The organism is Achromobacter sp. 10T422, assembly GCF_056394065.1.
The window spans coordinates 335520-391587 of record NZ_JBFTHD010000006.1; the positions used below are offsets into that span (position 1 = coordinate 335520).

At 64.2% G+C, this 56068-nt stretch carries 55 protein-coding genes and 1 pseudogene (2 of these 56 only partly in view); 39 read left to right on the forward strand and 17 right to left on the reverse strand.

Going from position 1 to position 56068, the window contains the following annotated elements:
• The 11 genes from AC1DB0_RS18045 to cyoD all read left to right on the forward strand — a co-directional run.
• A protein-coding gene (locus AC1DB0_RS18045; protein ID WP_476758715.1) for an acyl-CoA-binding protein crosses the window boundary here: on the forward strand, nt 1–1489 show its 3' portion. Its footprint begins 77 nt before the window's first position; the window shows 1489 of its 1566 coding nt (coding positions 78–1566); its start codon lies off the left edge, out of view; it ends in the stop codon at nt 1487–1489.
• 48 nt (nt 1490–1537) lie between these two features.
• Nucleotides 1538–1924 (forward strand): DUF2946 family protein, encoded by a 387-nt coding sequence (locus AC1DB0_RS18050; RefSeq protein ID WP_254600567.1) that lies wholly within the window; start codon nt 1538–1540, stop codon nt 1922–1924.
• 61 nt (nt 1925–1985) lie between these two features.
• Nucleotides 1986–2654 (forward strand): SCO family protein, encoded by a 669-nt coding sequence (locus AC1DB0_RS18055; RefSeq protein ID WP_476757961.1) that lies wholly within the window; start codon nt 1986–1988, stop codon nt 2652–2654.
• A gap of 50 nt (nt 2655–2704) precedes the next feature.
• Nucleotides 2705–3199, forward strand: coding sequence for a copper chaperone PCu(A)C (locus AC1DB0_RS18060; protein WP_054422648.1), 495 nt, complete (start codon nt 2705–2707; stop codon nt 3197–3199).
• Nucleotides 3200–3423: 224 nt separating this feature from the next.
• On the forward strand, nt 3424–3807 hold the full coding sequence (locus AC1DB0_RS18065; RefSeq protein WP_476757960.1) for a DUF4148 domain-containing protein: 384 nt from the start codon (nt 3424–3426) through the stop codon (nt 3805–3807).
• A gap of 215 nt (nt 3808–4022) precedes the next feature.
• Nucleotides 4023–5225 carry a HAMP domain-containing histidine kinase gene (locus AC1DB0_RS18070; protein WP_054422650.1) on the forward strand — a complete coding sequence of 401 codons (1203 nt, stop codon included), beginning with the start codon at nt 4023–4025 and terminating at the stop codon, nt 5223–5225.
• A gap of 5 nt (nt 5226–5230) precedes the next feature.
• A complete protein-coding gene (locus tag AC1DB0_RS18075; protein ID WP_006221322.1) occupies nt 5231–5782 on the forward strand; it encodes a response regulator transcription factor in 552 nt (183 codons plus the stop codon).
• A 258-nt stretch (nt 5783–6040) separates the two neighbouring features.
• Entirely contained in the window at nt 6041–6949 is a 909-nt protein-coding gene (gene cyoA, locus AC1DB0_RS18080) for a ubiquinol oxidase subunit II (RefSeq protein ID WP_054422651.1), read from the forward strand.
• Nucleotides 6950–6951: 2 nt separating this feature from the next.
• The gene (cyoB, locus tag AC1DB0_RS18085) at nt 6952–8928 is read left to right on the forward strand and encodes a cytochrome o ubiquinol oxidase subunit I (protein WP_054422652.1); all 1977 of its coding nucleotides are present in this window, start codon (nt 6952–6954) and stop codon (nt 8926–8928) included.
• Nucleotides 8929–8931: 3 nt separating this feature from the next.
• Nucleotides 8932–9546 (forward strand): cytochrome o ubiquinol oxidase subunit III, encoded by a 615-nt coding sequence (gene cyoC / locus AC1DB0_RS18090; RefSeq protein ID WP_006222595.1) that lies wholly within the window; start codon nt 8932–8934, stop codon nt 9544–9546.
• Nucleotides 9546–9896, forward strand: coding sequence for a cytochrome o ubiquinol oxidase subunit IV (gene cyoD / locus AC1DB0_RS18095; protein ID WP_054422653.1), 351 nt, complete (start codon nt 9546–9548; stop codon nt 9894–9896). The genes cyoC and cyoD overlap by 1 nt, the downstream gene beginning before the upstream one ends.
• Before the next feature lie 233 nt (nt 9897–10129).
• On the opposite strand, the gene AC1DB0_RS18100 is transcribed toward cyoD, so the two are convergent.
• Nucleotides 10130–12643 (reverse strand): ankyrin repeat domain-containing protein, encoded by a 2514-nt coding sequence (locus AC1DB0_RS18100; protein ID WP_476757958.1) that lies wholly within the window; start codon nt 12641–12643, stop codon nt 10130–10132.
• A gap of 180 nt (nt 12644–12823) precedes the next feature.
• On the opposite strand from AC1DB0_RS18100, the gene AC1DB0_RS18105 reads away from it, so the two are divergent.
• Nucleotides 12824–13453, forward strand: coding sequence for a nitrogen fixation protein NifQ (locus AC1DB0_RS18105; RefSeq protein ID WP_054422655.1), 630 nt, complete (start codon nt 12824–12826; stop codon nt 13451–13453).
• 160 nt (nt 13454–13613) lie between these two features.
• Here AC1DB0_RS18105 and AC1DB0_RS18110 read toward each other — a convergent pair whose 3' ends face one another.
• Complete coding sequence (locus tag AC1DB0_RS18110; protein ID WP_476757957.1) at nt 13614–15671, reverse strand: TonB-dependent receptor domain-containing protein; 2058 nt, start codon at nt 15669–15671, stop codon at nt 13614–13616.
• A 168-nt stretch (nt 15672–15839) separates the two neighbouring features.
• On the opposite strand from AC1DB0_RS18110, the gene AC1DB0_RS18115 reads away from it, so the two are divergent.
• On the forward strand, nt 15840–16055 hold the full coding sequence (locus tag AC1DB0_RS18115; protein ID WP_054422657.1) for a SlyX family protein: 216 nt from the start codon (nt 15840–15842) through the stop codon (nt 16053–16055).
• Nucleotides 16056–16090: 35 nt separating this feature from the next.
• On the opposite strand, the gene AC1DB0_RS18120 is transcribed toward AC1DB0_RS18115, so the two are convergent.
• Nucleotides 16091–16909: a class I SAM-dependent methyltransferase gene (locus tag AC1DB0_RS18120; RefSeq protein WP_454669650.1), complete on the reverse strand. Its 819-nt coding sequence runs from the start codon at nt 16907–16909 to the stop codon at nt 16091–16093.
• Between the two features lie 220 nt (nt 16910–17129).
• Here AC1DB0_RS18120 and AC1DB0_RS18125 point away from each other — a divergent pair, with 220 nt between their 5' ends.
• On the forward strand, nt 17130–17486 hold the full coding sequence (locus AC1DB0_RS18125; protein ID WP_454669651.1) for a DUF4148 domain-containing protein: 357 nt from the start codon (nt 17130–17132) through the stop codon (nt 17484–17486).
• Nucleotides 17487–17657: 171 nt separating this feature from the next.
• Entirely contained in the window at nt 17658–18038 is a 381-nt protein-coding gene (locus AC1DB0_RS18130) for a hypothetical protein (RefSeq protein ID WP_476757956.1), read from the forward strand.
• Nucleotides 18039–18138: 100 nt separating this feature from the next.
• Here the strand turns inward: AC1DB0_RS18130 and AC1DB0_RS18135 are convergent, their stop codons facing one another.
• Together AC1DB0_RS18135 and AC1DB0_RS18140 are read right to left on the reverse strand one after the other, a co-directional pair.
• The gene (locus AC1DB0_RS18135) at nt 18139–19437 is read right to left on the reverse strand and encodes an ArgE/DapE family deacylase (protein WP_054422661.1); all 1299 of its coding nucleotides are present in this window, start codon (nt 19435–19437) and stop codon (nt 18139–18141) included.
• Between the two features lie 33 nt (nt 19438–19470).
• A complete protein-coding gene (locus tag AC1DB0_RS18140) occupies nt 19471–20790 on the reverse strand; it encodes an MFS transporter (RefSeq protein ID WP_054422662.1) in 1320 nt (439 codons plus the stop codon).
• 174 nt (nt 20791–20964) lie between these two features.
• On the opposite strand from AC1DB0_RS18140, the gene AC1DB0_RS18145 reads away from it, so the two are divergent.
• Nucleotides 20965–21945, forward strand: coding sequence for a LysR family transcriptional regulator (locus tag AC1DB0_RS18145; protein ID WP_175170089.1), 981 nt, complete (start codon nt 20965–20967; stop codon nt 21943–21945).
• Nucleotides 21946–22064: 119 nt separating this feature from the next.
• Here the strand turns inward: AC1DB0_RS18145 and AC1DB0_RS18150 are convergent, their stop codons facing one another.
• Nucleotides 22065–24365, reverse strand: a complete 2301-nt coding sequence (locus AC1DB0_RS18150; protein ID WP_175170090.1) for an NADP-dependent malic enzyme — start codon at nt 24363–24365, stop codon at nt 22065–22067.
• Between the two features lie 110 nt (nt 24366–24475).
• Between AC1DB0_RS18150 and AC1DB0_RS18155 the strand changes: the two genes are divergently transcribed.
• The 5 genes from AC1DB0_RS18155 (at nt 24476) to AC1DB0_RS18175 (ending at nt 28610) form a co-directional block, all read left to right on the forward strand.
• On the forward strand, nt 24476–25444 hold the full coding sequence (locus tag AC1DB0_RS18155; RefSeq protein ID WP_346551166.1) for a LysR substrate-binding domain-containing protein: 969 nt from the start codon (nt 24476–24478) through the stop codon (nt 25442–25444).
• A 111-nt stretch (nt 25445–25555) separates the two neighbouring features.
• Nucleotides 25556–26092, forward strand: a complete 537-nt coding sequence (locus AC1DB0_RS18160) for a hypothetical protein (RefSeq protein WP_054422665.1) — start codon at nt 25556–25558, stop codon at nt 26090–26092.
• Nucleotides 26092–26583, forward strand: coding sequence for a hypothetical protein (locus AC1DB0_RS18165; protein ID WP_054423303.1), 492 nt, complete (start codon nt 26092–26094; stop codon nt 26581–26583). Before AC1DB0_RS18160 ends, AC1DB0_RS18165 begins: the two co-directional genes overlap by 1 nt.
• A 216-nt stretch (nt 26584–26799) precedes the next feature.
• Entirely contained in the window at nt 26800–27618 is an 819-nt protein-coding gene (locus tag AC1DB0_RS18170) for a helix-turn-helix domain-containing protein (protein ID WP_476757955.1), read from the forward strand.
• 86 nt (nt 27619–27704) lie between these two features.
• Nucleotides 27705–28610, forward strand: a complete 906-nt coding sequence (locus AC1DB0_RS18175) for a DMT family transporter (RefSeq protein ID WP_346551171.1) — start codon at nt 27705–27707, stop codon at nt 28608–28610.
• 128 nt (nt 28611–28738) lie between these two features.
• On the opposite strand, the gene AC1DB0_RS18180 is transcribed toward AC1DB0_RS18175, so the two are convergent.
• Nucleotides 28739–29215 (reverse strand): MarR family winged helix-turn-helix transcriptional regulator, encoded by a 477-nt coding sequence (locus AC1DB0_RS18180; protein WP_476757954.1) that lies wholly within the window; start codon nt 29213–29215, stop codon nt 28739–28741.
• A gap of 196 nt (nt 29216–29411) precedes the next feature.
• On the opposite strand from AC1DB0_RS18180, the gene AC1DB0_RS18185 reads away from it, so the two are divergent.
• Nucleotides 29412–30815 (forward strand): MATE family efflux transporter, encoded by a 1404-nt coding sequence (locus AC1DB0_RS18185; RefSeq protein WP_346551174.1) that lies wholly within the window; start codon nt 29412–29414, stop codon nt 30813–30815.
• Nucleotides 30816–30933: 118 nt separating this feature from the next.
• On the opposite strand, the pseudogene AC1DB0_RS18190 reads toward AC1DB0_RS18185, so the two are convergent.
• Nucleotides 30934–31815 (reverse strand): annotated as a pseudogene (locus AC1DB0_RS18190) (LysR substrate-binding domain-containing protein); the annotation flags it as partial.
• Between the two features lie 155 nt (nt 31816–31970).
• On the opposite strand from AC1DB0_RS18190, the gene AC1DB0_RS18195 reads away from it, so the two are divergent.
• Complete coding sequence (locus tag AC1DB0_RS18195) at nt 31971–32750, forward strand: sulfite exporter TauE/SafE family protein (protein ID WP_054423304.1); 780 nt, start codon at nt 31971–31973, stop codon at nt 32748–32750.
• Nucleotides 32751–32796: 46 nt separating this feature from the next.
• Here AC1DB0_RS18195 and AC1DB0_RS18200 read toward each other — a convergent pair whose 3' ends face one another.
• From AC1DB0_RS18200 to AC1DB0_RS18210, 3 genes are all read right to left on the reverse strand, one after another.
• Nucleotides 32797–33663, reverse strand: coding sequence for an SDR family NAD(P)-dependent oxidoreductase (locus AC1DB0_RS18200; protein ID WP_476757953.1), 867 nt, complete (start codon nt 33661–33663; stop codon nt 32797–32799).
• A gap of 212 nt (nt 33664–33875) precedes the next feature.
• Entirely contained in the window at nt 33876–34022 is a 147-nt protein-coding gene (locus AC1DB0_RS18205) for a hypothetical protein (protein ID WP_447578556.1), read from the reverse strand.
• A gap of 291 nt (nt 34023–34313) precedes the next feature.
• Entirely contained in the window at nt 34314–35201 is an 888-nt protein-coding gene (locus tag AC1DB0_RS18210) for a LysR family transcriptional regulator (RefSeq protein ID WP_476757952.1), read from the reverse strand.
• A gap of 114 nt (nt 35202–35315) precedes the next feature.
• On the opposite strand from AC1DB0_RS18210, the gene AC1DB0_RS18215 reads away from it, so the two are divergent.
• The 6 genes from AC1DB0_RS18215 (at nt 35316) to AC1DB0_RS18240 (ending at nt 42825) form a co-directional block, all read left to right on the forward strand.
• Complete coding sequence (locus tag AC1DB0_RS18215; protein ID WP_476757951.1) at nt 35316–36212, forward strand: alpha/beta fold hydrolase; 897 nt, start codon at nt 35316–35318, stop codon at nt 36210–36212.
• Nucleotides 36213–36438: 226 nt separating this feature from the next.
• On the forward strand, nt 36439–36771 hold the full coding sequence (locus tag AC1DB0_RS18220) for a hypothetical protein (RefSeq protein WP_054422673.1): 333 nt from the start codon (nt 36439–36441) through the stop codon (nt 36769–36771).
• Nucleotides 36772–37100: 329 nt separating this feature from the next.
• The gene (locus AC1DB0_RS18225; protein WP_476757950.1) at nt 37101–39914 is read left to right on the forward strand and encodes a toxin VasX; all 2814 of its coding nucleotides are present in this window, start codon (nt 37101–37103) and stop codon (nt 39912–39914) included.
• The gene (locus AC1DB0_RS18230) at nt 39911–40894 is read left to right on the forward strand and encodes a hypothetical protein (protein ID WP_476757949.1); all 984 of its coding nucleotides are present in this window, start codon (nt 39911–39913) and stop codon (nt 40892–40894) included. Before AC1DB0_RS18225 ends, AC1DB0_RS18230 begins: the two co-directional genes overlap by 4 nt.
• On the forward strand, nt 40872–41864 hold the full coding sequence (locus AC1DB0_RS18235) for a DUF6708 domain-containing protein (RefSeq protein WP_476757948.1): 993 nt from the start codon (nt 40872–40874) through the stop codon (nt 41862–41864). The genes AC1DB0_RS18230 and AC1DB0_RS18235 overlap by 23 nt, the downstream gene beginning before the upstream one ends.
• The gene (locus tag AC1DB0_RS18240; RefSeq protein WP_476757947.1) at nt 41842–42825 is read left to right on the forward strand and encodes a DUF6708 domain-containing protein; all 984 of its coding nucleotides are present in this window, start codon (nt 41842–41844) and stop codon (nt 42823–42825) included. The genes AC1DB0_RS18235 and AC1DB0_RS18240 overlap by 23 nt, the downstream gene beginning before the upstream one ends.
• Here AC1DB0_RS18240 and AC1DB0_RS18245 read toward each other — a convergent pair.
• Nucleotides 42806–43327, reverse strand: a complete 522-nt coding sequence (locus tag AC1DB0_RS18245; RefSeq protein WP_476758050.1) for a GNAT family N-acetyltransferase — start codon at nt 43325–43327, stop codon at nt 42806–42808. The two genes, AC1DB0_RS18240 and AC1DB0_RS18245, sit on opposite strands and share 20 nt — an antisense overlap.
• A 118-nt stretch (nt 43328–43445) precedes the next feature.
• Nucleotides 43446–44015, reverse strand: a complete 570-nt coding sequence (locus tag AC1DB0_RS18250; protein WP_447982466.1) for a helix-turn-helix domain-containing protein — start codon at nt 44013–44015, stop codon at nt 43446–43448.
• A gap of 73 nt (nt 44016–44088) precedes the next feature.
• Between AC1DB0_RS18250 and AC1DB0_RS18255 the strand changes: the two genes are divergently transcribed.
• From AC1DB0_RS18255 to AC1DB0_RS18290, 8 genes are all read left to right on the forward strand, one after another.
• Nucleotides 44089–45633, forward strand: coding sequence for a phospholipase D family protein (locus AC1DB0_RS18255; RefSeq protein WP_054422679.1), 1545 nt, complete (start codon nt 44089–44091; stop codon nt 45631–45633).
• 187 nt (nt 45634–45820) lie between these two features.
• Entirely contained in the window at nt 45821–46531 is a 711-nt protein-coding gene (locus AC1DB0_RS18260) for a 2OG-Fe(II) oxygenase (protein ID WP_476757946.1), read from the forward strand.
• A 2-nt stretch (nt 46532–46533) separates the two neighbouring features.
• Nucleotides 46534–47193 (forward strand): DNA oxidative demethylase AlkB, encoded by a 660-nt coding sequence (alkB, locus tag AC1DB0_RS18265; protein WP_476757945.1) that lies wholly within the window; start codon nt 46534–46536, stop codon nt 47191–47193.
• Between the two features lie 91 nt (nt 47194–47284).
• Complete coding sequence (locus tag AC1DB0_RS18270; protein ID WP_427947916.1) at nt 47285–48286, forward strand: formylglycine-generating enzyme family protein; 1002 nt, start codon at nt 47285–47287, stop codon at nt 48284–48286.
• Nucleotides 48287–48346: 60 nt separating this feature from the next.
• Nucleotides 48347–48733 carry a VOC family protein gene (locus AC1DB0_RS18275; RefSeq protein ID WP_054422682.1) on the forward strand — a complete coding sequence of 129 codons (387 nt, stop codon included), beginning with the start codon at nt 48347–48349 and terminating at the stop codon, nt 48731–48733.
• A gap of 18 nt (nt 48734–48751) precedes the next feature.
• On the forward strand, nt 48752–49561 hold the full coding sequence (locus AC1DB0_RS18280) for an AraC family ligand binding domain-containing protein (RefSeq protein ID WP_476757944.1): 810 nt from the start codon (nt 48752–48754) through the stop codon (nt 49559–49561).
• A gap of 99 nt (nt 49562–49660) precedes the next feature.
• A complete protein-coding gene (locus AC1DB0_RS18285; RefSeq protein WP_054422685.1) occupies nt 49661–50029 on the forward strand; it encodes a cupin domain-containing protein in 369 nt (122 codons plus the stop codon).
• 144 nt (nt 50030–50173) lie between these two features.
• Nucleotides 50174–50920 (forward strand): SDR family oxidoreductase, encoded by a 747-nt coding sequence (locus AC1DB0_RS18290; RefSeq protein WP_054423308.1) that lies wholly within the window; start codon nt 50174–50176, stop codon nt 50918–50920.
• Nucleotides 50921–50967: 47 nt separating this feature from the next.
• On the opposite strand, the gene AC1DB0_RS18295 is transcribed toward AC1DB0_RS18290, so the two are convergent.
• Nucleotides 50968–51501, reverse strand: a complete 534-nt coding sequence (locus AC1DB0_RS18295) for an MgtC/SapB family protein (RefSeq protein ID WP_054422686.1) — start codon at nt 51499–51501, stop codon at nt 50968–50970.
• Between the two features lie 149 nt (nt 51502–51650).
• Between AC1DB0_RS18295 and AC1DB0_RS18300 the strand changes: the two genes are divergently transcribed.
• Entirely contained in the window at nt 51651–52433 is a 783-nt protein-coding gene (locus AC1DB0_RS18300; RefSeq protein ID WP_054422687.1) for an SDR family oxidoreductase, read from the forward strand.
• Between the two features lie 146 nt (nt 52434–52579).
• Here the strand turns inward: AC1DB0_RS18300 and AC1DB0_RS18305 are convergent, their stop codons facing one another.
• Nucleotides 52580–53272 carry an HAD family hydrolase gene (locus AC1DB0_RS18305; RefSeq protein ID WP_346551198.1) on the reverse strand — a complete coding sequence of 231 codons (693 nt, stop codon included), beginning with the start codon at nt 53270–53272 and terminating at the stop codon, nt 52580–52582.
• 342 nt (nt 53273–53614) lie between these two features.
• Here AC1DB0_RS18305 and AC1DB0_RS18310 point away from each other — a divergent pair, with 342 nt between their 5' ends.
• The gene (locus AC1DB0_RS18310; RefSeq protein ID WP_476757943.1) at nt 53615–54253 is read left to right on the forward strand and encodes a 2OG-Fe(II) oxygenase; all 639 of its coding nucleotides are present in this window, start codon (nt 53615–53617) and stop codon (nt 54251–54253) included.
• 8 nt (nt 54254–54261) lie between these two features.
• Here AC1DB0_RS18310 and AC1DB0_RS18315 read toward each other — a convergent pair whose 3' ends face one another.
• Both AC1DB0_RS18315 and AC1DB0_RS18320 read right to left on the reverse strand, forming a co-directional pair.
• Nucleotides 54262–55146: an alpha/beta fold hydrolase gene (locus tag AC1DB0_RS18315; RefSeq protein WP_476757942.1), complete on the reverse strand. Its 885-nt coding sequence runs from the start codon at nt 55144–55146 to the stop codon at nt 54262–54264.
• 16 nt (nt 55147–55162) lie between these two features.
• A protein-coding gene (locus AC1DB0_RS18320; protein ID WP_476757941.1) for a sugar phosphate isomerase/epimerase family protein crosses the window boundary here: on the reverse strand, nt 55163–56068 show its 3' portion. It continues 150 nt past the right edge of the window; only the last 906 of its 1056 coding nucleotides appear in the window; its start codon lies off the right edge, out of view — the gene reads right to left on this strand; the stop codon is at nt 55163–55165.

Consider the following 56068-nt stretch of genomic DNA (forward strand, 5'->3'; position numbering starts at 1 on the left):
GGGGTCCATGCACAAGATCCTCAAGCGCGCCGGCATCGAGACGCACAGCCTGACGCTGCCCGGCCACGGCGGAGCGCCGGAGGATCTGCTGTCCGTGCGCATGGAAGACTGGCTGGACGCCGTGACGKCCAAATATCACGAGGTGGCCGCCCGCTACGAGACGCTGCACGTCATGGGCATGTGCCTGGGCGCGCTGCTGGCGGTGGAACTGTGCAAGCGGGTGGGCCACAAGCAGGGCAAGCTGGTGTCGCTGGCCGCCCCCGTCTTCATTGATGGCTGGAGCACGCCCTGGTATCGGGGTCTGCGCCGGCTGGTCTACCGCATCCCTGGCCTGGCGGCGCGCATGCGCGTCGAAGAGGAAGAGCCCTACGGCATCAAGAACGAATTGGTCCGGTCCATCGTCAAGGCCAAGTTCGAACGGGGCGAGAACTTCCACTACCGCTGGGTGCCCCTGGCCTGCGTGCGCGAAGTCGACCGGCTGCGCGCGGCCGTGCGCCAGGGGCTGGACGGCATCGGCTGCCCCACGCTGATCATGCATGCACACGAAGACGAACTCACTTCGGTGCGTTCGGCGCAACTGCTGCACGACGCCATCGCGGGCAGCCAGCTCGTGCTGCTGAACAACAGCTATCACATGATCTGCGTGGACAATGACCGCGATCTGGTGGCCGCAACCGTGCTGCAATTCATGGACCGCGACCCGGCTGCCGTGCAATCGCCCCGCGCAGCCGGGCGCGCGGCCCCCATGGGCGCCGCCGACATCGAACGCATTCTTGAGGCGTACCGGGGCTCGCTGCTGGCCGGTGAATTCGAAACGCTGTTCCCGCTGTTTGCCGAGGACGTGGTCTGGACCGAAGAAGGCGACAACCCCATCAGCGGCGTCTACGAAGGGCGCGGGGCGCTGATCAACTTGTTCTCGCGCTTGATGGACTATTCGCGCAACACCTTCGCGGTCAACGAGGTTGGCCAGCCTGCGCTGTCGGGCCGATCGATTGCGCTGCCCCTGCGCTTTCAGGTGCAGGACGGCGCGGGGCTGTACAACGGCGCGTCCACCCACACGCTGCGCTTACGCAACCACACCATCACGAAGGTCGTTTCCAAAGCCGATGAACCCCAGCGCGAAGATGCGCTCTGGCGCCGGCTGGCCGCCGCCAGCGGGCTGGAGCCCGAGGGCGACGCCATGGACGAGAGCACCCTGGCGCTTGACGCCAGCGCCTTGCCCGACGCCTTTGAAGCGGCCGTCATCGAACTGCGTTCGCTGCCGGCCGCCCCCTCGGCCGCCGTATCGATCCGGCTGACCGCCTACGAACAGCAAGCGCGGCTGGGTGACGCCCCACCGGCGCCCGCCGCTGGCGCCGATGCCCGCGAACAGGTGCGTCACGCCGCATGGCGGCTCTTGTCCGGCCTGCCCGCCGACCAGGCGCAACGCCGCCACATTGCCCTGGTGCGGCGCTTGAAGGCGGGATATTGGCCCGCGGGCATGGACTAGAATGCGGCCATGCCTGACTTGACCCGCCTCCTCCGTCTTCGGAGCGCCGTGCGCGCCCACGGCGTGCTGTGGCTGGCGCTTCTGGCCTTGACCTTGCGCGCCCTGGTGCCAACGGGCTACATGCCCGACGCCCGCGCGCTGCATGACGGCCGGCTCGAAGTCACGTTCTGCTCGGCTGCGGGAGACCTGTCCACGCTGAGCCTGGCGCTGGGCAACCCGCCGGACGGCAAGTCTGCGCATGACGCCGCCGAAACCGGCGCTCAATGCCCCTTCGGGCTGCTTGCGCATGTTTCCCCCGCGCCGCTTGCCGGCGTCACCCCCATCCTGCTGCCCGTCAGCCGGTCTGCACCGCCCCCGCCGGTTTACCAGGCCTTGCCCGCCCTGGCCGCCCAAGGGCCGCCCCTGGGGTCTCGCGCCCCACCCTCGCTGGTCTGACTCCGCCTGATGGCGCGGCCCTGCCGCGCGCCTTGCCGACACGTCGACCCAAGAGGTTTTCATGCGTTACCCCACCCTGTTCGCGCCCACCAGCGCGACGTCTTCTTGCGCGTTTTCCCGCGCGTCTTCCCGCGCGTCTTCCGATGCGCCCGATCTGCGCCGCCGCCTGCTGCTGTCTTCGGTGGCCTTGCTGGCCCCGCTGGCCCTGACCGGCTGCGGCCCCGAGGCCCCCAAGCTGCATGGCATGGACCTGTCCGGCATGCCCGCCGGCGATTTCCAGCTGCAAGACACCAGCGGCCAGCCGCGGACCTTGGCTGACTATCGCGGCCACCCCATCATGCTGTTCTTCGGCTTCACCCAATGCCCCGACATCTGCCCGACCGCGCTGACCCGCGCGCTTGAGATCAAAGCGCAGCTGGGCGCCGATGCCGACAAGCTGCGCGTGCTGTTCATCACCGTCGACCCCGAGCGCGACACCGCCGAGATCCTGCGCGCCTACACGCAGGCGTTCGACCCCGGGTTCGTGGGCCTGCGCGGCACCGCCGAGCAAACGCGCGCCGCCGCGCAATCGTTCAAGGTGTTCTACCAGAAGGTTGCCACCGGCTCGTCCTACACCATGGACCACACCGCGCTCACCTACATCATCGACGCCCAGGGCAAGTTGCGCCTGGCGCTGCGCCACCAGCAAAGCACCGAACAATGCGTGGAAGACCTGCGCACCGTGCTTTGACGCCAGCGGCTCCCCGCCACACGACCTCTATATATAGATAGGAGACTTTCATGAAACACCTCTCGCTCAAATCTTTCGCCGCCGCCTTCACCCTGTGCGCCCTGTCCGGCTTCGCGCCCGCCACGCTGGCGCAAGACGCCGCTCTGAAAGTGGAAGACGTCTGGGTGCGCGCCACCGTGCCGAATCAGCACGCAACCGGCGTCTTCATGCGCCTGACCTCGCCCACGGCAGGCCGACTGGTCGGCGTGGAATCCGACGCCGCCAAGCACGTGGAAGTGCATGAAATGGCGATGCAGGACGACGTCATGAAGATGCGCCAGGTGCCGGCCATCGACCTGCCCGCCGGCCAGGCGGTGGAATTGAAGCCGGGCGGCTATCACGTGATGCTGATCGATCTGGCCAAGCAGATCACCCCGGGCGATCACGTGCCGCTGACGCTGATCGTCGAAGACGCCAAGCAGCAGCAACACCGGGTGCCGGTTCAAGCTGAAGCCCGCGCACTGAACGCCAAGGCAGGCGCCGCCCCGGCGCAGCACGGCCACTGACAGCGCAATGACATCTGTGCTTCAAGCCTGAAATACCTTTCGGCGCCTGAAGCCGGTTTACCTGCAACACCACGGCGCACGCCCGGTCGAATTGAAAAGGCCGGACGTGCGCCGTTTTCACGCCCCGGTCAGGCAGTTCCGCATTCAGGAAATCGTCCGCTGGCCACATCGCGGACGACGGCGCGGCCAGATCGGCCGCAGGCTATGTTTGCCAGGAGCGTTTCATGAAGACCATCACCACCACCGTGTTGCTATGCGCCGGCTTGGCCGTCGCGGGCGCCGCCCAGGCGCAATCCGCAGTTCAATCCCCCGCCCCGTCCACCCAGTACAAGCGCGATCTGTATGGCGACTGGCGCGTCACCTACGCCGCCCCCACCGCCAAGAGCTCGGACCAGGTGGCCTCTGAATTGGCGCAGGCGAAAGCCAATGGCCAATACACATTCGGCCAGGAAGACTACCCGCCCCCCGCCGCGTCGACCGCCAGCGAAAGCCGCGCCCAGGTCGAACAGGAATTGCAGCAGGCGCAAACCCAGGGCCAGATGGCGTCCGACCAGGAAGACTACCCGCCCCCGGCCATGGCCCACAGCGGCATGTCTGACATTCATTGACGGGCCGCCATCTTCAGCGAATATTGGGGACGCACATATCTGCCCCGATGCCAGCGTGCTGCGCTGAATCACCATACAATGCCTGCACGTCCACCGTCGGCGCCCCACTCGGGCCCGGCGGCAGCCGGCCCCTTTGGCCGCGCGCCGGACGCCTGCGTTCCGCGCCGCCGGGCGCTTGACCCGCCGGCGGGCCGCCGGCACCTACGTGTCTGGATATGCCCGGTAGTTCCGCTTTTTCATTCCTGCGTACCTTATGCAGCCTGCGCTGGCTCGCCATCGCGGGCCAGGCCGCCACCATCTTGCTGGCCAGCAGCGTGCTGGGGCTGGACCTGCCGCTTGAGCCCCTGTGGATCGGCGTGGGTGTGCTGATCGGTTTCAACGCCTACGCCAGCCTGCGGCTGCGCCACCCCCGCGACTTGTCCCACATCACGGCCTTCGGGCATTTGCTGGTGGACATGGCGGCGCTGTCCTGGATGATCGGATGGAGCGGCGGCATCAGCAACCCGTTCGGCATGATGTTCCTGATCCTGACCGCGCTGGCGGCGCTGGCCTTGCCGCGCAACTGGGCGTTCGCGGCGGCGGTGGCCGGCATTTCGGGCTATGCGGCGGCGGCCATCTTCGGCCAGCCCCTGCGCGGGGATGTGGACACGCATTCCCTGCTGCTCTGGGGCCTGGGCGCGAATTTCCTGATTTCGGTCGTGGTGGTGCTGGTGTTTTCGACCCGGCTGGCCGCCGACTTGCGCGCCCGCGAGCGCGAACTTGCCCGCCTGCGCGAACGCTTCACGCGTAACGAAGGCATCGTCGCCCTGGCGACCCACGCCGCCGCGATGGCGCACGAATTGAACACGCCGCTTGCGACCATGACCCTGCTGACCGACGAAATCGCCGCCGAGGTCAAGGACGAAGACGTGCGCGAAGACGTGGCCACCTTGAGCCAACTCCTGGCGTTGTGCCGGGAACGCATCCGCAATCTGGCGGTCCCAACTGCCGTGGATCTGGTTCGCGTGGTGGGTCAATGGCGGCTGATCCGGCCGACGATCGACCTGCAACGCTCGGGCACGCTGCCCACCAGCTTGCGGGTGGACCCGGCCATCGCCCACTTGTTGCAGGCCTTGCTGAACAACGCGGCCGACGCGGGCGAAGCCGCCGAGGCCCCCCGCGTGGACTTGCATCTGGAATATGGCTATGGCGCCTTGCGCGGCGAAGTGCGGGATTACGGACGGGGCTTCGACCCCGACCAGACCCTGCTGCCCGCAACCAGCCTGTTCAACAGTGGCAAACCGGGAGGGCTGGGCGTGGGCCTGGCGCTGTCGCACGCCACCGTGGAACAACTGGGCGGCGAAATGACCATGACCGCCGCTGCTGGGGGAGGCACCCGCATCCGCTTTTACCTGCCCCTGGGCAACCCCGGAATTTGATTGTGATGAACCCTACCGACCTTGGCCTCTTGATCGACGACGACGAACTGTATGTGCGCACCTTGCAGCGCAGCCTGTCGCGTCGCGGTCTGGAAACCCGAACCGCCACGGGCATCGCCGAAGCGCTGCGCGTGGCCGAGGAAATCCGGCCGGCCTTCGCGCTGGTGGATTTGCGCCTGGGCGAAGACTCCGGCCTGACGCTCATCCGCCCCTTGCGCGCGCTGCGTGCCGACATGCGCATCCTGCTGGTCACCGGTTACGCCAGCGTGGCCACCGCCGTGGAAGCCATCAAGCGCGGCGCGGACGACTACCTGCCCAAGCCCGCCACCGCGCCGATGATCCTGCGCACGCTGGGGTTGGTGAAGCCAGAATCCGTTACGATCGAAACGACCATGACGCCGTTGCACCGCCTAGAATGGGAGCACATTCATCAGGCGCTGCACGAAACCGGCGGTAATGTTTCCGCGGCGGCGCGTCTTCTGGGCATGCACCGGCGGTCATTGCAGCGCAAGCTGGCAAAAAAACCAGGGCCGGAACGCGAAGTGCTCGTCGACTGATTTGTGCGGGTGCGACACATCTTTACAACACCCCATGTGCAGGTGCGACATATCGTCGCACCCCCTGCACCCCTCCCGGGGCAGTTGCTCCCCTAGGAAAACCCTGTATCTGCCCCGATGGGGGCAGATTCCTCCCAGGCAATGCGACCATGTGTCGCATGCTTGACGGATATCAAGCCGATAGGATGGACGTTGCTGCCTAGCAGCATTCCAGTCTGCTGCTACGCAGCATTTCCAACCATCCATCCAAGGCTGTACGTGAAACACCCCCTCCTTGCGACCCTAACGCGCATTTTTGGCGTCGGCGCGGTCATGCTGCTTGGCGGCTGCAACATGGAAATTCTCTCTCCCAAGGGAGACATTGGCGCCCAGGAAAAGACTTTGCTGTTCACGGCGACGGGGCTGATGCTCATCGTTGTGATTCCAGTACTGTTCATGATCGTGGCGTTTGCGTGGAAATATCGCGCATCCAATACCAAAGCTGACTACCAGCCCAAGTGGGCCCACTCCACGGCGATTGAAGTCGTAGTTTGGACCGTTCCTTGTATCATCGTGGCGATTCTCGCCGTGATCACCTGGCGCTCCACGCACGCGCTGGACCCCTACAAGCCGCTCGTTTCCGAACACAAGCCCGTCACCATCGAGGTGGTGTCGCTGGATTGGAAGTGGCTGTTCATCTACCCCGAGTACGACATCGCCACAGTGAACGAGATTGCGTTCCCCGTGGACGTTCCGGTCAACTTCCGGATCACGTCGGCATCGGTCATGAATTCGTTCTTCATCCCCCAGCTGGGCAGCCAGATCTACTCGATGGCCGGCATGGAAACGAAGTTGCACCTGAATGCGCGCGAAGCTGGCACCTATGCCGGCATCTCGGCCAACTACAGCGGCGCCGGTTTCTCCGGCATGCGCTTCAAGGCCATCGCGATGCCGCAAGAAGGGTTCGACAACTGGGTCAAGGAAGCCAAGGCTTCTCCCACGGCGCTGACCCCCGAGGTGTATGCGGAACTGACCAAGCGCAGCGAGCGCAACCCGGTCGTCAAGTACTCCTCGGCGCCTCCCGCCATGTTTGATTTCGTCTTGGGCAGCACCATGTCCAAGATGGCCGGTGTGGACTCCGCCACGTGCACGTCCACGTCGAACAATCTGATCGCAGGAATTAACTAACAATGCTCGGGAAACTCACCCTCGAGGCCATTCCGTACCATGAACCTATCGTCATGGTTACGCTGGCCGCCGTGTGCCTGGGAGGCCTAGCGGTCTTCGGCGCCATCACTTACTTCGGCAAGTGGAAGTACCTGTGGACGGAATGGCTGACCTCCGTCGACCACAAGCGCATCGGCGTGATGTACATCATCGTCGCGCTGATCATGCTGCTGCGCGGCTTTGCCGACGCCATCATGATGCGTACCCAGTTGGCGGTGGCATCCGCTGACTCCGCCGGCTTCTTGCCACCCCATCACTACGACCAGATCTTCACCGCCCACGGCGTCATCATGATTTTCTTCATGGCGATGCCCTTCATTACCGGGCTGATGAACATCGTGGTGCCGCTGCAAATCGGCGCCCGCGACGTGGCCTACCCGTTCCTGAACTCGCTGAGCTTCTGGCTGTTCGGTGCTGGCGTCGCGCTGATGATGATCTCGCTGTTCGTGGGCGAATTCGCCGCGACCGGCTGGCTCGCCTATCCGCCGTTGTCTGGGCTGGACTACAGCCCAAGCGTCGGGGTGGACTACTACATCTGGGCGCTCCAGATATCAGGGTTGGGCACAACACTTAGCGGTATCAACTTCATCGTGACCATCCTGCGCATGCGCGCACCGGGCATGAGCCTGATGAAGATGCCGATTTTCACGTGGACCTCGCTGGTCACCAACGTGCTGATCGTCGCCGCCTTCCCCGTCCTGGCCGCAACCCTTGCGCTCCTGACGATGGACCGCTACCTGGGCACGCACTTCTTCACGAACGACATGGGCGGCAACGTCATGATGTACGTGAACCTGATCTGGATCTGGGGTCACCCCGAGGTCTACATCCTGGTGCTGCCGGCGTTTGGCGTGTATTCGGAAGTGGTTGCCACCTTTGCCCGCAAGACGCTGTTCGGCTACAAGTCCATGGTTTACGCCACGGCCGCCATTGGCGTGCTGTCGTTCCTGGTCTGGCTGCACCACTTCTTCACGATGGGTGCGGGGGCCAACGTCAATGCCTTCTTCGGCATTGCAACGATGATTATCTCGATCCCGACGGGCGCGAAGATTTTCAACTGGCTGTTCACCATCTACCGCGGCCGCCTGCGCATCACGACGCCGGTGCTGTGGACGCTGGGCTTCATGATCGTCTTCGTCATCGGCGGCATGACCGGCGTGATGCTGGCCATCCCCGGCGTGTCCTTCGTGCTGCACAACAGCTTGTTCCTGATCGCCCACTTCCACAACACCATCATCGGTGGCGTGGTGTTCGGTTGTATCGCCGGTATGACGTACTGGTTCCCCAAGGCATTCGGCTTCACGCTGAATGAGCGCCTGGGCCGCTACTCGTTCTACTGCTGGTTCGTTGGTTTCTTCATGGCCTTCATGCCCCTGTACATCCTGGGCTTCAAGGGCATGACGCGTCGCCTGAACCACTACGACAACCCCGAATGGCAGCCGTACCTGCTGGTTGCGCTGGCTGGCGCCGCGCTGATCATGCTGGGCATCTGGTTCCTGCTGCAGCAAGTGTTTGTGTCGGTTCGCCAACGCAAGCAAAACCAGGACGTCACGGGCGATCCCTGGGATGGCCGTACCCTGGAATGGTCGATTTCGTCGCCGGCTCCTTTCTACAACTTCGCCCACGTTCCTCACGTTGATGAGCTGGACCAGTTCTGGGAAGACAAGCAAAGCGGCAAGGCCTACAAGCGCCCGGCCAAGTACGAAGACATCCACATGCCGCGTAACACCGGCGCTGGCGTCTACATCGGTTTGTTCGGCCTGGTGATGTGCTTCGCGCTGATCTGGCACATCTGGTGGCTCGCCGCCGCCGGTTTCGTCGGCATGATCGGTGCGTTCATCGCCCGTGCCTACGACCGCGACGTCGATTACTGGGTCCCGGCCGCGGAAGTCGAACGCATCGAAAACGCTCACTTTGACAAAATGCAGAAGGCCGCCTGAGCCATGATTCAAGCCGTAGCCACTCACCCCCACGCGGGTCACGACGATCACGCGCATCACGACGATGGGTCCAAAACCGTTTTCGGTTTCTGGGTCTATCTGATGAGCGATTTGCTGATCTTTTCGGTGCTGTTCGCCACGTTCGCGGTGTTGTCCAACGCCACCGCGGGCGGCCCCACGGGCAAGGAACTGTTCGATCTGAAGTTCGTGCTGGTCGAAACGCTGTTGCTGTTGTTCTCCAGCTTCACCTTCGGCATGGCCAACCTGAACGTGCACGCCAACAACAAGTCCCGCGCAATGGGCTGGTTGATGGTGACGTTCCTGTTCGGCGCGGGCTTTATCGCGATGGAAGTCTGGGAATTCCATCACCTGATCACTGAAGGCGCCGGCCCCGGCCGCAGTGCTTACCTGTCGGCGTTCTTCACGCTGATCGGCACGCACGGCCTGCACGTCACCTTCGGCCTGATCTGGATCATCGTGCTGCTGGACATGATCCGCCGCCATGGCCTGGACTCGATCAACAAGCGTCGTCTGGCGTGCCTGAGCCTGTTCTGGCACTTCCTGGACATCGTCTGGATCTGCGTCTTCACCTTCGTCTATCTCATGGGAGCCATCTGATGTCGCACTCCGCTGCGGCCGCACACGGCCACGACGATCACGCCGCCGACCACGGCAGCCTGAAGTCCTACATCATCGGTTTCGTGCTCTCGCTGCTGCTCACCTTCGGCTCGTTCGGCCTGGTGATGCACGGTGCGCTGTCGCACACCATCACCATCGTCGGCGTCGTTGCCCTGTGCGTGCTCCAGTTGCTGGTGCAACTGGTGTACTTCCTGCACATGGGCGCGTCGAAGTCGGCACGCGACAACCTCGCCGCGTTCGTCTTCACCGTGCTGATCATCGCCATCATCGTCGGCGGTTCGGCATGGGTGCTGTACAACATGAACGTCAACATGGGCCACGCCATGTAATGACGGTTTGCCGTTGACGCGGTTTGCACCCGTCAATGCAAAAAAACAGGCGCCTTCGGGCGCCTGTTTTGTTTTGGGGATTGGTCCGGGATTGATCCGGGATTGGTCCGGGATTGGTCCGGGATTGGTCCGGGATTGATCCGGGATTGATCCGGGATTGATCCCGGATTGGTCCGGGGTTGATCCGGGATTGGTCCTGGGGTCGCCCGGCGTAGCCCCCGGGGCTAGCGCGTCTACTGTGCTGGCGCCTTTACATTGAGCGTCACATTGGCGCGCGCGGCCAGCTCGCGGGCAGTCACCCCCACGAAAGGCTGCACGCGCGACGCCTGATTCAAATCGCAACTGGCCGCGCCCTGCGCCCCTTCCATGACCTGCCGAATCGCCCGCGCGCCCATCGGGCTGATGGGGCCGCTGTCGCTCAACTGCCAGGCCAGCATGTCGGCCACCGCCATGCCGCAACGCCACGGCGTGCGGTACAGCCCCGCATCGTGCTCCAGCAGCAGCTTGGCCTTGGCTTCCTTGCCCAGCCGCAACATGGTCACCAGCGGCAAGGCGTCGGCGTCCACCACGCCATCGATCCGCACGCTGGGGTCCGTGCGGTCCGAGGCGTCAGCGCCCTGCTCCAGCCACTGCTGGTAAAGATCGTCAGGCAGCCACGGCAGGCTGAGCGGCGCGATCATGTTGTTGGCGATGCCCGTTGCATCATTGGCGCGGGTCAGCGGCACACCGGCGGCCAAGAGCCGATCCGCCGTGGCGCGCAGCTTGGCGCGCTGGCCATCCCATTCGGCGCTGTTCTGCTTGATGGTTGAACGGATCTCCAGCTGATTCCACACCGCCAACAGGCTGGACAGCGATTCGGGCGTCAACGGCGCTTGTGGCGTTCGGGCAGCTTGCGCCAACTGGTCCACCAGCCCCGGCTGCATCATGCGCGCGGCTAGCGTCAGCGCTTCGTTCAGGCCATTGCGTTCCGGCGTCTTGCTGGCGCTGTAACCGCCCACCGCCGGGTCCGCGCCATGGGCCAGCGCGTAAGTAACCCGTTCCGGTATGGGATACACGACCGTCGGCGTGAACTCGCCGTTGATAGCCCCGCGCAACGCTTCCAGCAACGGCGTTTCCCACATGCCCTGGTTGCCGTAGTACATGCGGATGTAGGCGGCGTTGATGTCGGCGCCCTTGGCCAGCAGCGCGTCGGCAAACCACAGGGTCTTGGGGCTTTGCATGGCCGCATGCAGCGCAGTTCGCCCATTCTTTTCGCGCACGTTCGGGTTGGCGCCCTTGGCCAGCAGATAGTTCAGCGCGTCCTTGTCTTCGCTGTAGTACGAAATGCGCCGTATCAGCAGCGGCGTGCCGCTGGAATCCAGCACGTCCATCGGCGCGCCCGCTGCGATCAAGGCATCGGCCAGCGCATAGCGTTCTGCGGCGGGACGCGTGTCGCGGCCATCGGGCAGCGCGCTGGCCAAGAGCACATAGCCGTTGTTCGCGCCGTCGGCGCGCGCGCCCGCCGCCAACAACAGCTGCACCGTATCCAGCTGCTTGCGCGATACGGCCACCGCCAGCGCCGACGTGCCGTTCTCGTTCACGCCGTTCGGGTCTTGCCCGCTTGAGAGTTCGGCGCGCACGGCGTTCAGGTCGTCGGCCTGGATCGCCTTGAAGATCGCAAGCCGCGGCCGGCAGACGTCGGCGGTAAGCGCCGCTTCGTTCAAGGCAACGCCGATGCGGGTCGCGATGTTGGCGGGAATGGGTTCCTTGGCCGTCAGGCGGCGCGAGCAGTACAGGCGGTAGTCTTCGCGAGCCAGGGCTTGAAAATAGTCACGCTTGTCACGCGTCTTTTCGCCATGCTTCCAGCGTGCGTCGGCACGGTTCAGGTACGCCGCCGTGCGCGACGGGTCACGGCGCAGCACCTCGGTCAAGATGCGGTCGGCTTGCGCCGTGTCGCCCGATTCGGCCAGCCAGAAACCATAGTCGTTCAAGGCCGTGAGCAGGTCGGCATCCTTGCCGGTGGGATCGATCTCGCGGTAGTCCTGCTCCATGACGAAGCGGCGCAAGTCTGCCAGCGCGCGATTGAACTCGGCCGTCTTCGCGCGCGGGATGGCGCGCGCAACTTGATGCAGCGTGCGGAACGTGGCGGTTATGTCGACGGGCGTCTGATATTCGAAACGGACTTCGGCAGGAAACGCCTTCATGCGCACGGGGTAATCGGTCAGGGCCGCGCGCAAGGTGACAAGCGCCTGCGCCTTCCTGGCCTCGTCCCAGGGCCGATCAGCGGTCACGACGGCCAACGCCGCATCGGCATGGACCGAGGCGGCAACGCCTTGGGCATCCACCAGGAAGCCATCGGCCTGCGTGTCGTCGGAACCGCTATAGGAATAGCCCACCCAGTAAACCGTTTCGGCGTTGCGCGGGGTGCGGACCACCACGCGTTCTTCCCGCGAAGCGCTCCACTTGGCCGGGTCGATCGCAAGCGGCTGCGAACGGAAATCCAGGCTGAATTCCTTGCCCGCGCCGCGCGTATACCGGTACAGGTACAACCGGTTTTCCATCTGCCCGACCACCACGGCGTCCTTGACGTTCTCGGTACCCCAGGCACGGCGTTCCGGCTCGCGCAGCGGGTAGCGCGACAACCGAACGGACTCGATCACGGCGCCGATATCGGACGCCACGGCGGGTTGCGGCGTGGCCGCCATGCCAGCCAGCGCGACCAGAACGGCGCCGAACAAACGGGAAACTGTGGGATGAAAGCGCTGCATGCGGGCGGGAATACCAGGGAATCGGGGACGCTGATGATACCCCTCGCGCCAAATATCCCCGGGTATGTCCTGAGTCAATTTTGTCCACAATATCGCCAGAATGGTCTGTGTTCCGTTATATATTTCGAAACATAACGACTTCATTAACAGCTTAACCATTTCGCGACTGCCGCTACCCCCATGGACGCCGTGCTGACCCCATCCCCCGCCCAGGCTGACCTTGTCAAGCCGGCCCAACGGTTTGCGCGCGCCCTGCTGCATCACGCACCGCCCGGCCACCCCGATGCGGGATTCTTCGCCACCGTCATCGGCACCAGCCTGGCGCATCAGGATTTATCGCGCAGCGGCCTGTGCCCGCAAGAGCTGACCGAGCTGCTTGGCCACCTGTTCCCCGGCGCGTTGGCCTCGGGCGAAGACCGGCTGGCCGCGTTAGCCGAGCAATACGCGGGCTATGTCACGTATGGCCGGGGCGATCCGAAACCTGGCTTTACCTTGCTGTTGCGGGTGCTGCTGGATGCCTATCGCGCGCCAGAACCGGAAACCACGCCGTGGGTCACGGGCGTGCTGGTGCATGCCTGCCTGCGGCCCGATCATCTGTGGCGCGACCTGGGTTTGTCTGGCCGCGAAGACGTCACGTTTCTGCTGGCGCGCCACTACCCCGGGCTGGTCGTGCGCAACGTGCGCAACCTGCGCTGGAAGAAATTCCTGGCCTATTCCGCCTGCGAACATGCGGGCTTGCCGCCATCGGCCGCGCCCGGCTGCCCCAACTGCGAAGACTACGACGTCTGCTACACGGACACGCCGGACTGAGCTGGCCCGAAGGTAGAACCAGTACGGGGCGCTCACGCCCGCCCCATCGCTAGAACCGGTAGGCCGCGCTCACGCCCATCGCGCAGCTAGAACCGGTAGGCCGCGCCCACGCCCATCGCGCAGCTAGAACCGGTAGGTCGCGCCCACGCCCATCGCGCAGCTAGAACCGGTAGATCGCGCCCACCCCGATCCCGGCGCTGCGCCCGGCGGCCGGTTCGTAATAGCGTCCATTGCTTTCATTGACGATCACCGAACCCGCGTAGCGTTTGTCGAACAGGTTATCCACACGTGCATAGGCGTTGAGCTCCCACGACCCCAGCCGCTTCACGTATCCCGCGCTCACCGCCGCCACGAAGTAGCCGGGCGCGTCCTGATCATTGGCATCGTTCACATAGATCTTGCTAAGCGCGCGCCCTTCCACCGACGCCTGCCAGCCTTCGGGCGGCGCCCACGCCAACGACGCGAACACGGCTTGGCGCGCAATGCCGGGAATCTTGTTGCCGGCGCGGATGTCTGCCCCGCTATCGTCGGCGTAGCGCGCGTTCAGCCACGTATAGGCAAACTGCGTGCGCCAATGCGGCGCGAATTCGCCCGTCCACCCAAGCTCCACGCCGTCGCGCCGGGTGCGCCCTGCGTTCTGGTAACTGGTGCGCCCGCCCGAGCTGCCCGCCGACACGATTTCGTCGTCGGTACGGGTGTGGAACACCGCTGCCGTCGCCAGCCCACCGGCCAACCTCGCTTTGACGCCGGCTTCCACATTGGTGCTGAGCGCGGGCGACAAGCCGAAGTTCAAACCAGGCTGGCCGCCGGGCCGGTACGAGATCTCGTTAAGTGTCGGGGTTTCAAAGCCCCGGCCATACGAGGCATAAACACTCACATCGGAACTGACCGCATAGCGCACGGCGGCCACGGGCAAGGCTTTGCGATAGCGGGCATCGCCGCTGTCATCGCCGTTGCCGGGCACGATGTAATGATCGTTGGAATCGAAGCGCACGGTGCTGTAACGCAGCCCGGCATCCAAGGTCCAGCGCGGCGACACCTTCCATGAGGCCTGCACATACGGGTCGGCGCTGTAGACGGTGTTGGTCTCGTCGCGCCGCAACGCGCCCTGCACGCCCAGCTGTTGATTGGCGCCTGTGCCGGTGAAATTCTGATAGCCCTTGCGGTTTTCGCGCAGGGAATCGTAAGAGAAGCCGCCGATGAGCGTCAGCGGCCGGCCCGCCATGTCCAGTTCCGACGTCCAGCGCACGTCCGCGCCGCCGTATTGGCGCGCCAGATCAATGACGCCGCCCGCCTGCGTGGGCGCCAATTGCGCGGCCGGGGGAATCGATTGGTACTGCGTGGTGTCGCGCTGGCCGTAATACGCCATCACGCGCAAGGTATTGCGGCCATCCACCTGCCGTTCGTAGACCACGCCGCCCTGCGTCTGCCGCACCGTTTTACGGGTGTCGTATTGCTGGGCCAGAGGCGCGGCCCGCGGGTCGTCCTGAAACTGCTGATACGTCAGGCCCAAGGGGTCCTGCGCCTTCAGGTCCACGCTGTTGGCGACAATGGTCAGGCGGCTGGCGTCGTCCAGTTGCAGACCCAGCTTGGCATTGGCCAGGTTCTTGCGGGCGGCGCTGTGGTCGCGATAGCCGTCTGTCGTAAAGCGTGTCAGGTCCACCACGTAATCCAGTTCCCCTGCGCCCGTCGCGGTGACGCCACTGGCTTTCGCGCCGTAACGCCACGTGCCGAAACTGCCCGCCCACGCGCTGGCCGCAAGCGATGGCGGCGCCGCGCCGTCTTCCGTATAGACCTGAATGACGCCACCCGAGGAATTGCCATACAGCGCGGAAAACGGGCCGCGCAACACTTCAACGCGGTCGATGGAGCCGATGTCGATATTGGAGGTCTGCCCCTGCCCATCCGGCATCGTCGCGGGGATGCCGTCCACGTACAGCCGCACCCCGCGCACGCCAAAGGTCGAGCGCGCGCCGAATCCCCGGCTGGATATCTGCAAGTCCTGCGCGTAGTTCTGCCGGTTCTGGATCTGCAACCCCGGCACGCCGGCCAACCCTTCCGACAGATTGATCTGAGGCTGCCCGCGACGCATCGCCACGCCGTCGACCACATCCACCGAGGCGGGCGTATCCAGCACCGATGTATCCATGCGCGTACCGGTAACGACTACCGGGGACAGCGTGGACTCGGCCTCTTGCGCCCAGGCGCCGTTAACCATCCCCACCGCCAGCGACCCGCGCGCGAGCCATCGCAGCCCTTGGTGCACCTTCCGCGGCCGCAATGCCGCGCGCCGATCCGCCCGCTCCGTCAAATCCTTCTCCCGTACTCAAAAAGTCTGGCCCGCCCCATTGGAAATCCCGGGCGGGAATAGGTTCTAATAGCCGCCATGGAACCCATGCAAGACATCGAACGCCGCCTGCTCGAACTGGAGGTCAAGTCCAGCTTCTCGGACGACCTGCTGGAACAGCTGAACCAGATCATCGTGCGGCAGCAACAGCAAATCGACCGGCTACAGCGCGAAGTGGCAGACCTGCGCCAGCAGGCCCCGGAAGGCGCAGCGCCTTTTCGCAGCCTGCGCGACGAACTGCCGCCGCATTATTGACGTTCTGACGCTGACGTTCTGACGCTGACGCCACGCTAGTAACGGTACCGCAGCAACCGCCCCAAGCGGCGCAGCGGCAATACCCGCCGCATCAACCACAGCCCCATACGCGCACGCCAGCTCAGCCTGGCCAGCTGCCTGCTATCGCTGGCTTCTTCCATCCCCTGCTCGGTGCGCAGGCGCATGCCCGGCACCTGGGCCTCCAGGTTCTGCGGATTTTCCAGGCTCCAGCGCATCACGGCGCCCGTCGCCCGGAACATGCGGTTGCGCCGCGCCAGCGCCAAGCCCAGCCGGTTATAGGCGTCGAACGCGATCTCGCCGGTGGGGAATTGCGTGGTCACCACACGCATCAGTTGCAGCACCTCTTCCTCTTGTAAGTACAGGAACAGGCCTTCGGCCACCACCAGCGCCGGCTTGTCGGTGGGAATCTGCGCGAGCCAGCCCAGATCCGACAGTGGCGAACCAATCAGCGCGTAACCGGGGCGCGACGGGTACAGCGCACGCCGCAGGGCGATGACGTCGGGGTAGTCCACGTCGAACCAGTTGACGTCTGCCGGCGGGTCCACTCGAAACACCCGGCTGTCCAGCCCGCATCCCAGATGCAGCACCGTGGCGCCGTTGTGGGCGGCGATGAACTCGCGCACCCAGCCGTCCAGCGAATACGCCCGCATCGCCAAGCCAATCATCTCGTCGCGGCGCATGCGCAACGCGGAAAAGGCGTGGTCGATCCGGGCGACGGCGTCGGCCGCGTAGCGGTCTTGCAACAGGGAATCGGGCAGGCGGCTTTCTTCTGCCTTGGCAAACAGCGTGATCAGCAGCGTGGCTTTTTCACGTGTCAGATGGACCTTTTCCATGCCAGTTTCCAGGAGACAGAGGGCACGCTATCGATTCCATGAATGGAGACTATCGAATAAATCGAACGATATCTTTCCATTGATGGAAATATCTTTTACCGATATCCGGGTTTATCCCTAGCCTGACTCGGCGCAGAATTCAGTCATCGGGAAACAGCAACGAACCACGACGGATAGGCCGCCGGATTCGCCCCCAGGCTCTTGAAATCGGAGATTTACCATGAAGAAGACCCTCGCTACCGCACTGATGTTGTCCTTGGCCGCCCTGAGCGCCGGCGCCTACGCATCGCAAAACATCGAACCCAACAACGTGCCGTTCCAAGGCGTTTACGGCACCCAGTACGAAGGCCCGACCCGCGCCCAGGTGCAAGCCGAACTGGCTGCCGCCAAGGCCGCTGGCCTGGTCACCAACGTCGAACCGAACAACGTGCCCTTCCAAGGCGTTTACGGCGCCCCCCAATCGGGCAAGACCCGCGCCGACGTGCAGGCTGAACTCGCCGCCGCCAAGGCCGCAGGCCAAGTGTCCAACGTTGAACCGAACGACACGCCCTTCGCGGGCGTCTATCACAGCAACTGATCTGCCCCGGGGCCACGCGCCCCGGCCTCACGATTACCGCGATTTACCCTCCCCTTGTTGTACCTTGGCCGCCGGCAATCTGGCGGCCTTTTTTTTACGTGGCGCATGGCTTGGCGTACTATCGGCTCCATTGCACGCATAACAATCTGGTCAATAAGAAGGGAGCCTATCTTGAGATATACCCACGTTCTTGCCGCACTGCTCGTCGCAGGCGGTATGTCGGCAGCGGCGGTCGCCGCGCCGCCGGTGATGCTGAACAACTCGCTCATCACTCAGATTCCCAAGGGCGACCGGATCTCGTTCCACGAAGCTATCGCGCAAGCGTTGAACAGCTCGGCCGACGGCCAGCGCACCGAATGGGCCAGCAAGACTCAGCCCAAGCGGGCCGCGCCGATCACCGTGCAGCTCACGCCGACGCAAACGTCGACGGTCAAGGACAACCGCACGTGCCGCTTCCTGGTGGCAGATTTCGCGCGCACCAGCACCACGGAAAAATGGCAATTCTGGTTCTGCAAAATGCCCGACGGCACCTGGAAGGCCAGCAGCACTTGATAAGGTGTTGACGCGAATCGTTCGCCAAGAAAATGGCCCCCAGCGGGGCCATTTTTATTACTGCAACGCGAAAGGGCCACACGAAGTTTCCCCGCTTACCTCAACCCTGCACGCCGCACCATTGCGCGATGAACAGCGCGATGGTCTTCGTGATGAGGCGTACCGATTCAAGATGCACGCGTTCGTCAAAGCCGTGGATGTCCAGTGACTTGGGGCCGTAAACCAAGGTAGGCATATCGCCATAGATGACGAAGACGCGGGCGTCCAGATAGCCTGGCGTGGTGAAGCTTTGCAGCTCGCTTTGAAACGCCTGGCGGTGGCACTCGCGTAGCGTGTTTTCTGCGTCGGAGCCTTCTTCCAGCACGTAGCCTTCGGCGTAGAAGCCCGTGTATGTGACGGTGGGTGGCGTTCCGCCCAGGCGGGGGTCGGATACGGCGTCTCGCAGGCAGGCGTCGATCTCCGCGCGCGCTTCGTCCGCCGTCGTGCCGGGGTAGATGGCGGCGCGCACATCGAATTCGCACCACGGCGGCACGGTGGAGGGCCAGTCGCCGCCTTCGATCTTGCCGATGTTGAAGTTGATGGGGTGGTCCAGGTGTTCAAAATGGCGGTGGCAGTGGTGCTGCCCGTTCCACTTGGTTTCCAGCTTGCGCAGCGCTTCGATGGTGGCGTAGGCGGCGTCGATGGCGTTGAAACCGTTGGCCATTTCGCGTGTGTGCGTGGGGTGGCCTTGCACGCGGACCTTGAACCACAACACGCCCACGTTGGCGCGCACCAGCATGTTTTCTTCGGGTTCGGGAATGATGACCGCATCGGCCTTGTAACCGCGCAACAGCGCAGCCAGCGCGCCGTTACCCGTGCATTCCTCTTCGACCACCGATTGGAAATAGATCGGCGCTGCCGGTGCGTAGCCCGCCGCGCGCAGGGCGTCGTAGGCGAACAGATTGGCGGCCAGGCCGGCCTTCATGTCGGCGGCGCCGCGGCCATACATCCAGCCGTCGATGATGGCCGGGTCCCAGGGTGAACGGCTCCACATGTCCTGCGGCCCCGTGGGCACCACGTCCACATGCCCGTTCAAGATCAGCGACCGCCCGGTCTGCACGTCGGGCCGGTAGGTGCCGACCACATTGAATGCGTTCTCGTACGAGACCGTGACGGGACCAAAGCCCGGATGGGACTCGATGTCCTTGACGTCGATCTTCCAGCGGTCCATCGCAAAGCCGCGCTGGCGCATCGCCTCGTACAAGAAGTCCTGCGCGGTGTGCTCCTGCTCGCGCAGCGAGGGAAAGCGCACCAGATCCTGCGTGAAGGCCAACTGCGCATCGAAGCGGTCATCCACCGCCTGCAAAATGCGGCGCGTCTGTTCGGCCGTCAGTGCGGCGGGGGTGTGAGCGGTATCCATGATGTCTCCTTGAAGTGAACGTCGGGCGCGGCCTCAGGCGGCGGGCGTCACGGCGCGAGGGGTAGTAGCGTGGCGCGGCTTGTGGTTGGCCAGGCCCCATATCGAAACGAGCGTGATGGCCGACAGCGCGGAATAGAACAGCGCCAGCGGCAGCCATTGGCCGGGATACTGATGCGACAGCCAGGTGCCGATCAACGGCGTGAAGCCGCCCGCGACAGCGCCGCACAGCTGATACGACAGCGAAATTCCCGAGTAGCGGACGTGGGTCTCGAAGGCCGCGCTGATGAAGCCGGCCATGGCCGAATAGATGGTCGCCATGAACACCAGCACGATCGCGATGCCGGCAACGATGCTGAGCGGCGTGGCGTGGCTGACCAACACGAACATCGGATATGGCGCCACTACCGAGCACGCCGCCGCGATCATCAACACACGCGACGTGCCCAGCGATTCAGCGAACCAGGCGGCCAGCGGTTGCACGATCAGCTGGATGATGGCCACGGCGAACAGGCAGTCCAGGATCATCGCGCGGTCCAGGCCCAGCGTCTGCGTGGTGTAGGCCAGCATGAATGTGTTGGTGAAGTAGATGCCGCCGATCGCCACGGTGCACACGCCCATGCACAGCAACACCGTGCGCCAGGCGGTGCGCAAAACTTCACGCGCCGGGACTTCGGACGTTTCCTGCTGCGCCAGCACCTTGGCGAAGTCAGGCGATTCGCTGACCCCGACGCGGATGAAATAGCCCACCCCCAGCAGCACAGCGCTGACCAGGAACGGGATACGCCAGCCCCAGGCCAGAAAGTCGGCTTCGTCCAGGGTCGTGATCAGACGAAACGCCACCAGCGACAGAATCAAACCCGCCGGGCTGCCCAACTGTGCGAAGGACGCAGCGAAGGTGCGCCGACGCTGTGATGCGTGTTCGCCCGCCATCAGCACTGCGCCGCCCCATTCGCCGCCCACGGCCAGGCCTTGCGCCAGGCGCAGCAACAACAACAGCGCGGGCGCGAGCATGCCGGCCTGCGCATAGCTGGGCAACAGGCCGATACCCACGGTGGCCACGCCCATGATGATCAACGTGGCCATCAGCGCATTCTTGCGTCCGACACGGTCGCCCAGATGGCCGAACACCAGGCCGCCCAATGGCCGTGCAAGAAAGCCCGCCGCGAACGTGCCAAAGGACGCCATCGTGCTGACAAACGGATCGGCGGTGGGAAAGAACACCTTGCCGAACACCAGCGCGGCGGCCGTGGCGTAAATGTAGAAGTCGTACCACTCGATGGTGGTGCCGATGAATGCCGCGGCAGCGGCGCGCACGGGCTGCCTGGCGGTGGATGAGCGGGCGGGGGCCGACATGTTTTCTCCTTGGATTTTTGGATTTGATGGCGGCTTTATCGCCCGCGCCCGTGGGGGTGGTCAATTTCTGATTTCTTATCATCGACTTAAATTAAATTAATGTTGCGCTATGATGGCCGACGCTGCCCTTGCCGCCCGCCCGCTGCCCACCAATTCTTTATCGATCAAGGTGTTATGAAGGAACCATTGATTGCCCCAACGACGATTGCGCGCGTGGGCGACCGCCTGGACTGGAATCTTCTGCGGACGTTTCTGGTGATCGCTCAAGAGCGCAGCATTAGCGGCGCTGCTATCAAGCTGCATCTGACCCAGTCGGCGGTCAGCCAGGCGCTGCGCCGGCTTGAACAACAGCTGGACCGCAGGCTGATCGAGCGGCATCACTCCAAATTCGCCATCACCCCGGCCGGAGAAGAGGTGCGCCAAGCCGCCTTGGCCATCCATGGAAACGTGTCGCAGCTGGTCAGCGACGTGGCGCAGGCGGAAGAAGAAACGGTGGGCCGAATCCATCTGCTGGTGGCCAGCCGCATCCATTCGGCGGTGTATGACGAGTTCTGGGTACGCTTTCATCGCGCGCACCCGCGCATTGAAGTCCAGCTGGACGTGCTGCCCAGCAGCGAGATCGCGAACGTGCTGCAACAGCGGGGCGCGACGGCCGGCATCGCGCTATGCCGGCAGATTCCAAAGCGGCTGGAACACAAGCTATTCCTGCAACAGCGCTACGCCATGTTCTGCGGCAAGCACCATCCGCTGTTCGGGCGCACGGACATCCGCATGGAAGATCTGCTGAACGAGAATTTTGTCTCGTTCGCCAGCGACGCCTTGGGCGACAGCCTGTCGCCCTTGACCATCTTTCGCGATCAGCGCGGGTTTTCGGGCAGCATCATCGCCACGTCCTCACAGCATGACGAGGTGAAGCGCCTGCTGGTGGCGGGCTTCGGCATCGGCTGCCTGCCCGAACACAGCGTGCAGGCCGATCTGGCGGAAGGCCGCCTATGGCGTTTGCCGCCCGGCGAAGGCGTGTGCGCCGCCGACCTGCATCTGCTTTGGCACGGGGATGCGCACCGCAGCGCGGCCGAGGACCTGTTCATTACCGCGTTCCGCGACCATATCGACAACTATTCGCTGCCCCAGCGGCTGCTGCCCCACCTGCCCTGAGTACTTGCGCCCGCCGCATCGGCGCGCGCACAAAGAAACGCCCCGGCAAGCGGCACGCGTGTGCGGCTTGTCGGGGCGTTGATGCCTGGCGGGCGCGTTGCGCGCCGCGTGCCTGGGTCTTAGACGGCTGCGTCCACCCGGTTGGCATCCAGCACGGTCATGGCCGTCATGTTGATGATGCGGCGCACCGTCGAGCTCGACGTCAAAATGTGCACCGGCGCATTCGCGCCCAACAGGAACGGGCCCACCGCCACGTTGCCGCCGGCTGCCGTCTTGAGCAGGTTGTAGGCGATGTTGCCGGAATCCACGTTCGGGCACACCAGCAGATTCGCTTCGCCCTTCAACGTGGACGACGGCAGGATGCGCATGCGCAGCGCTTCGTCCAGCGCGCAGTCGCCGTGCATTTCGCCGTCGATCTCGATTTCGGGTGCCGCTTCGCGCACCAGTTCCAGCGCACGGCGCATCTTGGCGCCCGAGGCCGAACTGCCCGAACCGAAGTTCGACCGCGACAGCAACGCCACCTTCGGCGCCAGATTCATGCGGGCCATTTCGTGCGCGGCCATCACGGTGAATTCAGCGATCTGCTCAGCCGTGGGCTCGTCGTTCACGTGCGTGTCCACCAGCACCACCGTGCGCTCGTTGAGCAGCAGGATGTTCATGGCGGCGTACACGTTATGGCCCGGGCGGCGGCCGATCACTTCGTCCACGAAACGCAGGTGGTCGTGATACGCGCCCACCGTGCCGCAGACCATGCCGTCGGCGTCGCCCAGGTGCACCATCATCGCGCCAATCAAGGTCAGACGGCGGCGCATTTCCACGCGCGCCATTTCCTTGGTGATGCCACGACGGCACATCAGTTCCCAGTACGTCGTCCAGTATTGATGGAAGCGTTCGTCGTATTCCGGGTTAGTGACTTCAACGTCTTCGCCCAGACGCAAGCGCAGGCCGAATTTCTCGATGCGCGACAGCAACACCGCGGGGCGGCCGACCAGGATGGGACGGGCCAGGCCTTCGTCCACAATCACTTGCACCGCACGCAGCACGCGTTCGTCTTCGCCTTCGGTGAACACGATGCGCGACTTGCCGCCACCGCGCACGATGCGCTTGGCTGCCGAGAACAGCGGCTTCATGAACGCGCCCGAGTGGTACACGAACTGCTGCAACTGCTCTGCGTAGGCTTCCAAGTCAGCCAGCGGGCGCGTGGCGACACCACCGTCCATGGCGGCCTTGGCCACGGCCGGGGCGATGCGCACGATCAGGCGCGGGTCGAACGGCTTGGGGATCAGGTATTCGGGGCCGAACGAGATGTCATAGGTGCCGTAAGCGGCCGCCACGACTTCGTTCTGTTCCTCTTCGGCCAGTTGCGCAATGGCGTACACCGCCGCCATTTCCATTTCACGCGTGATGGTGGTGGCGCCCACGTCCAGCGCGCCACGGAAAATGTACGGGAAGCACAGCACGTTGTTGACCTGGTTCGGGTAGTCCGAACGGCCCGTGGCCATGACCACGTCGTCGCGCACGCCGTGCGCCACTTCCGGCAGGATTTCCGGCGTGGGGTTGGCCAGCGCCAGAATCAGCGGGCGCGTACCCATGGCGGCAACCATCTCGGGTTTCAGCACGCCGCCTGCCGACAGGCCCAGGAACACGTCGGCGTCCTGGATCACTTCGGCCAGCTTGCGGGCGTCGGTTTTCTGCGCAAAGCGCGCCTTGTCCGGGTCCATCAGCACGGTGCGGCCTTCATAGACCACGCCTTCGATGTCCGTCACCCAGATGTTTTCCAGCGGCAGGCCCAAGTCCACCATCAGATCCAGGCAAGCCAAGGCAGCGGCGCCCGCGCCCGAGGTCACGACCTTGACCTTTTTGATGTCTTTACCCACGACCTTCAGGCCGTTGATGAAGGCCGCCGACACGGTGATGGCGGTGCCGTGCTGGTCATCGTGGAAAACCGGGATCTTCATGCGTTCACGGAGCTTGCGCTCGACGGTGAAGCATTCCGGGGCCTTGATGTCTTCCAGGTTGATGCCGCCGAACGTGGCCTCCAGGCCGGCGATGATCTCGACCAGCTTGTCCGGATCGGTTTCGTTGATTTCGATGTCAAAAACATCCAGGCCGGCGAACTTCTTGAACAGCACCGCCTTGCCTTCCATGACGGGCTTGGACGCCAGCGCCCCGATATTGCCCAGGCCCAGCACGGCCGTGCCGTTGGTGATCACGCCCACCAGGTTGCCGCGCGCCGTGTAGCGGTAGACATTGGACGGGTCCGCCACGATCTCTTCGCAGGCAGACGCCACGCCGGGCGAGTACGCCAGCGCCAGGTCGCGCTGGTTGACGAGCGGCTTGGAGGCCACCACCGAAATCTTCCCCGGGGTGGGGAACTCGTGATAGTCCAGGGCTGCCTGGCGGTCGGATTGCGTGTTCATGGGGGCTTGTGCCTCGCTGTCTTGAAATATGGAAAAATTCTAGGCTCCAAGACATAAGGCGATCATTCGGATTTAATATCGTCCCATTACCCTAAACTTATGATCTGTCTATGACAGCCTTTGACCCGGATGCCGTCATCCGGAAACTGACCTCGCGCCTGAAGATGCGCCACCTGATGCTGCTGCTGCAAATTGAGCAGCATGGGTCGCTGACCCGGGTGGCGGAACACATGGCCACCAGCCAGCCCGCCGTGACGAACGCCCTGGCCGAACTGGAAAGCATGTTCGATGTGCCGCTGTTCGACCGCTCGGTGCGCGGCATGACCCCGACGCCGCTGGGCGCTGTCGTGCTGGCGCGCGCGCGCGGCCTGGTCCACGACCTGGGGCATCTGGTGCAGGAAATGGAAGCGGTAGCGGCCGGCCATGCCGCGCATCTGCACATCGGCGTCATCCCCTTCGTGTCTGGGCAGATGCTGTCGGCGGCCATCAGCCGCACGCTGCCGCAAGGGCGGCGCATCACCGCCACCATCCACGAAGGTCAGGGGCCGGCGCTGCTGCGCCAGCTGCGCGACCACACGCTGGACATCGTTGTCGGCTGGGCGACGCCATCGGTCGACCTGAGCAATATCGATTTTGAAGTGCTCTACCACCAGCAGCCCCGGCTGATCGCCAGCCGCCGTCTGGCTGCAAGGCTGGGGCGGTCTCGGCTGGAGTGGAACCGGCTGGCGGATCTGGACTGGATTCTCGGCACCCCGGGCAGCCCCATCCGCGAACAGGTGGCCGATATTTTCCTGCGCGCGGGGCTCGCGCCCCCGCCGCCCTCCGTGCAGAGCGATTCGTCCAAGCTGATTGGCGAAATGATCGTGGCAAGCGACCGCGCCGTGTCGATCCTGCCCGCCGATATCGCCGACGAACTGGTGCGCATTGCCGGTGCAGCCATCGTGCCGTATTCCTTTGACTGGACCTTGCCGCCAATTTCACTGTTCACGCGCGCGGACGGGTTGCGGCGCAATGTCGACGCCTTGTTCGCGGCGGCGCTGCGCGAGGTCTACACAAAAGGCGCGCGTCCCGGCAACTAGGCGGCTTGCGAAATTGCTAAGGATTGCAAGGGACGTGGCCACGGCGCCGCGCACCCTCCTATACTTTCGGCGCCCCCGTATTACGCAGGAAGCACGTCGTTGTTCACCCCCATGCTCCCCCGCGCGACCCGCCGCGCGCTTGCCCTGATCGCCATCACCGCACTGACCGCCCTGTCCGGATGCAGCTCCCTGCTGAGCGAAGGCACGGGCGCCGGTGCGGGTATCGCCGGCACCGCGATCGCCAACAAAGTCACCGACAACCCCAACGTCGCCACCGGCATCGGCCTGGGCGTGCAGGCGGGCGCGAAAGCCGCGCTGGCCTACGCGCAACGCAAGACGCGCGGCGAAGAACAGGACGCCATCGCCAAGGCCGCTGGGCCGCTGGACGTGGGCGCGGTGGCGCACTGGAATGTCAAGCACCAGCTCCCCATTGAAAGCGACGCGCAAGGCCAGGTCACCGTCAGCCGCTTGATTGGCGGCGTGGGGCTGGCTTGCAAAGAAGTCGTGTTTTCGATCGACACGCCCGCAGAGAAACCCGGCGCCGACCCGGTGCGCGAGTTCTACATCACGACAGTCTGCCGCGACGGCGAGCAATGGCGCTGGGCCAGCGCCGAGCCGGCCACGGCGCGTTGGGGGTCGTTGCAGTGATGCGCCGTGCTGGCTTGTTGGCGCTGGCCGCCTGCCTGGGGCTTAGCGGCTGCCAAAGCTCGTCGATTGGCGGCGCAGCGGGCGCGGTGGTGGGAACGGCCAGTGGCGCCGCCACCGCCAACCCGGTCGTGGGCTACGCCATCGGCGTAACGGTGCAGGCCGCGGTGGACGCCACCGTGAAGTACGTGCTGCGCGAATGGAAGAACGATCAGCAAAACGTCATGGCTAATGCAGCCGGCGAATTGCCTATTGGCCAGGTGCGGCAATGGCAGATTCGCCACACGCTGCCCGTGGGCAATGAACGCGGCGGCATCCAGGTGGTGCGCGACATCGACACGGCGCTGACCCGCTGCCGCGAAGTGCTGTTCACGGTGGAACAGGACGACGCGCCCGCGCCCGCCTATACCAGCATGATCTGCCGGCAGCAGAGCGGGCAATGGAAATGGGCGGCGGCGGAGCCCGCCGTCGCACGCTGGAACGGCTTGCAGTAAGCCGCTTGATTGCGCCGGGAGAGTCAAGCGATACTGGCCGGGCATCCCGCTGCAATTGCCGCGCCGCCTTTGCTACGCCGCCTTTGCTACGCCGCCTTTGCTACGTCGGCTTTGCTGCTACATCGCCTTTGCTACGTCGCCTTTGCCACGTCGCATTTGCTACAGCGCAATTGCCTCCGTGCCATTGCCACACCGCCTCTGCCTCGCTTACCCGCCATGTCCTCAGGCCAATTCATCATGCATCGCAGTGCGCTCGCCGGTGTGCAGGCCGTGGCCGCGCACAGCCGGCGCGCGTTCGGGCGGCACATGCATGACCAGTTCGGCATCGGCGTCATGTGCCAAGGCGCACACGTATCGCACAGCGGGCGCGGACAGGTCGAGGCCGGCCCCGGCCACGTCATCACCGTCAACCCCGGTGAAATTCACGATGGCGCGCCGATCGGCGACGGCGCGCGAGCCTGGCAGATGCTGTACCTGGACCCGGACGTGGTTGCGCAAGCCGTGGCCGAACTTTATGCCGACAGCGGCACGCCACCCACTTACGAATTCGAACACCCCGCCAGCGACCACCCTGGTTTGGCCCGCGATGTGCTGGCGCTTTACGCACATGCCACGCACGGCGCCGCGCTACTGGCCTGCGACGCGCTGCTGCTGCGCATTCTGATAAACGCGTGCAGCCCGAACGCAAGTGGGCGGCGGACGGAATACCTGCCCGGCATGCCCGATGCCATTCGTCATGCCCGCAGCCTGATCGACGACAATCCTGCCGCGTCGCTATCGCTGGCGGATCTTGCCACCGCAAGCGGACTTAGCCGCTACCAAGTGCTGCGCGCCTTTGCCCGCGCTACCAGCATGACGCCCCACGCGTACCAGATGCAGCGCCGCCTGCTGCGCGCGCGCCAGTTGATCCGCCATGGCATGACGCTGGCCGATGCCGCGGCCGCAAGCGGCTTTGCCGACCAAAGCCATATGACGCGGCTGTTCGTGCGCACCTATGGCGTGTCGCCCCGCCATTACGCACTGGCCGCGCGCTGAACGGCCCTGCGCTGCAATTTCGTTCAAGACTTGCCACCGCCCTGCCCGATAGGCTGCTTGCTTCTCAACCCTGATGGGGACCAAGCATGCGTGAAAAATGGCTGGGTTATGCCTGCCTGGCGGGGGCCATGATGCTGGTGGGCAGCACGGTGGTCGCCAGCAAAATCATTGCAGCGGGCCTGCCGCCTTTCACCGCGACGGCGCTGCGCTTTGCCATTGCGCTGCCTTGCTTCGCGGTGTTGATGGCCGCAACGGGCGCACGCCTGCCTCGGCTGGACCGGCGCGATTGGATGCTGCTTGCCGCGCAAGCCATAGCCGGCAGCGTCGGCTACACCACCCTGTTGATTGCCGGGCTGCAGCGCGCCACGGCGGTGGACGGCGGCATCATTCTGGGGACGCTGCCATTGGTCACAGCCGGCATCGCGATCGTGCTGTTGGGGGAACGCCCCGGCAAGGCGACGCTGGCCGCGATTGCCGCAGCAGGCGTTGGCGTCTGGCTGATGATGCGCGATGCGGCAAGCGCCGGCGGCGCGTCTTCGTGGCTGGGCAACGCGCTGATACTGGGCGCGGTGCTGTGTGAAGGACTGTTCATCTTGCTCAACAAGCGGCTGCGCACGCCGGTGCCAGCGCTTGCACTGTCGACGATCATGACGGCGCTGGGGCTCGCGTTTTCGGCGCTGGCCAGCGTGGCGGAATCCCCGTGGCGCCTGGACTTCTCAGGCGATGCGCTGATGGCCGTTGCCTACTATGCCGTGGTGCCCACGGTGGGCGGCTTCTTGCTTTGGTATGCCGGCGCAGCGCGGGTGCAAGGGTCGGAAGCGGCGCTGTTTACGGCGCTGGCGCCCGTGTCGGCCGTCTTGCTGGCAGCGGGTTTGCTCGGAGAAACCTTGGAAAGCGCGCAGCGCTGGGGCATGGCTTGCGTGCTGGGTGCGGTGCTGCTGTTGGGCGTCGCGAATCGATATGGCCATAAGCGGCCAGAGGCTGGTAGCTAGTGGCGGGCGTAAGGCGATAAGCGGCTAGAGGCTAGAGGCTAGTGGCGGGCGTACGGCCATAAGCGGCCAGAGACTAGTAGCAATAGCGGGCGGCTGATGACCGTCAGTGGATGACAGTCCGCCAGCCTTTAGCCACGGCTGAACGCCAGCGCGAACTCATCCGAAAAAATTTCGGCCAGCGCGTGCCGCAACGCCGCGGCGCGCTCAACGCCGTAAGCCGCCTCAAAACGGCTTTGCGCATCTTTCCACAAGCGTTTAGATTCCGACAGCTTCGCGCGGCCCGCGTCCGTCAGCGCCACGCGCCGGCTGCGGCCGTCGTGTTCATCGCGTGACATCTGCACATAGCCGTCGCGTTCCAACGGTTTCAGGTTGTGCGCCAAGGCAGAGCGGTCTAGCACCAGCGCGCGCGCCAGGTCCGTCATGGATGGCGTGCCGGCGCGCGCGATATGAATCAGGATGGAATGCTGCGACACCTTCAAGCCGCAAGGCGCCAGCACCGTGTCATACAGCTGCGACACGCGCCGCGTCGCCTTGCGCAAGGCAGCGCCGTTGCAGACGAGCGGGTCCTGAACAAAAGCGGGGACGGGAGAATCAGCGGGGGGCATGACAGCGGGCACGGGCAAAGTGAAGGGAACAAGGTCATAACGCTACTGCCGCAACCGGCTCGCGTCCAGCCTCTTGTTGACAGATATTGGCATATGCACGTAAATTTTATCGCATTGCTTTTGCGTTTTGCCACCGGCCTTCCGCCCCACCCCGCGACCGTCCATTTCCACCCTCCTCCACCCTCTGCCACCGTCCATGTCAGCGACTCCCCCGCCACGCCCCGCCAATGCGCGCTTGCAGGCCATGCTTGAAGCGCCCATCGCCCCCACGCTGGCACGACTGGCGTGGCCCAACATCCTGATGATGTCGGCGCAGTCGGCCACGGGGCTGATCGAAACCTGGTTCCTGGCGCGGCTGGGCACATCCGTGCTGGCGGGCGTGGCGCTGGTGGTGCCGGTGCTGTTCCTGATGGGCAACATGTCGCAAGGCGCGATGGGCGGCGGCATCTCTGCGGCGGTGGCGCGCGCGTTGGGCGGCGGGCGGCAAAAAGAGGCCGATCAATTGGTGCTGCATGCCGTTGTGCTGAACGCCTTGCTGGGCTTGCTGTTTTGCGTGCTGTTGCTGGCCTTCGGGCCGCAGCTGTACCGCGCGTTGGGGGCCAAAGGCGAAGCGCTGGACGCCGCGTTGGCGTATTCGAATGTCATCTTCGGCGGCATCGTGTTGATGTGGCTGATGAATGCGTTTGCCAGCGTCATCCGCGGCACCGGCAACATGCTGGTGCCAGGCGCGGTGATCTGTGGCGGCGCGCTGCTGCTGATTCCGCTATCGCCCTGCCTGATCTTCGGCTGGGGGCCGTTTCCTGCGCTGGGCGTTGCGGGTGGCGGCTGGGCGCTGGTCATCTACTACGGCGTGGGCGCGCTGATTCTGGGCGCGTACTGCGCCAGCGGCCGCAACCCGGCGCGGCTGGTCGCCAGCCGGCTGCACCTGAGCCTGATGCGCAGCATTCTTAGCGTGGGGGCATTGGCCACGCTGAACCCCTTGTTGACGAATGCGCTGGTGGCGCTGACCGCCGCGCTCGTCGGCGCGTACGCCGGCACCGCTGCGGTGGCGGGCTATGGCATCGCCGTGCGCCTGGAGTATCTGCTGATCCCCATCGCCTTCGGGCTGGGCGCGCCGATGGTGGCGATGGTGGCGTCCAACATCGGCGCGGGCCAACCCGAGCGCGCGATGAAAATTGCGTTGACGGGCGGCGCCATAGCCTTCGTGCTGGCCGAAGCCATCGGCCTGGCGGCGGCATTTTTTCCCGAGGCGTGGCTGCGCTTGTTCGGCGCCGAAGACCACATGCTGGAAGCAGGCGCCACCTACCTGCGCACGGTAGGCCCCGTGTACGGATTTTTCGCGATGGGGTTTTCGATGTACTTCGCCTCGCAAGGCGCGGGGCGGCTGAAGTGGCCGTTGCTGGCGGGCTTGCTGCGTCTGCTGATGGCCGTGGGCGCGGGTGGCGTCGCGCTGCATCTGACCGGGTCGCTGACGGTGTTCTTCCTGGTGGCGGCGGTAGCGATGAGCCTTTACGGGCTGATCATCCTGAGCGCTGTCGCGTCCGGCTCGTGGTTCGAACGCGGGCATTTGCGCCGGATTCGGCCTGGGGCGCAGACGTGACAGCAGCCGCGGCCCGCGCAGATGTGACGTCGGCTGCGGCCCGCGCAGACGTGACGGCGGCTGCGGCCCGAGCAGATGTGACGGCGGCCGCGGCCCGCGCCGCCGACGCCGGGGTCGCGGGCGCATCGCGCAACGCATACGACACGAGCTCGGCGGCGTAGGCCGGCAGCGGTTCGCGCACGCACAACACCAGATCGCGCGTGGCCCAATCATCGGCCAGCGCCACGCGTTGCACGCCAGCCGTCCGGCCATATCGCACCGCGGCCACGCGCGGCACAATCGCAATGCCCACGCCCTGCCCGACCATCCGGCATACGGCATCAAAACTGCGCAGACGCACGCGGTACGACAACGGCTTCCCTGTGCGCCGCGCATGGTGCGCGATGTGTGCTTGAAGCGCGCTGCCTTCGACCAGCCCCACGAATTCCCCATCGGCCACGTCAGCCAGCGTCACGGCCGAGCTGCCTGCCAAGGGATGCCCGCGCGGCACGATCAATGTCAGCGGGTCATGGCGGAACGTGCGCGTGTGCAAGCCATGCAGGTCCGCCGAATCCGCCAGCACGCCGATGTCGCACATGCCTGCACGCAGCGCGTCAGCAATCTCATGGCTCGTGCGTTCTTCAAGATCGACCGACACGCGGGGGTGGTCCTTCAGAAACTCGCCCAGCACCGGCGGCAGGTATTCACTAAGCGCGGTGGTGTTGCACACCACGCGAACGTGGCCTTTCAAGCCGAGTCCGTAGTGATCCAGTTCACCGCGCATGCGGTCCATCTGCCCCAGCACCAGCCGGGCGTGATGCGCCAGCGTACGCCCTGCCGGCGTCGGCGCCACGCCGCGATGCTCGCGCAGCAACAGCGGCACGCCCAGCGTGTCTTCCATGCCGCGTATGCGTTCGCTGGCAGACGCCAGCGTCATGTGGGAACGCTTGGCGCCCGCCGTGATGGAGCCCGTTTCCTGCACGTTCAGGAAGAGCCGGAGATCGGTCAGGTCGAATCGCATTCGGGCAGCGTAGCACGCCAGCCTCAGGCGCAACCATAGGCCCGCTACGCAAGATCCCGATACGGATTCGCGCGTATCGCGGCGCAGAATCCAGCTTTGGCATCTGCATACGAAGGGCGGTAAATGACAATCAGAAATCGATGCGAGCGCGCATCATGAACGCATTGAATTCGTTCAACGTGCTGCCCGACGGTACGCCGCAACTGCTGGCCATCACCGTGGCGGTGTTCGTGCTGGCCGGTCTGGTCAAGGGCGTGGTGGGCTTGGGTCTGCCCACCATATCCATGGCCATGCTGGCGCTGGTGATGGCGCCCGCGCAGGCCGCCGCGCTGCTCATCGTGCCGTCACTGATCACGAACTTGTGGCAAGCGCGGCCGTGGCCCACGCTGCTTCAGACCTTGCGCCGCATTGGCACGATGCAGGTGGGCGTCTGCATCGGGACGATTGCGGGCGCGCTGTGGCTGGGCGCGCCCAGCGGCCATTGGGCCAGCGTGTGTTTGGGGCTGGCGCTGGTGGCGTATGCGGCGTGGGGCTTGTTTGGCACGCCGCCCGCGGTTCCCGTCCGGCACGAGGGCGTGCTGGGCGCGGTGGTGGGCGCGATCACCGGTGTCATCACGGCCGCGACCGGCGTCTTCGTGATTCCCGCGGTGCCCTATTTGCAGGCATTGAACCTGGGCAAGAACGGCTTGATTCAGGCGATGGGAATTTCGTTCACGGTATCCACCGTGGCGCTGGCTGCGGGCCTGTGGCTGAACGGCGGCTACAGCCCGGCCGCGGCAGGCGCGTCGGTGTTGATGTTGCTGCCCGCGTTGGCCGGCATGGCGCTGGGGCAGGCGCTGCGCGACAAGTTATCGGCGCGCACCTTCAAGCTGTGCTTCATGATCAGCCTGGCGTTGTTGGGCGCGTACCAGGTGGTGCAAGGATGGCCGGGGTAAGCGCCGGCCATCGCGGCCCGCGCTGTGAATCGCTATCCGGTTGACGTTACGCAGCCAGCCGGCGTTCGTCGACAAAGCCGATGGACACCGACATCTCGCGCCAGCGCGCAAGCTCTTGTTGCACCGAATGAATCTTGCCGCGCGCTTGATCAAACGCGTCGCGCCCCAGGAACAAATGCAGCGGCGCGTACTGCGCCTCGGCCGCCTGGATCAACGCTTGCGCGGCCTTGACCGGGTCGGCGCCCGACTCACGCCGTTGCGGATCGCGCGTGGCTTGTTCTGGCGCGATGAAGTTGGGCGCTGTGGCGGTCGCCACCGCGGCGCTGCCGAAGCGGCGATCGGATCTTGAGTCGGGCTGCATCGCGCCCGGGTACACCAACGACACGCGCACGCCCATCGGCGCCGCTTCCGCCGCCAGCGCTTCGGTCAAGCCTGCCACCGCGAACTTGCTGGCGCTGTAGGCGCCCCACTCCGCATGGCCGCCATCAAAACCCAGAATCGACGACAGGTTGAACACATGCCCGCCGCCTTGCGCCTGCATGCGCGGCAGCACGGCGCGGATCACGTTGAGCATGCCAAAGACATTGATGTCGAATGCGGCACGCACGTCACCGTCGGGCAGTTGGCTTAACGCGCCTTGCGGTGCCACGCTGGCGTGGTTGACCACCACGTCCACACCGCCGAACGCGGCGATGGTAGCGTCCACCGCGCGGCGCACATTGCGTTCGTCCGCCAAGTCCACCGTCAGCGGCAAAAACTGGCCTTCAAGTTTGGCGCCCACGGCATCCAGCAAGGCATCGCCATCCCGGGACGTCGCCGCCACCTTGTGCCCCAAGTCCAGCAACAGCTTCACCAAGACCAGGCCCAAGCCTGCCGACGCGCCCGTCACCAACCAGATTTTTTCGGATTTCATGCGATTCCCTTCCCTTGCTTGCTGCTTGCCACCGCCGGCAAGATGCTTGGGCGGCGCGGCGGGAACCGATGCTTTCACCTCGACGGCATCGGCTCTGAGCCTGGTAGGGATATTAAGAATCGCGCGGCGATGCGTACAGGCTCGTTCTTGCGTGAAACCTGCCTATTTCTCCGATGATGTTTTGCGAGGCTTGGCGCGTCAGGCCAACCGCATCAACCCAAGGCGCTGCGATAGTGTTCGCTGTCAAACCTTGGCGCGTTGCCGGCAACGGCGGACGCTGCTACGACGGGTTCATTGTCTGTCTGCACACCAAACAGCGAGAGTTCAGCGTTGACCAATGCGAGGATGAAATTTGCCATGTTGATTCCTTGAATAAAGCGTCCAGCTGACCCGCGTAATCGGCGCAGGTCTTATAGAGGACATGAGCGTCATGGTGCGGGCCATGACGCGTGGCGTCCATTTGCTTTACTCAATGGGGTCGATAGCATTGGGCGGGCGATGGTGGCGCCAGCGCCGCAACTCTGCCCGAACTTCCGCCCGAATTTCCGCCCGAGTCTCTGCCCGAGTCTCTGCCCGAGTCACTGCCGGTTTCACTGCCGGTTTCACTGCCGCTTTCACTGCCAGGGTCACTGCCCGGGTCACTGCCGGCATCACCGCCCGAAGCGCCGCCGCTGGCCCGTCTGCCTGACCGCTGCCACCAGCGCCTGCACGGCGGGTTGTGCGGATCGCAGGAACGCGTAGAAGCGCGTCATCGGCAATTCAGGCATCCCGTCGTCAAGCGACAAGGGGCGCAGCCCTTCGCGCAATTGGCTGCGTGCAACAGGCGCCACCGCGAAACCGGCCAGCGCCGCCGCCAGGCAGCCCGCCATGCTGCCGCTTTCGAAGGCGGGCGACCATTCCTGCTGCGCATTACCCAGCGCGGTGATGGCCGCTTCGCGATACACGCAGGGTTCGGGAAACACCGCCAACGGCACGGGGCGCCCGGGCGTCCAGACCTTGTCCGCGCCCCAAGCCCACACCAATTCCTCTTCCCAAAGCAGTTCGCCGTCGTCCTGCACGCGCTCGCATTGCTTGCCAAAAACCACGTCGAGTTTGCCGCGCGCCTGCTGGCGCAGCAGGTCCGCCGTCACGCCCACCTTCAATTCAATGGACGCTTCCGGATGCCCGCGATGAAAGGCCGACAGCACCTCGGCGAGCCACGCCCCCGCAAAGTCCTCGGATGAGCCGACGCGCAATCGGCCCTTCAAACGCGTGCCGCTCAAGCGGGCGCGCGCCTCGCGTTCAAGATCGACGATGTTGCGGGCGTAGGCATACAGCGTCTCGCCCGCGGGCGTCACTTCAAAGCTGCGCGTGGTGCGCTCAAGCAGCGTCGCGCCCGCCAGCACTTCCAGCCGCTTGATGTGGCCGCTGACGGCAGACGGCGTCAAGGACAGCGCGTCGGCGGCCAGCGCAAAGCCGCCGCAGTCCACCACTTCCAGAAACGTGCGCAGTAGCGTCAGGTCCAGCACGGCGCCGGTCGGCGCGTTCGGGGTATCCATCGTCCCACTTCCTTCTGTTCATGATTTGTTGATAATAGGCGCTTATTCATCAAGAATCATGACAAGCTCCGACGCTATCGTGACAGCACCGTCACCGAAAGAAGGAACCGCATCATGGCCGCCTACGCCCACGTCCAGACCCCCGTGCTGGATATCGCTTACCTGGAATGGAATCCCGCCGGGTCCCGCACCGCAGTGTTGGTGCATGGTTGGCCGGACAGCCCTGAAGGCTGGATTCCCGTGGCCGAGCGCCTGTCGGCCGAGGGCTACCGCGTGCTGTGCCCTGCGTTGCGCGGGTTTGGGCCGACCCGCTTTCGTCATGCCGAAACGCCACGCAGCGGCGAACTGGCGGCGCTGGGCCGCGACCTGCTGGACTTCATTGATGCAATGGGCCTCCAACACCCCACGCTGGTGGGCCACGACTGGGGTGCGCGCACCACGGCCAACGCCTGCGGCTTGCGTCCGGGCGTGGCCGCGCGGTTGGTGCTGCTGTCGGTGGGATACGGCACGAACGACCCAAACCAGCCCCTGTCGCTGACGCAGGCCCGCAACTACTGGTACCACTGGTACATGGCCACGCCACGCGGCGCAGCCACCGTGCGCAACGACCGCCGCGCCTTCACCCGCATGATGTGGGACACCTGGTCGCCCGGCCCCTGGTACACGCCTGCGGAATTCGACGAGGCCGCCCGCGCGTTCGACAACCCTGATTGGGCCGACGTGGTGTTGCATTCCTACCGCCATCGTTGGGGCCACGCACCGGGTGATTCCGCCTACGACGCCGACAACGCTTTGCTGACGCCCGCCCCCGTGCTGACAGTGCCCACACTGGTGCTGCACGGCGGCGCCGACGCCTGCAACCAACCCGCCACATCGGAAGGCAAGGAAGGCTTTTTCAGCGGCGGCTACGAACGCCGCGTGCTGGACCGCGTGGGCCACTTTCCACAGCGTGAAGCGCCACAGGTGGTGGCCGACGCGATCCTGAAGTTCTGCGCAAAAACGGATGCGTGAAGCCGTTTTGCATGCGGGGAGCGAACGCCGCCAGACAGGCTCTGCACCGCCCCCACAACGCCGCCAAACAGGCCCCACACCGTCCCCCCACAACGCCCCCGCGCCGCCCCGCACGCCGCCCGCTGGGCAGCCCCGCCCGGAATGGCGGATAATCCGTCTGTTTCCCGCCGCCCCATGCGGCGGCTTTTCGTGGGCGCGTGGCGCCCGCCAGCATTCGGAGTCAGCTATGTATCGCGGTATTCAGGCGATTGAACAATTCATGGAATCCATCGGCCTGACCTGGCGCCCCGGCTCGACCGAAAGCGCCGAACTGCGCGTCAGCTACCGCATCGGCAACACCCGCCCGCTGGGCATCGACCGCACGCTGGTCGAATTCCATTGCGACGCCAAGCGCGCCAAGGTCTGGGTGCCCGAATTTTCCCGCACCAGCTTCCACCAGTGGTTCGAAGTGCCGCTTCAGGACTTCGAATTCACCCCGGGCGGCTCGATGCTGAAGATCAAGGCAGCCGCGCGCGGCAACGCGCCTCCGTACAGCGTGGGCATCAAGCCGCTGGCTTGAATTTCGCCCCCCTGCCCACGCAGCGCAGGGAGAGCGGGCCAGATTTGACTCGATCGGGTCAAATCTGGCCCGTTTTTTATTGTGGTTAATCAATGACTTAGAAAAATCGAGTCAAATCTGGCCCGATTTTCCGTGAAAAACCCCTGTTTTTTAGCGCTTGGCGCACGAGTGTCGCTTGGTGCGGTTTATTTATTTCTCTCAAGCAGTTGATTTACAAGGATTATTTTTTAATTCCTTAACCTGGCACCGTTCTTGCATAGCAGCCTATGGCCGCCCTTTAGGCCTGCTATCCGGCCTTTTGAGCCGTGACGACAAGAACGGAGCCCGTCATGACCACCCGCGCCTGCCCCACTGCCTTGCAGACCCCGCATCCCAGCGCCAAGCAGGTGGGCAAGGCCATTTCGCCCCCACCTTGCGAAGCGGGCGTGCCGATTTACCCGCTGCGCTACGGCATCGCCGATGCCCCGTACCGCAGCGATCTTCACACCATGTTGAAGACGCCGGGCTACCCCGTCCTGCAAGGCGGCAAGGCCTATGGCCTGCGTGTGCTGCGGCCCGGCACCTATGTCTATCTGCTGTACTTCGACCACGGCCAGATGTGGAACCGGCACTATCAAGTCACTGAAGACATCCGCTTCGCGCCCATTTGGTGGGGCGACGCAGACTACGAACACTCGACCCCGGGTTCACAATCGCGGCCAGACGTCACGGGCGCAGCGCCTTACCTCTTGGCCCCGCCCGCCGCCATCAACGGCCCCGTCTATCTGCTGATCAGCGACACAATCCTGACGCACGACACCCTTTGGCAAATAGAAAAGAACACGGACGGCCTGCGCGACGCCCTGGCCACCGTCGTCACGCCCACCGGCGGCCCGGACCAGCCCCACGTGTTTCACGCCGCGCGCTTGACGGTATCCACGCCCGAACTGATCCGTCCCACGCTGAGCCGCGTGCCGATGTATTACGCCTGGAGCGAGATCACGCCCGCGCAGCACTACCCCGATGTCAGTGACGTCATCAGCCAGATGTACGCCGCGCTGCGCGCCCGCAAAGACGTTGTGCCGCTAGCAGTGGCGCTGCAAGACCCCGTGGGCATCGCAAGCGAGCTCAACTACCTGTGCGCCACCGAAGTCAAAAAGCGCGACGACTATCAAGCGCAAAGCAAGCATCGGTTAAACAGCGCCGGCCTGATCGACGCGTACTTCAACCAAGCCGAAGCCAACAGCACCACGCCTCCCGCCTTGACGGCGCTGGCCCGGCAACGGGCGTTGGTGAACTTGCCAGGCGCCCGCGATTTCATTCCCGCGTATCAAGCCCGCGTGGAGGCCTTTCAGACGGACATCACTCGCGCCTGCGCAGACGTCGTCGCCTGGCTGCAACGCGTCAACGCGGCGGGATTGCTTGGGCAGGCATTTAGCCTCTTCGACCAGCGCTGCGCGCAAAACGCCCGCAGCTTTGAAACAACCGTGCTTCATTGCTTTGGCGCGGCGGTGCATTCGGACGAGGGGCTGGCGGAATTGGCGAAGCATATTGAGGCTGCGCCGGATATCAGCCCGTTGTGGCGCGCGCTGGGCGCCGGCGACAAACCGCTGATGATGCGGCTGGCGGAACCGCTCACTATCGGTAAGGGCGTGTTTGATGCGGTGGATCGCATTCTCGAAGAGCGGCCTGGCACGTTGGTCACCAACCTGCTGACTCAGTTGCTATGGCCATTTCTGGCCAAAGCACACGCGGAGATCGCCGAGGTCCAGGTCAGGCGATTGCGGCATATCGGCGAAATACGTTTTGGCATCACAGTGGGACGCCGCTTGGTGACGTCGCAACAGTACCTGGCGTACAGCGTGGCGTTGCAAGGGTATGTGGCGATGGGGAAGGAAGTGGCAGTGCGTTGGCCCGGGGCGTTTATGCCGACGACGATTAAGGGGTCAACGGGCACGGCGGCCAGCGTGCTGATGGAGAACGTTGAGATTTGGGAATGGGAAACGGTGGGGACGACGACAGTCGTCGATAAAGCGAAGGCGATGGATTTGGAAGGGAATCCGCTGATGCGGAATTTGAAGCGGATGCGGGCGGCGGCTGGGGCTGTGTCGACGGGGGTGGGAGGGGCGTTGGCGATTTGGGGGATGAGAAATGCGGTGGTGGGGTTGGAGAAAGATTGGACGGTATCTTCTCTCGCTACTGTTTCCGGAGCAGGCTTTGCGCTTGCCGGCGCATCCATCGAAGCAACCTCTCTCGTCCTGTCGAGCGTTGCTACCAGGAGGCACGACACCTCGTTGGCGAAAGCAATCAGGATTCAGGGCATCAAATGGGGAACAGTCTTGGCAGGAAGCGCGGCCGCCGGTCTGCTCGCCTTCGCGGATCTCGCACGTGCAGCCAACTCCAGTAGCGGCGCCAATCCGGAACAAGCGCGCATGTATCTTTATGCCGCGATGTCTGGAGGAGCGCTAGCTCTCGCCACTGGAGCTGGAGGAACTGCGACCATCGCTACGATAGGAGCAGGTAAAACCGCGGCGGTTCTTGGACTAACCCCCGCCGGCTGGGCAGTCATTGCCCTCATCGCGGTGGGCGCCGTCATCATCTTCACCCTTCAAGCGGATGACGCCCAGCACGGCCCAATCGAGATCTGGCTCAAGCACTCTGCCTGGGGTGTCGTCACGCCGCGCTTCACATTGGCGCAAGAACTGGATGCCTGGCACAGCTTGCACTTTAGCCCTCGCATCACTCCGCAATGGCAGGCCCTGCGCGGAATTGCTGGCACCTTGCGTCTGCGCTGCACACTGCCCGAAATGGCCGGGCATGACGACTTTCAATCCAAACTCCACGTCACGCTTTACGGCAAGGGCTTGGAACGCGTGGATGACACCATCGCTTTCTGCACGCCCGGAGCTTGCGTGGATCTCCATACGCAGTACGTTATCGGCCCATTGACCGATGACAAGGGCGCTGAGCGCGGATGGCGTATCGGCATGCACGAGGATGCCAAGGTCAAACTGGAGTATCTCTACCGGCCCGATCCAATAGAACTGCCGACAATTGGCCTGGAACAACCTGGCGCACCAGAACCGCTGGTGTTCACATCATCGAGCTTTCTCTTTGACTCCATCGACCCCGCCAAGCTCGCTCCCGTCAGGGCACCAAAATGAGCCAGGAAAACGACATCGTTGATCGGCTCCCCCCCAGTCTTCTGTTTGGCGCCAAGAGATTTGTTCGTCGTCACCTTAAGGCTGACGATGCGCCGACAGGCGGAACGCCACTTTCCGAGATTCTCGGAATACGTCGGGTCAATGACCAGTGCATAGAGCTGGAACCCTACGGCAACCTGATACGGAACGTTTACGCAAGCAGCATTGGCGTGTTTTTTGTCATGGGTACGGCAGCGGCAGCGTTTCTTTGGTCTATTACGCCCGCCCCGCTTGGCATTGAGCTCTGGCTTCTACTGTTAACCGCGCCCTTGGCCATGGCTGCTTTCGGTGGCGTCATGTATCTCTGCACACGCAGGCTCTTCGGCCAATACCGGGGCGGATTCATCCGGCTCCATCGCGGCACCCGCAAGCTTTACTTCGTCACCCCGCGGGATGATCGTCTGCTGACGCTCGAATGGGATCAGATTCACGCACTGGCGGGGTACATCCCCATTGTTGGCGCTGCGGGATACACCAGCCGCTATCCCCTTTACCTGATCGCCATCGACTGGGACCAAACCCCACCAAAGGAAATCTGTGTTTCCTGCGGCAACCTCGGCTGGCGTGACGATGGTATTTCCGCCAAGCAACTGTGGGATTGCTTGCAAATATTCATGGAACACGGCCCCGCCGCATTGCCAAAGCCTTCGCCTCTTCCTCCCCGGCTATCGCGCAAACAGACTTTCCTGCGCGGCTATCGAGATTGGGCGAGCAAATTCCGCCGCGACCTCTCCACGCCTAAAGGCAAGCGCTGGGCGCCGTTGTGGGCCCCCGCCAAAATCCTCTGGCTGATCTGCATGGTGTTCCCCGACAGCATCGCGGAGTTCATTGAATACGACGTGCCTTACACGTCGTTCCCAAAAGAGATCGACGAACTCTGTGGCTTCGAGGAAAGGCGTTTTCCGATCATGCGGCTGAATGGTGAACGCATTGATTCATGATCACACTCAAATTGTGGAACGACTTCCTCGGTCGCTGCTGATCGGTGCTAAGGGGCTAGCGTATCGTGACGTTCGCCGTCCAAAACCCATTGATGCGGAAAGCGAAGGCATGTTCGCGATACGGCGTATCAACGAACATGCCATAGAGCTGGAACCCTTTGGCAATCTGATGCGCAATGCGTTCGCCGGCGGCATCGGTGCGATGTTGGTATTGGGCACGATAATCTCGACGCTCCTTGCGATCCTCGCCCCGCCGTCAGTCACGCCTTCGGTGGTGTTGCTGCTGTTTCTGAATCCCTTGATTGCGGCGGCATTCGGCAGTATTCCTTACGTTATCACTCGCCACTCTTGGGGAAAATTCCGTGGCGGTTTCATTCGCATCCACCGCGGCACACGCAGGCTTTACTTTGTCTCGCCTCAAGACGAGCGCTTGCTGACGCTTGAATGGGACCAAATTCAAGCTCTGGCCGGCTACGTACCCACGTTCAGCGCAGCAGGATATAGCAGCCAATATCCTCTTTATCTGATCGCCGTTGACTGGACTCAAACGCCACCCACGGAAGTCTGCGTGTCATGCGGCAACCTTGGCTGGCGCGACGATGGAGACTCCGCCCAGCAGCTATGGGATTGCCTGCGGATCTACATGGAGCACGGGCCCGACGCGTTACCCAAGCCGCCTCCCATCCGTCGCCGCCTATCCCGCAAACAAACCTTCCTGCGTTTCTACCGCGACTGGGCCGATAAATTCCGCCGTGACCTCGCCACCCCAAAAGGAAAGCGATGGGCGATGGTGGTCATTCCCGCCAAGATCCTCGCGCTGATCTTCATCGTGTTTCCCGATAGCGTCGGGGAGTTCATTGACTACGGTGTGCCATACACCTCGTTCCCCAAAGAGATCGACGAACTCTGTGGCTTCGTGGAAAAGCGCGTTCCGATCATGCGGCTGAATGGTGAACGCGTTGATTCATGACCACGCTCCCACGGTAGAACGGCTTCCTCGGACTCTGTTGATCGGCGCAAAAAAATTTCATCGTGGCCGAGTAGAAAAGTGTCAAATTCCAACCGACCCCTATCTCATCAGCGGCGAGCTCGGCGTGCGCAGGATGAATGAGCACTGCGTGGAATTGGAGCCATTCGGAAATTCGGTTCGGAATGTCTATGCCAGCGGCATAGGCAGAACCATCGTGATGATGTCTAGCCTATCCATCGTTGGTCTCAGTATTGTTTCTGAACCGCTATCCTGGCGACTTGCCATCATCCCTATGAGCCTGTCGTTCGTCGCGGTTGCTCTTTCCGCGTTGCTATACCTGTGTACACGCCGCTTATTCAGCAAATTCCGCGGCGGTTTCATCCGCATCCATCGCGGCACCCGCAAACTCTACTTCGTCACTCCACGCGACGAACGCCTGCTGACGCTCGACTGGGACGAACTCCAAGCCCTGGCCGGATACATCCCCATCATCAGCGCAGCGGGCTACACCAGCCGCTACCCCCTCTACCTGATCGCGACCGACTGGACCCAATCTCCTCCAAAAGAAATCTGCGTGTCATGCGGCAACCTGGGCTGGCGTGACGATGGCGACTCTGCCAGACAGCTCTGGGATTACCTCCAAACCTTCATGGAGCACGGCCAAAGCAACCTGCCAAAGCCGCCCCCCATCCCGCCGCGCCTGTCCCGCAAGCAAACCTTCCTGCGTTTCTACCGCAATTGGGCCGAAAAATTCCGGCGTGACCTTGCCACGCCAAAGGGCAAGCGATGGGCGCCGCTGTTGATCCCCGCGAAAATCCTGGCGCTGATCTGCATCGTTTTCCCCGACAGCCTCGCCGAGTTCATCGAATACAACGTGCCATACACGTCCTTCCCCAAAGAGATCGACGAACTCTGTGGCTTTGCCGATCCCCTTGCCCCGGTCACACGCGCTTGTACATGATCGTTGTGGCATCCAGCTTGCCCGCGTCATGCGGGTCGCGGCTGAAGCCGGGGATCTGGCCTACCGCCACATAGCCCAGCGACGCGTACAAGGGTTCTGCGCTGTCGCCCGTGCGGGTGTCCAAGGTGATCAGGCTGCGGCCAAGCTGGACCGCCTGCGCTTCGGCTGCGCGCATCAGGTCGCGCGCGATGCCCTGGCGGCGAAAGTCAGGGTGGACGAGCAGTTTGCGGATCTCGGCGCGATGCGGTTGGTTGGGCGGCGTGTCGATGTCCAGTTGCACGGCCCCCGCGATGCGGCCGTTCTGGCGGGCGACCCACAGCAAGAGCTTGCCGCCTTCCACGGCGGGCTGGACTTTGTTGCGCCAGAAGGCTTCGGCGTCTTCAGGCGAATACGGCAGGACGAAGCTGACGCTGGCGCCGCCGTGCACGCAGGCGTGCAGCACGTCGCCCAGTTCATTCAGGCAGGTCCGGGCGGCCTGGGCTGACAGCAGAGTCACCTCAATCGGGCTCGATTCGGTCCGCCCCAATTGGGTCGAGGTCGATTCGGTCCCCCTTGCTTCGGTCCGGCTCGATTCGATCCGGGTCACTTCAGTATTGGCGTGGTCTAGGCTCATGGCGGGTTCAGACGATGAAGAGCAGATAACGGGCGCCGCGTTGCGGCGGGGTGACAAACAAGCTGGCGCCAAAGAGCTGGTAGCGCAGGCAGTCGCCGGGGGCCAGGTCATGCGTTTGGCCATCGACGGTGATGCGCAGTTCGCCTTCAAGCATCAGCAGATGGTGCTCAAGACCCGGACGGGGAGATTGTTCGTAAGCAATGCGCGCGCCCGGGGCCAGTTCGCAGGCCAGGACTTCGCCCGCCAGTTGCTGGGCGGGCGGCGACACCGAGCGGCGGCGAAAGCCTGCGCTGTCGTCGACCCACACGGCTTGCGCGTGTTCGGGCACCAGAGGCGCGAAGTCGTCTTCGACCATCATCATCAGGCGCGACATGGTCAGGCCGTGCGCCGCGCACAGCTTGCCCAGCACAGCTGCGGTGGGGCTGACCTCGGCGTTCTCCAGCCGTGACAAGGTAGCGCGGCTGACGCCCGCCACGCCCGCAAGTTCGTCCAGCGACCAGCCACGATCTTGGCGCAGGGCTTTCAGGCGCTGGGCGATGCGGCGGTCCAGATCAGTGTCGAGATTCGTATTTTCCATATCCGGGAATTTCTCTCAAATACGAAAACCTGTCAAGCACCAGGCGGGGCGGAAAATTTCGGCACAATACGGCATGCTTCTGGCCAAACCCCTCCTCATGACCGCCCTCTGCCTTTCGTTTTTAAGCGGGTGCAGCCTGCCCCCGCTGGACAAGCGCAGCGAATCTGCCGCGCTGACGCCCGAACAATCCGCGGATACGCCGCTGGGCCGCGGCATCGCTCCTGTGGCGGCGGCGCATCCCGGCAAGTCGGGCATCCACCCGCTGCCCAACGCCTATGACGCTTTCGCCGCGCGCATGATGCTGGCGCGCGCCGCCGAGCGCAGCCTGGATGTGCAGTACTACATCTGGCACAACGACATGACCGGCACCATGCTGCTTGAAGCGCTGCACGAAGCCGCTGACCGTGGCGTGCGCGTGCGCCTGCTGCTGGATGACAACGGCACCGCCGGGCTGGACCCGGTGCTCTCCGCGCTGAACGAGCACGCCAATATCGAGGTGCGGCTGTACAACCCCTTCGTGCTGCGCTGGCCGAAGCCGCTGGGATACGTCACGGATTTCAGCCGGCTGAACCGGCGCATGCACAACAAGTCCTTCACCGCCGACAATCAGGCCACCATCATCGGCGGCCGCAATATCGGCGACGAGTATTTCGGGGCGACCACCAATGTGCTGTTCACCGACCTGGACGTGCTGGCCATCGGCGCGGCGGTCAATGACGTGTCGATGGATTTCGACCGCTACTGGGCCAGCGATTCCGCCTACCCGGTGGATCTTTTGTTGAAGCCGGCGGAACCCGGTGCGCTACAGGCGTTGGAGCAGCAGGCCAGCAAGGTCGAGCGCTCGCCCGAAGCGGCCGCCTACGCTGAAGCCATGCGGCAGCTGCCCTTCATCCGGCAACTGATGCAAGGCGATCTCAGCCTGGAATGGGCGACCACCCGCATGGTCAGCGACGACCCGCGCAAAACGCTCGGCACCGCGCCGCCCGAGGCCATGCTGCCGCATCAGCTGCATGAAATCATCGGCGCGCCCAAGACCGACCTGGAACTGGTGTCGCCCTATTTTGTGCCGACGGCGACCGGCACGGAGGCGTTCGCGAAGCTGGCGCAAAGCGGCGTCAAGGTGCAGGTGCTGACCAATGCGCTAGAGGCGACCGACGTGGCCGTGGTGCATTCCGGTTACGCCAAGCGCCGCAAGGATTTACTGGCAAGCGGCATCGAGCTGTTTGAAATGAAGCGCAAGGCGGGGGGTGTGGAGCGCAACAAAAGCATGGGTCCGTTCGGCAGCTCGGGCTCCAGCCTGCACGCCAAGACCTTCGCCGTGGACGGAGAGCGCATTTTTGTGGGGTCGTTCAACTTTGACCCGCGTTCGGCCACGCTGAATACGGAGCTGGGATTCGTGATTGACAGCCCCACGCTGGCCGGCCACATCGCTCAGGCGTTCAAGCAGGACATCCCGAACGTGGCGTACCGCGTCTGCCTGGACGACAAAGGCGATCTCTACTGGCTCGAACAACGCGACGGCAAGACCATTCGCCATGACACCGAACCGGGCACGACGATGTGGAAACGGTTTTCCGTCTGGTTCGTGTCGCTGCTGCCGCTGGAGCCGCTGTTGTGAAGCCGTCGCAACAAGCGGAGTTCGGCGCGAGCAGCGCGGGCGTAGACTGAACGCTTCTGCCGCAACATGCCACGACCTGCCGCAACTTGCCACGACCTGCCGCAACTTGCCGCGACCTGCCGCAACTAGCCGCCGCCTGGCGCAGCTAAGCGGCTCGCGAAACCTCAGCAAACCCTCAGCGCCCCCCATGACCGCCCTGCCCGCCGCCCCTTTGCCTGACCTGGACTGGACCGCGATCACCCACTCGCTGGATGCGCACGGCAACGCGATTGCGCCCGCGCTGCTGACGCCTGCGCAATGCAGCGAACTGGCCGGCGGCTATTCAGCGGCGGACCGCTACCGCAGCCGTATCGTGATGGCGCGCCACGGGTTCGGGCGCGGGGAATACAAGTATTTTTCCTATCCGCTGCCGCCCCTGCTGCAACACTTGCGCACGGCGCTGTATCCGCGGCTGGCGCCGATTGCCAACCGCTGGAACCGGCAGATGGGCATCGCCGTGCAGTATCCCGACGATCACGCCGCGTTCCTGCAACGCTGCCACAGCGCCGGACAACGGCGGCCCACGCCCCTGATCCTGGAATACGGCCCCGGTGACTACAACTGCCTGCATCAGGATTTGTATGGCGAACACGTGTTTCCGTTGCAAGTCGCCATTCTGCTGTCGCGCCCGGGGCAGGACTTCACGGGTGGCGAATTTGTCATGACCGAAACCAGCAGCCGCGAACAGCGCGCCGAGGTCCTGCCGCTGCAACAGGGCGACGCGCTGATCTTCACCGTGAACCAACGGCCGGTGCCGGGCACACGCGGTTGGCGCAAGACCGCCATGCGGCACGGGGTCAGCACCCTGCACAGCGGGCGGCGCCACACGCTGGGCCTGATCTTTCACGACGCTCAATAGCCATGGCTCCAACGCTTGATCTGTTTGGCGACGACGACACCGCGCAGCACGGGCGCGAAGCGATCGGCCCGCAATCCTTCGTGCTGCGCAGCTTTGCGTTGCCCTATGCAGACGCGCTGATGCAAGGCGTGGACGACGTGACCGCGCAATCTCCCTTCCGGCATATGGACACCCCGGGCGGCTACACGATGTCGGTCGCGCTGACCAATTGCGGACAGCTGGGCTGGACGACGGATGCGCGCGGCTATCGTTACTCGCGCATCGATCCTATGACGGGTGCCCCCTGGCCCGATCTGCCCGACGCTTTTCTGCGGTTGGCTCAGGCGGCAGCAGCCGAGGCCGGTTTTCCGGGCTTTGCGCCGGATGCCTGCCTGGTGAACCGGTACGAGCCGGGCTCGCGGCTGTCGTTGCATCAGGACAAGAACGAACGCGACTACGATGCGCCCATCGTGTCGGTGTCGCTGGGCATGCCGGCGGTGTTTCTGTTTGGCGGCAACGAGCGGTCGGACAAGACCCGGCGCGTGCCGCTGTTTCATGGCGATGTCGTGGTCTGGGGCGGGGTGGACCGGCTGCGCTATCACGGCGTCATGCCCATGAAAGACCTGCCGCACCCCAAGCTGGGCAGCCAGCGCATCAACTTCACGCTGCGCAAAGCGGGCTGACTATCAGGGTTCCCCGCGTCTGGCAGCGTCCGCGCGGCGGCAATACTATGGCGCACCTTTGGCCCAGCGCCCGCGCGCTCACGACATTCCCATGCCTTTCCTGCGCCCCCGCCCCCGTCTGTTGCTTGCCTGTCTGCTGCTATCGGCCCCGGCCTGGGCCGCCGAGCCCCCCGCCCTGATCGAAAATTCGCTGGGCATGCGCTTCATCCATGTGCCGGCCGGCACTTTTCAGATGGGCAGCGACGAATCGGCCGAGACCCTGGCCCGCGACTACCCGCAATATCCCAAAGACCGGTTCACCCAGCTGTTTGACGAGGCGCCCGTGCACACCGTGCGGATCACCCGTCCGTTTTATCTGGAGCGCACCGAAGTCACCGTGGGACAGTTCCGCCGCTTTATCGAAGCGTCGGGATATGTGCCGGAGTCCGAGGCCGACGGCACGGGCGGCTACGGCTACAACGCCGCCTACGACCCCGACAAATCCGAACGCGGCGACGCCTTCGAAGGACGCGACCGGCGCTATTCCTGGAAGAACCCCGGCTTTGCGCAAACGGATGACCACCCTGTCGTCAACATCAGCTGGAACGACGCCACCGCGCTGGCCCGCTGGCTGACCCAGAAAGAGGGGCACGTCTACCGCCTGCCCACCGAAGCCGAATGGGAATACGCCTGCCGCGCCGGCAGCCGCACGCGGTATCAGAACGGCGATGACCCCTTGAACATGCCCGACGCCGGCAACGGCTTTGACGCCGACGCCGAACCGCTGTGGCCAAAATGGCACGCTTTTGCCTCGCCCCGCCACGACGGCCATACGTTCACGGCGCCCGTGGCCAGCTATGCGCCCAACGCCTTCGGCCTGTACGACATGCACGGCAACGCCTGGGAATGGGTGGCGGACTGGTACGGCGAAGACTACTACGCGCACTCGCCCACCGATGACCCGAAAGGTCCGGACAGCGGCAATGTGCGGGTGCGGCGCGGCGGCTCCTGGCATACCTGGGCGCTGTACACGCGCTCGTCCTACCGCAATTGGAATACCCAGGAAACCCGTTACCCGCTGGTCGGCCTGCGGCTATTGCGCGAGGCCGATTAAGGGAAAGCCCGCCCGACGGGTTAGCATAGCCGCACGCTTAACCTCAAAGAGAGTCCTGACATGCATTCGCTGGGCCGTCTCGTCCTTCTCGTGAACGACTACGACACCGCCATTTCCTTCTATCAAGACAAGCTGGGCATGGAGGTGTTCGTTGATATGCCCGTGGGCCAGCAACGGTATGTGCACCTGCGCCTGCCGGAACAACCCGCGGTGGGCGTCTGGCTGTTGCAAGCGCTGACCCAGGCGCAACGCGACCGCGTCGGCGACCAGACCGGTGGCCAGCCGGTGGGCGTGTTCTACACCGACGACGTGGTCCGCGACCACAGCAACTTCGCCGCCCGCGGCGTGCGCTTCACCAAAGAGCCCGTCCATGACGACACCACGGTTTACGCCCACTTCATCGACCTGTACGGAAACGAATTCGTACTGGTGCAGGTGAAGAAGTAAGCCCTTCGCACGTCCGCCATGGCAGCCGCCACACCGAAACAGGACTGGATACTCCGCGCCGCGCCTTGTGGCCACGTGGAACGCATCGAAGCCTACTTCGGCGGCCATGGTTACGACATGCACCGCCACGACACGTACGCCATCGGGCGCACGCTGTCGGGCGTGCAAAGCTTCAACTACCGGCGCGACTATCGCCATAGCCTGCCCGGCGGCACCATCGTGCTGCATCCCGACGAGTCCCACGACGGGCAAGCCGGCACCGACGCCGGCTTTCACTACCGCATGATTTACGTTGAGCCCGCGCTGATTCAGCAGATTCTGGGCGGCCGGCCATTGCCGTTCATCGCGGGCGGCATCTCGGACGATTTTCGGCTGCGGGCGGCAAGCGAGACGTTGCTGCAAAGCACGCGCTCGGCTATCGACCCCCTGCAAGAAGACGACGCGCTGTATGAGCTGGCGCAGGCGCTTAGCGCCGCGGCCGGACGGCCCCAGGGCCGGCGCCGCCCCGACTACCCGGCCGCCGAACGCGCCCGGCAGTTCATCCATGACACGCTCGACCAGCCCATCACGTTGGACCAACTGGCGCACGCGGCCGGCCAGGACCGCTGGACCCTGTCGCGCGATTTCCGCGCCCTGTTCGGCACCAGCCCCTATCGCTATGTGATGCTGCGCCGCCTGGATCTGGCGCGCCGGCTGATCGCGACCGGCCTGCCGCTGGCAGCCGCTGCGGCCACCGCCGGCTTCACCGACCAGAGCCATCTGACGCACCGCCATGTGGAAACCTACGGCATGACGCCCGACCGCTGGCGGCGCATGCTGCACGCGTAGCGCAGGCGGGGTTTGCGCGAAAAACCTGCAAGAACGTACAAGACGGCGCGCCTGGCCGCGCCCTATGCTGAGGCATCTTCCACTTCAGCAGGTGCGCCCATGTCCCCCATTCCCGCCATCAACATCGCCGGCAAACTGTCGCTGTTTTCTGAGCAGTGGCGCCCCAAGGTCATCGCGCAGATGAACGACTACCAGTTCAAGGTCGTCAAGGTGCAGGGGGAATTCGTCTGGCACAGCCATGCGGATACCGACGAGACGTTCATTGTCATCAGCGGCCGGTTGCGCATCGACTTGCGCGACGGCCATATCGATCTAGGCCCCGGCGAAATGACCGTCATCCCCAAAGGCGTGGAGCACAAGCCCTGCGCCGTCGAGGAAGCGCACCTGATGCTGGTCGAACCCTGTGGCGTCGTCAATACCGGCGATCAGGGCGGCGAGCGCAGCGCCCCGAATGACGTCTGGGTCTGACGTGTGGGTCTGACGTCTGGGTCTGACGTCTGGGTTTGACGTCTGGATCTGACGTTGGGCGTGACGGTGGCCGTGAGCCTGGCCCAGACGTTGACCATGGGCGTTGCCCGTTCTGCTACCGTGACAGACACGCAGGAGAAAATCATGTCCAAAGTCATGCTTGTCACCGGCGGCAGCCGGGGCATCGGCGCCGCCGTCGCCAAACTTGCCGCCCGCCGCGGCTACGCCGTCGGCGTCAACTACCGCACCCACTCCGATGCCGCCGATGCGGTGGTGGCCGAGATTCAGCGCGAAGGTGGCAACGCCCTGGCCATTCAGGCCGACGTGTCGCAGGAAGATCAGGTGGTCCACATGTTCCACACGCTGGACGAGCGGCTGGGCCCGCTGGATGCACTGGTCAATAACGCCGGCATTCTTGAAACGCAGATGCGGCTGGAGCAGATGGATGCCGACCGGCTGATGCGCGTGCTGTCCACGAACGTGATCGGCGCATTCCTGTGCGCCCGCGAAGCCGTGCGCCGGATGTCGACGCGCAATGGCGGCCAAGGCGGCGCCATCGTCAACGTGTCATCCGCCGCGGCACGTCTGGGTTCGCCGAATGAATACGTGGATTACGCCGCATCGAAAGGCGCGCTGGACACGCTGACGATCGGGCTGTCCAAGGAAGTGGCGCCGGAAGGCATCCGGGTGAACGGCGTACGCCCCGGCACGATCTACACCGACATGCATGCCAGCGGCGGCGAACCCGGCCGGGTCGATCGGCTGAAAAGCGTGATCCCGCTGCGGCGGGGCGGCTCGGTGGACGAAGTGGCGGGCGCGGTAATGTGGCTGTTCTCTGACGAAGCGGGCTACACCAGCGGTTCGTTCATCGACGTGTCCGGCGGTAGCTAAGGCCGTTCAAGCGTTGCGCACCGGCTTGTCGTCGGGCGCGACGCCGGTCAACCATTGCGCACGGGTTTGTCATCCGAGGCGATCACGGTTTTTTCCTGCTTGGCGGAAATGCGCGCTTCAACGCGGCGCAACACCGCCAGCACAAATAACGCCATCAAGGTGCTGACCAGCGCCGTGGCCTCGCGGCCCATGCCCGCCGCGACGCCAATGGCCGCCGTCATCCAGATGCTGGCCGATGTGGTCAGGCCATGGATCTCGCGCTCGTTGCTGAGCTTGATGATGGCGCCCGCGCCCAAAAAGCCGATGCCGGCGATCACCCCTTGCAGCACGCGGCTGATGTCGCCCACCTGCATGCCGCCTTGCAACGGCACCAGCACGAAGATGGCGGCGCCCAACGCCACCAGCATGTGCGTGCGCAAGCCCGCGGCCTTGCCGCTGCGTTCGCGCTCGTACCCCAGCAAGCCGCCCAATATCACCGCCATACCCAGGCGCAGCACGATGCGCGTGGCTTCGCCCACGTCAGGAATATCCGCAAACTCGCTACGCACGGTGGACCAGATTTCCAGCCAGATTTCCGTCATCGCCGCTTCCTCGGGGCACAAGTGAAAAGCAGCATAGCAGGCAGCCCAGGCGCAACGCCATGACGCTTTCAGGCTGACAGGAAAGTCGCATCTGGTTTACAACCATCGAGTGCGCCGCGCGTGCGGGCGTGAATCAACAGGAGGTTTTCATGGACTTGCAGCTGGCCGGAAAACGCGTGCTCATCACGGGCGCATCCAAGGGCATTGGCTTGGCGTGCGCCATCGCCTTCGCGCGCGAAGGCGCGGACCCGATCCTGGTAGCGCGCGATGACGCTGCGCTGCATCAGGCCACGGCGTCGATCCGCGAACAGAGCGGCCGCGACACGCGCGCCGTCACGATGGACCTGGCCGTGCCCGGCGCGGCCGAAAAGCTGGCGAAGGAAACCGGCCCTATCGACATCCTGGTGAACAACGCAGGCGCGGTGCCAGGCGGCGCGCTGGATCAGGTGCAAGACGAACGCTGGCGTGCGGGATGGGAGCTGAAGGTGCACGGCTACATCAGCCTGGCGCGGCACTACTACCCCCACATGCGGGACGCCGGGGCCGGCGTCATCGCCAACATCATCGGCATGGCGGGCGCGGCGCCGCGTGCCGACTACATCTGCGGGGCGGCGGCCAATGCGTCGCTCATCGCTTTCACCCGCGCGTTGGGCGGTGAAGCGCCGCGCCACGGCGTGCGCGTCTTTGGCGTAAACCCGTCGCGCACCCGCACCGACCGCGTGCTGACCTTGGCGCGCCAGCGCGCGCACGCCCGTTGGGGCGACGAATCGCGCTGGCAGGAAACCTTGTCCGACCTGCCGTTCAGCCGCTTGATGGAACCCGAAGAAGTGGCCGACATGATTGTGTTCGGCGCATCGCCCCGTGCCGGCTATTTAAGCGGCACGGTGATTGATCTGGATGGTGGCGAGCAGTACGCGAACCACGCGCGCTAAACAGGTCAGGCACCAGGTCAGGCGCGTGGAGCATGGCGCGTAGTGCCTGGCGCCCAGTGCCTGGCGCGTAGTGCCTTGCGCGTAGTGCCTTGCGCCCAGTGCGCCACGCCTCACGCGTGCCGGCCAGCGACGGGCGAATCAACCAACTAGCGCGCCGCCGCTTGCCAGCCGGCCAGCAACGCCGGCAGCTGCTTCATATCGGTGAACACCTGCGCCACGCCCACGCTGCGCAGCGCTTCGGCGCCGCTGTGGCCGTTGGCGTCGGGGCTGTAGCCGAACACGGTGGCGCCTGCCGCCACGCCAGCCGTTGCACCCGTGACGGTGTCTTCCACGATGGCGCAACGCGCAGGGTCCACGCCCAACGCTTGGGCGGCGGCCAGGTACACGTCAGGAAACGGCTTGCTTCGCGGCATTTCGTGGCCGCTGAAGACGCGTCCATCAAAACACTCCGCGATGCCGACCTTGGCCAGTTGCAGTTCCACCTTGCGGCGGTCTGCACCCGAGGCTACCGCGATGCGCCCGCCCAACGTCTGGTGCAAGGCGCGCACGGCGTCCGGCGCACCGGGAATTTCCAGCAAGTCGCGGTCCAGCGCGGCGTTGCGGCGCTGGCGGAATTCGTCGAACCATTCGGGCCCCAGCTTGGCGCCGGTTTCGGCTTCGATGCGCGGCAGTTCATCGCGCACGGCTTTCCCCGTGAAGATACGCATCGTCTCGTCGTGCGTAATGTTCCAGCCCAGTTCATTCAGCATCTGGGTCAGCACATCGCTGGTGATAGGTTCGGAATCAACCAGCACGCCGTCGCAGTCGAACAGCACGGCGTCAAAGGGAAAATCAGTCATTGCGGAGGCATGGAGGGGGTTCGTGAAGCGGATAAGCATACTGCATGGATCGCCGGCAGCTGGAAACTGGCCAAGCGGCAAAGCGGTAAAGCGGTAAAGCGGTAAAGCGGTAAAGCGGTAAAGCGGTAAAGCGTAAAGGGTTAAAGCGAAAAGGGGTAAAGCGTAAAGCGGTGAAGCGGCGCAAGCTTCGGAGTGACGCGCCCCGAGGCCAGCGCATAAGCTATCGCTATCGCTATGGCTATGGCTATGGCTATGGCTATTGATATTGATATTGATATTGCTATTGCTATTGCCCATGCACCTTGCATGACGCCCCCTATCCCTATCCATGCCCCATGCCCCATGCCCCAAGAACACACCCCGCTGGATCATTACGACTGGAACCGTGTCGCGCGCGACCTGGACGCCGAAGGCTGGGCGCTGCTGCCGGGGTTCTTTGCGCAAGCGGCCGCGCAACAGCTGTCGCAACCGTCTTGTGAAGCTGCCACCACGCACGCCCTTGAGGCGCTGCGCCGCGACCTGTACCCGCGCCTGCTTACCCTAGCCCGCGCTTGGGCGACTGCACTGCAAAGCGATGTCATCTATCCCGACGACTTCAACGCCTGGCTGGATGGCAACCACGCCGCCGGGCAGACACGCCCGCTTTCCGCGGTGCATCGTCATCGGCCCGGCGACGGGCAGCCGCTGATGCAGCACGCCGACGGTGAACATATCTTTGCGCTGCAACTGGTCGCGCTGCTGTCAGACCCGGGTGCGGACTTCACCGGTGGCGAGTTCGTCATGACCGAACAGCGCCCCCGCATGCAATCGCGTCCGATGGTGCTGCCTCTGCAACAAGGCGATGCGGCCGTCATCGCCGTCTCGCATCGCCCGGTCCAGGGCGCGCACAACGTGTATCGCGTCACGGCCCGGCAAGCCATCAGCCGGGTGCGATCGGGCGAGCGCGTGGGCCTGGAAGTGGTGCTGCACGACGGACGCTAGCGCCGCGTTCACCCCTGCGGCGACAAAAACGCCAGCACGTGTTCGGAGAACGCCTCGTGGCATTCCTCGGTCACGAAGTGGCCACAGTCGGGAATGATCACGCCGGTGAGATCGCTCGCGTTTTCGCGCATTGTGACCAGCGGCGCATCGCGTGTGGCGTGTTCCGCGCCGATGGCCAGCGTGGGCATGCACAAAGGCGTTTTGGACCGTTCCAGGTTCTGGCGAATGGTCTCCGGAATGGCGCGGTAATAAGCAAAGCCCGCGCGCAACGCACCCGGCGAGGAATACGCGTCGATATAGACGTCGGCCGCTACGCGGTCGCGGCGATGCGACCACTTGTCGAACATAAAGCTCAAGTAGGCGCGCTCGCGTCCGGTGATCAGCGCCTCCGGCAGGTCATGCAGCTGGTTGAACAGGAAGTGCCACAAGAAGATGTTGTCCTCGGGCGGCACGAATATCGGAGGGGCTGGCGCCAGGCCGGGAATCACGGCCTCGGTCAGCACCAGCCGGCGGATGGCGTCGGGATAATCGCTGGCCATCGCATAGGCCACCCACATGCCGATGTCGTGGCCGATGACCTGATAGACCGGGTGCCCAAGTTGCTCCATCAAGCAGTGCAACACGCGGGCGACGGCGCCGGTGTCATAACCGTGCGCGGGGCGGTCGGAATCCCCCGTGCCGGGCGGGTCCACGGCGATGGCGGTATAGCCGGCCTGCGCCAGCGACTTCATGATGTGGCGCCATGTGAACCAGGTTTGCGGCCAACCGGGAACAAGCAGCACGGGCGGCCCGTCGCCCATGACCGCGCAATGGATGCGCTTGCCATCCACCTGCACATACTGATGCGATACCGCGTCGGCGGCCGTAAAAAAAGCGCTGATTTGATGCGTCATGATGAACTCGTTTCGCCTACGCCATGCCCAGCAGGGCGTGAATTTGTTGCTTGTCGATGGCGGCGCCCGCAAAGTCGTCGAACACTTTGGATGTCACCGGAATGATGTGCCGATTGATGAACTCCACGCCTTCGCGTGCACCGGTTTCCTGGTCTTTCAAGCAGCACTCCCACTCCAGCGTGGCCCAGCCCGCGTAATCGTGCTGGGCGAGTTTTGAGAAGATTGACTTGAAGTCCACCTGCCCATCGCCCAGCGAACGGAAGCGGCCGGCACGGTTGATCCACGATTGATAACCGCCATAAATGCCTTGGCGGCCCGTCGGATTGAATTCGGCATCCTTCACATGGAACATGCGAATGTGGTCCTTGTAGATGTCCAGATACTCCAGGTAGTTCAGCTGCTGCAAAACGAAGTGGCTGGGATCGAACAGAATGGCGCAACGCGCGTGCGCGCCAACGCGTTCGTGGAACATCTCGAACGTAACGCCGTCATGCAGGTCTTCGCTGGGGTGGATCTCAAAGCACAGGTTCACGCCCTGCTCATCGCATGCATTTAGCACCGGCAGCCAACGCTTGGCCAGTTCATCAAAGGCGGTCTCGATCAGCCCTTCGGGACGCTGCGGAAACGGGAACAGATACGGCCACGCCAGCGAACCCGAGAACGTGCCCATTTCCGTCAGCCCCAGGCGCGTTGATGCGCGCGCCGAATTCAACAGGCCTTGCCGGGCCCACGCCGTTCTGGCCTGCGCATTGCCGCGAGCCTCAACGGGCGCGAAGTTGTCGGCCATGGCGTCATACGCCGGATGCACGGCCAGCAACTGGCCGAAGATGTGCGTGGTCAGTTCGCTGATGACCAGGCCATGCGCGGCCAGCGTGCCCACGATCTCATCACAGTAGTCCTGGCTGACGGCCGCGGTGCCGGC

Coding starts and splice junctions, on each gene's coding strand:
- AC1DB0_RS18055 (WP_476757961.1), top strand. CDS start 1,986: ATGCGTTACCCCACCCTGTTCGCGCCCACCAGCGCGACGTCTTCTTGC.
- AC1DB0_RS18060 (WP_054422648.1), top strand. CDS start 2,705: ATGAAACACCTCTCGCTCAAATCTTTCGCCGCCGCCTTCACCCTGTGC.
- AC1DB0_RS18065 (WP_476757960.1), top strand. CDS start 3,424: ATGAAGACCATCACCACCACCGTGTTGCTATGCGCCGGCTTGGCCGTC.
- AC1DB0_RS18070 (WP_054422650.1), top strand. CDS start 4,023: ATGCCCGGTAGTTCCGCTTTTTCATTCCTGCGTACCTTATGCAGCCTG.
- AC1DB0_RS18075 (WP_006221322.1), top strand. CDS start 5,231: ATGAACCCTACCGACCTTGGCCTCTTGATCGACGACGACGAACTGTAT.
- cyoB (WP_054422652.1), top strand. CDS start 6,952: ATGCTCGGGAAACTCACCCTCGAGGCCATTCCGTACCATGAACCTATC.
- cyoC (WP_006222595.1), top strand. CDS start 8,932: ATGATTCAAGCCGTAGCCACTCACCCCCACGCGGGTCACGACGATCAC.
- cyoD (WP_054422653.1), top strand. CDS start 9,546: ATGTCGCACTCCGCTGCGGCCGCACACGGCCACGACGATCACGCCGCC.
- AC1DB0_RS18100 (WP_476757958.1), bottom strand. CDS start 12,643: ATGCAGCGCTTTCATCCCACAGTTTCCCGTTTGTTCGGCGCCGTTCTG.
- AC1DB0_RS18105 (WP_054422655.1), top strand. CDS start 12,824: ATGGACGCCGTGCTGACCCCATCCCCCGCCCAGGCTGACCTTGTCAAG.
- AC1DB0_RS18110 (WP_476757957.1), bottom strand. CDS start 15,671: ATGGTTAACGGCGCCTGGGCGCAAGAGGCCGAGTCCACGCTGTCCCCG.
- AC1DB0_RS18115 (WP_054422657.1), top strand. CDS start 15,840: ATGGAACCCATGCAAGACATCGAACGCCGCCTGCTCGAACTGGAGGTC.
- AC1DB0_RS18120 (WP_454669650.1), bottom strand. CDS start 16,909: ATGGAAAAGGTCCATCTGACACGTGAAAAAGCCACGCTGCTGATCACG.
- AC1DB0_RS18125 (WP_454669651.1), top strand. CDS start 17,130: ATGAAGAAGACCCTCGCTACCGCACTGATGTTGTCCTTGGCCGCCCTG.
- AC1DB0_RS18135 (WP_054422661.1), bottom strand. CDS start 19,437: ATGGATACCGCTCACACCCCCGCCGCACTGACGGCCGAACAGACGCGC.
- AC1DB0_RS18140 (WP_054422662.1), bottom strand. CDS start 20,790: ATGTCGGCCCCCGCCCGCTCATCCACCGCCAGGCAGCCCGTGCGCGCC.
- AC1DB0_RS18145 (WP_175170089.1), top strand. CDS start 20,965: ATGAAGGAACCATTGATTGCCCCAACGACGATTGCGCGCGTGGGCGAC.
- AC1DB0_RS18150 (WP_175170090.1), bottom strand. CDS start 24,365: ATGAACACGCAATCCGACCGCCAGGCAGCCCTGGACTATCACGAGTTC.
- AC1DB0_RS18155 (WP_346551166.1), top strand. CDS start 24,476: ATGACAGCCTTTGACCCGGATGCCGTCATCCGGAAACTGACCTCGCGC.
- AC1DB0_RS18160 (WP_054422665.1), top strand. CDS start 25,556: ATGCTCCCCCGCGCGACCCGCCGCGCGCTTGCCCTGATCGCCATCACC.
- AC1DB0_RS18165 (WP_054423303.1), top strand. CDS start 26,092: ATGCGCCGTGCTGGCTTGTTGGCGCTGGCCGCCTGCCTGGGGCTTAGC.
- AC1DB0_RS18170 (WP_476757955.1), top strand. CDS start 26,800: ATGTCCTCAGGCCAATTCATCATGCATCGCAGTGCGCTCGCCGGTGTG.
- AC1DB0_RS18175 (WP_346551171.1), top strand. CDS start 27,705: ATGCGTGAAAAATGGCTGGGTTATGCCTGCCTGGCGGGGGCCATGATG.
- AC1DB0_RS18180 (WP_476757954.1), bottom strand. CDS start 29,215: ATGCCCCCCGCTGATTCTCCCGTCCCCGCTTTTGTTCAGGACCCGCTC.
- AC1DB0_RS18185 (WP_346551174.1), top strand. CDS start 29,412: ATGTCAGCGACTCCCCCGCCACGCCCCGCCAATGCGCGCTTGCAGGCC.
- AC1DB0_RS18195 (WP_054423304.1), top strand. CDS start 31,971: ATGAACGCATTGAATTCGTTCAACGTGCTGCCCGACGGTACGCCGCAA.
- AC1DB0_RS18200 (WP_476757953.1), bottom strand. CDS start 33,663: ATGAAATCCGAAAAAATCTGGTTGGTGACGGGCGCGTCGGCAGGCTTG.
- AC1DB0_RS18205 (WP_447578556.1), bottom strand. CDS start 34,022: ATGGCAAATTTCATCCTCGCATTGGTCAACGCTGAACTCTCGCTGTTT.
- AC1DB0_RS18210 (WP_476757952.1), bottom strand. CDS start 35,201: ATGGATACCCCGAACGCGCCGACCGGCGCCGTGCTGGACCTGACGCTA.
- AC1DB0_RS18215 (WP_476757951.1), top strand. CDS start 35,316: ATGGCCGCCTACGCCCACGTCCAGACCCCCGTGCTGGATATCGCTTAC.
- AC1DB0_RS18220 (WP_054422673.1), top strand. CDS start 36,439: ATGTATCGCGGTATTCAGGCGATTGAACAATTCATGGAATCCATCGGC.
- AC1DB0_RS18225 (WP_476757950.1), top strand. CDS start 37,101: ATGACCACCCGCGCCTGCCCCACTGCCTTGCAGACCCCGCATCCCAGC.
- AC1DB0_RS18230 (WP_476757949.1), top strand. CDS start 39,911: ATGAGCCAGGAAAACGACATCGTTGATCGGCTCCCCCCCAGTCTTCTG.
- AC1DB0_RS18235 (WP_476757948.1), top strand. CDS start 40,872: ATGGTGAACGCATTGATTCATGATCACACTCAAATTGTGGAACGACTT.
- AC1DB0_RS18240 (WP_476757947.1), top strand. CDS start 41,842: ATGGTGAACGCGTTGATTCATGACCACGCTCCCACGGTAGAACGGCTT.
- AC1DB0_RS18250 (WP_447982466.1), bottom strand. CDS start 44,015: ATGGAAAATACGAATCTCGACACTGATCTGGACCGCCGCATCGCCCAG.
- AC1DB0_RS18255 (WP_054422679.1), top strand. CDS start 44,089: ATGCTTCTGGCCAAACCCCTCCTCATGACCGCCCTCTGCCTTTCGTTT.
- AC1DB0_RS18260 (WP_476757946.1), top strand. CDS start 45,821: ATGACCGCCCTGCCCGCCGCCCCTTTGCCTGACCTGGACTGGACCGCG.
- alkB (WP_476757945.1), top strand. CDS start 46,534: ATGGCTCCAACGCTTGATCTGTTTGGCGACGACGACACCGCGCAGCAC.
- AC1DB0_RS18270 (WP_427947916.1), top strand. CDS start 47,285: ATGCCTTTCCTGCGCCCCCGCCCCCGTCTGTTGCTTGCCTGTCTGCTG.
- AC1DB0_RS18275 (WP_054422682.1), top strand. CDS start 48,347: ATGCATTCGCTGGGCCGTCTCGTCCTTCTCGTGAACGACTACGACACC.
- AC1DB0_RS18280 (WP_476757944.1), top strand. CDS start 48,752: ATGGCAGCCGCCACACCGAAACAGGACTGGATACTCCGCGCCGCGCCT.
- AC1DB0_RS18285 (WP_054422685.1), top strand. CDS start 49,661: ATGTCCCCCATTCCCGCCATCAACATCGCCGGCAAACTGTCGCTGTTT.
- AC1DB0_RS18290 (WP_054423308.1), top strand. CDS start 50,174: ATGTCCAAAGTCATGCTTGTCACCGGCGGCAGCCGGGGCATCGGCGCC.
- AC1DB0_RS18295 (WP_054422686.1), bottom strand. CDS start 51,501: ATGACGGAAATCTGGCTGGAAATCTGGTCCACCGTGCGTAGCGAGTTT.
- AC1DB0_RS18300 (WP_054422687.1), top strand. CDS start 51,651: ATGGACTTGCAGCTGGCCGGAAAACGCGTGCTCATCACGGGCGCATCC.
- AC1DB0_RS18305 (WP_346551198.1), bottom strand. CDS start 53,272: ATGACTGATTTTCCCTTTGACGCCGTGCTGTTCGACTGCGACGGCGTG.
- AC1DB0_RS18310 (WP_476757943.1), top strand. CDS start 53,615: ATGCCCCAAGAACACACCCCGCTGGATCATTACGACTGGAACCGTGTC.
- AC1DB0_RS18315 (WP_476757942.1), bottom strand. CDS start 55,146: ATGACGCATCAAATCAGCGCTTTTTTTACGGCCGCCGACGCGGTATCG.